This is a genomic window from Streptomyces olivochromogenes (assembly GCF_001514115.1).
In the GTDB taxonomy this organism is placed as follows: Bacteria; Actinomycetota; Actinomycetes; order Streptomycetales; family Streptomycetaceae; genus Streptomyces; species Streptomyces olivochromogenes.
Genome location: NZ_KQ948452.1, coordinates 55,654 through 111,431 on the forward strand (window position 1 = coordinate 55,654; position 55,778 = coordinate 111,431).

Sequence of the window (55,778 nt, forward strand, 5' to 3'; positions counted from 1 at the left end):
ACCACACTCGGTACCAGGGGGGTTGAAGCGCCGCGGACCGGATGAACGCTGGAACTCGAAGGAGCGCACGTGCTCGAACTCACCATGGCCTCGGTCACCGGGGCGGACGCTGGTGCGACGGCCGGAATGCTGATGGCCGACGCGCCGAGCGACCCCGGAGCCGTGCTGCGGGTGGGCCGGGACCGGGCCGTGTGCCGGCTCGCGACCCCCGACGACTGGCTGTTCGTGTCCCGGGTCCACCTGGAGTTCCTGTGCGGCCCGGACGGTACCTGGCAGGTCACCTGGCTGCACGGGTCACGCCCGGAGCCCTCCGCCGAGGTACGGCTGACGCTGGCCGGACTGCCGACGCAGGCCGTCCCGTACGGCGGGACGGCGAAGCTTCCCGCGGGCGGCTCGGGGGAGATCGTCATCCTCGACCGCACAGGACCGCACAGCGTGAACGTGGGTTTCTACCACGAGACCTGAGTCCCCCCAGGGCGCGAGCCTGAGTCCCCCCGGAGCGCGAGCCTGAGCGCCCCGGAGGGGAAAGCGGGCGTCAGGCCAGCACGCGCGCCAGCGCGAACCCGTCGTACCCCTTGCTGCCCACCGTCTGGATCGCCGTACCGCTCAACTTCGGGTGGGCGGCGATCAGTTCGAGGGCGGCCCGGGTGCCCCGCACGCTCGGTTCGGTGCTGCCCACCTCGGTGACCCGCCCGCTGCGCACGACGTTGTCGACGACGATCAGGCTGCCGGGGCGGGTGAGCTTGAGGGCCCACTCGACGTAGTGCGGGTTGTTCACCTTGTCGGCGTCGATGAACACGAAGTCGAACGGCTCCGGGTTCTCCTCGGCCAGCTTCGGCAGCGACTCCAGCGCGGGTCCGACCCGCACCTCGGAGATCTTGTCGAGGCCCGCGCGGGCGAGGTTGCGGCGGGCGACCTCGGCGTGCGTGGCGTCGTACTCGAAGGTGATCAGCCGGCCGTCGGCCGGGAGCGCGCGGCCCAGCCAGATGGTGCTGTAGCCGCCGAGGGTGCCGATCTCCAGGATGCGGCGGGCGCCCTGGATCTCGGCGAGCAGCTGGAGCAGCTTGCCCTGGTTCGGTGCGACGGCGATCTGCGGCAGCCCCGCGGCGTCGCTGTCGCGCAGGGCCGCCGTCAGTGCCTCGTCGGCGGGGGAGAGGAGGGTGGCGAAGTAGTCGTCGACTTCGTTCCAGAGCTGCGACTCGCTCATGAACCATGCCTTTCGTATGCCTAGTTAGATGTCCTAACTAGTCCCGCGGCCCAACCTACACGGCGGGCGCGGAGCCCGGCAGCGGGCGACCCGCGGACTCGGTCATGAACCACACCGCCACGCCACCGACGACGGCCGCGGCCATCATGTAGTAGGCGGGCATCATCATGTTCCCGGTCGCCCCGATGAGCGCCGTGGTCACCAGCGGGGTCGTACCGCCGAAGAGCGAGACGGAGACGTTGAAGCCGATGGACAGCGAGCCGTAGCGGACCTTCGTCGGGAAGAGCGCCGGGAGCGCGGCGGGCATCGCGGAGGTGAAGCAGACCAGCAGCAGGCCCAGCGCGCCCATGCCGAGCGCGACCGCGAGCAGACTGCCCTGGCGGATCAGCAGGAGCGCCGGTACGGACAGGGCGAGGAAGCCGACGCAGCCCGCGGCGATCACCGGGCGGCGGCCGATCCGGTCGGTCAGCGCGCCCGCGAAGGGCTGGACGATCATCATCAGCGCCATCACGCCGAGGACGACCAGCAGGCCGTGCGTCTCGTCGTACTTCAGCTCGCTCGTCAGATAGCTCGGCATGTACGACAGCAGCATGTAGTCGGTGACGTTGAAGACCAGCACCAGGCCCACGCAGAGCAGCAGCGCGCGCCACTGGCCCGCGACCATCTCGCGCAGCCGCACCTTGGGGCGGTCCGCCTCCTGCTTCGAGGCCTTGGCCAGTTCCGCCGCGAACGCCGGGGTCTCCTCCAGGCGCATCCGCAGATATAGGCCGATGATCCCCATCGGGCCCGCGATCAGGAACGGCACGCGCCAGCCCCAGGACAGCAGGTCCTCGGTGGACAGGAAGGCGGTCATGAGGGTGACCAGGCCGGCGCCGCCGATGTATCCGGCGAGGGTGCCGAATTCCAGCCAGCTCCCGAAGAAGCCGCGCTTCTTGTCGGGCGCGTACTCGGCGATGAAGGTGGAGGCGCCCGCGTACTCGCCGCCGGTGGAGAAGCCCTGGACGAGCCGGGCCGCGAGCAGCAGCAGGGGCGCGCCGACGCCGATCGTGGCGTACGAGGGGATCAGGCCGATCGCGAAGGTGCCCGCCGCCATCATGATCATGGTGAGGGCGAGGACCTTCTGGCGGCCGACGCGGTCGCCGAGCGGGCCGAAGACCATGCCGCCGAGCGGGCGGACGAGGAAGGCCGCGGCGAAGGCGCCGAAGGTGGACAGCAGCTGCGCGGTGGGGTTGCCGGAGGGGAAGAAGACCTTGCCCAGCGTCACCGCGATGTAGCTGTAGACACCGAAGTCGAACCACTCCATCGCGTTGCCGAGGGCCGCCGCCTTGACGGCCCGCTTGACCAGGGCCGGATCGGTGACGTACGCCTCGGGCGGCGCGGGGGTCCGGGGTCGGGGTGCGGCGGGGGTGACTGCTGTGGCGGACGGCAAGGGCATGCCCTTCGTAGGGGACGGGGACGTGGCTCACCCGGAAGTGGGCCGAAAAGCGACCATAGGGGCACTCGTCCGCATCACGTGCCGTAGGCGACTCGATGCATAGTGCAAGTAAATGTGCCGTACGCAGGGGTGTAGGCCTGGTCGCGCGCCGCTTTTCCGCGGTCTCTTTGTGAGCTAAGTCGCGGGCGAAGGGGGGAGCCGGAAGCATGCGCGCACTAACGTCATCCGGACAAAAGGCGGGAGGCCGTCAGGTGAAGAGGGGGTTGCCTGCGTCTCTCAATCCGGGCGTGCGAGCCTCGTAGGGTCCGGGCCGGGTCCGGACGCACGGGACACGCGGGACGAACGGGACGAACAGGGCAGACGGGGTGGGAGGGTCGGCGGGGCGTGGCGAACGTTGAGCACGGCGGGACAGCGGGCAATGCCTTCGGGGCGGGGGCGGCGGAATCGGCGAGAGCGAGACTGCGCGCGATCCGGATCGGGCTGTGGGTGATCGCCGCGGTCCTCGCGATACGGCAGGTCACCGTCGTGCTGAGCACCCCGAAAGGGGAACGGCTGACGGACCTGGAGACCTGGGTCGGACCCGACGGCGTCCTGCATGTGAAGGGATCGCTGTACGACTCGACGCAGTTCACCGGCACCCCCTTCGGAGGATTCGTCCTCAAACCCCTCACCCGCGCCGCCGAACAGGCGCTCGGCTGGGGCTGGACCTTCGGCAGTCTCTCGCTGGTCGTCGTGCTCGGCCTGGTCGTCGCACGCGCTCTGCCCCAGCCGGTGAGCCGGCGCACCGCCCTGCTCGCCGCACCCGTCGCGATCAGCCTGCTGATGCTGTCGCTGCCGGTGCGCAACGCCCTCTACCTCGGCCAGACCAGCATCATCCCGGTGCTGCTCGTCCTGCTGGGCTGCTTCGCCGTCCGGGGCGAGCGCGCCGTCGGCCTGCTGATCGGTGTAGCCGCCGCCCTGCAGCCCACCATGCTGGTCTTCGCGCCGCTGCTCTGGTTCACCGGGCGCCGCCGCGCCGTCGAGTCCACCGCGATCACCTTCACCGGCCTCGGCGCGCTCGCCTGGGCCGTGATGCCGCACGACTCCACCACCTACTGGGTGCACCACCTGGCGGGCGTCGGCCTCGGCGGGGACGCCGACGACCTCTCCAACCAGTCGCTGCACGGCGCGCTGCTGCGGCTCGGCCTCAACGGCCCGCTGGAGATCACCCTGTTCCTGCTGCTGGGCGCCGCGGTCGCCGTCATCGGCCTGCGCCGCGCCATTCGCTACGCACGGGACGGGCAGCTGCTGCTGGCCGTGGCGATCACCGGCTGTGTCGCCGTCGTCGTCTCGCCCACGTCCTGGCAGCACCAGCTGCTGTGGGTGCTGCTCGCGCTGGTCGGCAGGGTCGGCAAGAAGACCTCGGACCGCCCCATGTGGCCCGTCGCCGTCATCCTTGTCATGACGCTGCCCGCGAAGATGATGCTGCCGAACATGGCGGCGCTCTTCCCGCTGCGCGACAACGTGGTGCTGCTCGCCGCGCTCGCCGCCGCCACGGTCGTTCCGTTCCTCTCCCGCACCTCGGAGTACTACCGGGCGCCGATCCCCACCGACTACGTCCGGTCCGTCCCCACCCGCTGGAAGCGGGTGCCGCTGCTCCCCTTCCTGGGCCGCGTGTTCACCCGCCCGAACCTGCTGCTCGAACTGCTCCTGATCCGCGTCGGCTACTCCGCCTACCAGCAGGTCAGGCTCGCCGCGACGGGCGGCACCAACGCGGGCGGCCGGACCACCGCCGAACACCACGGCGACCAGATCCTCTCCATCGAGCGGTTCCTGCACATCGACATCGAGCACTGGGTCAACCACGCCGTGTTCAAGGTCGAGTGGCTGCGGGACTTCTTCGACTTCTATTACGAGTCGTTCCACTTCGTCGTCCCGCTCACCGTCCTCGCCGTGCTCTACGTCCGCCGTCCCGGCGACTACCGCTGGGCGCGCTCGGCGCTGGGCTTCGCCACCCTGATGGCGCTCCTCGGCTTCTGGCTCTTCCCGCTCGCCCCGCCGCGCCTGATGCCGGGCCTCGGCGTCATCGACACCGTGCACGGCGTGCAGGACTTCTCCAAGCCGGACTACGGCACGCTGACCGCGCTGACCAACCAGTACGCGGCGATGCCCTCGCTGCACTTCGGCTGGTCCCTGTGGTGCGGAGTCGTCATCGCGGTCCTGGCGCCCAAGTGGTGGATGAAGGCGCTCGGCCTGCTGCACCCGCTGTTCACGGTCTCCGCGATCGTGGCGACCGGCAACCACTGGGTGCTGGACGCGGTGGGCGGCGCGGCCGTCGTCGGCGCGGGCTTCGGCCTGACCCACCTCCTCCAGGGGCCGCGGCCGAGGCCGCTGATGAAGCCCGTGGAGGTCAGCATGAAGGATCCGGTCCCGGCGACGAGCCGTACCCCGAGCTGATCCGGTACTCACCCGGCTCGGTCACCGTCAGCCGCGTGAACTCGCCGTCCCGTGTCAGGCAGCCGCCCGGCGCGCGCAGCCACGGCGAGTACGCGATCCGCACGGTCACCGGGCCGGGCACCGGCACCCGTACGTCCACCTCGGCGCTCGTCGTGCGCAGCACGGAGCCGGGCGCCGACACCAGCGGCACGGCGTCGCGCACCCGCAGCACCTGCCAGTTGGCGTCGCTCCACACCGGCTCCAGCCACGCGGGCCGGCTCCTCACCAACTGCGCCTCCGCCTTGGCGAACCCGTCCGGCTTCCCCGCCGGCAGCACGACGAATCCCACCGCCCAGCGGTCCAGCCAGGCCCGATAGGTCGCCTCCGAGAACGTGCCGTCGTAGAAGAGCCGCCCCCGCTCCATGTCCAGCTGACGGTTCCAGCCGCGCGCCAGGTTCACATGCGGGGCGAGCGTGGAGGCCTCGCGGTGGTTGCGGGCCGGGACCACCTCGACACGGCCGCGGCCGGCGCCGAGCCGCTCCAGCGTCCGTACGACGCCGTGCGTGTCGGCGGCCCAGGCGGGCACGGTCGTGGACACCAACAGGTCGGCCACGGTCTTCTGCCCGATCCAGGCGACGGAGAGCACGAGCGCCACCACCAGCGCGCCGCGCCGCACCAGGTGCAGCCCCCTGGGCGCGGTGAGCAGCGCGGCAAGGAGCGCGGCGGGCGCGAACAGCTCCGCGAGCCGCTCCACGTTCGTCCCCACCGGGGAGGCGATCAGATACGTCAGCACGGTCCCGACCGCGTACACGACCCCGCACCACCGGGCCACCCGCCAGCCGCGCGGGGCCAGCGTGGCGACGGTCAGCCCGAACAGCACGGGCGGCCAGATCCGGTCCAAGGACATCAACTGCTGTCCGGTGAAGGGGAACAGCAGCGTGGTCGCCCCGACGACGACCACCGGCGGCACCAGCAGCGCCCCGGCCCGCACCCGGTCCCGTACGGCGAGATGTCCTGCGCCCACCACCACCAGGAACAGTCCGGCCACCGGGCTCGCCATGGTCGCCAGTGCCGCGTACGCCGTCGCCGGCAGCGTCCGCCGCTCGCCCGTCAGCAGCAGACAGGCGGCGAGACCGAGGGCGACGCCCAGCGCGAAGGTGGTGCGCCCCGAGGCGACGTTGCACCACAGTGCGAGCGAGGCCAGCAGCGCGGGGCCCACCGGCCGCGGTATCCCCGTGCGGGCGATCAGCACGGCGGCCAGCCAGGTGGCGGCGAGTCCGGAGACCACCGTCACCGGGCGCACACCCAGCCCGGCCATCAGATACGGCGAGATCAGGCTGTAGTTGGCGGTGTGCATCCCGCCGTACCAGAAGAGGTTGTACGCCGATCCGCCGTGCCGCGCCACGAACTCCGCCCACGCCACCTGGGCCGCGAGATCACCACCACCGGTGGCGAGGAAGCCCCACCACACCGCGTACAGCGGCAGCACGGGGAGGGTGACGAGGAGGGGGAGACGGTGGCGGAGCCAGAACGCGTGAGGCGGGCGTCTTCGGCGGACGGCCGGATGGTCGGGCCGGACGGGAGTCAGCTCGGCAGAGACCACAGTGCACCGGTTCCGTTCGAAGCGTCGGTTGTCTTCGGAGTGGGGGGATGGCTGAGCCACCGGTGAAGACGTGAAACGCAACGGAGACGTTCATCGGAGGTTCGGATATTCGTCTCGGGGGAGGCAGGGGCGGGGCGTAGGAGGGATGCCCCTGCCTCCCGCGGGACGGGCCGACGGACACCGGGAGTCCGTCGGCCCGAGCGTGCGGTGCGGTCAGCCGGCGTCGACCTGGAGTTCCTTGACGCCGTTGATCCAGGCGGAGCGCAGTCGGCGCGGGTCGCCGACCAGGGTCAGGTTCGGCATCGCGTCGGCGATCGCGTTGAAGATGAGGTCGATCTCGAGGACGGCCAGGGACTTGCCGAGGCAGTAGTGGGGGCCTCCGCCGCCGAAGCCGAGGTGGGGGTTGGGATCGCGGGTGATGTCGAAGGTGTCCGGGTTCTCGAAGACCTCGGGGTCGTGGTTGGCGGAGGCGTAGAAGATGCCGACGCGATCGCCCTTCTTGATCTGCTTGCCGCCGAGTTCGGTGTCCTGGGTGGCGGTGCGCTGGAAGGAGACGACCGGGGTCGCCCACCGCACGATCTCCTCGGCCGTGGTCGCCGGGCGGGTGCTCTTGTACAGCTCCCACTGCTCGGGGTGGGTGAGGAAGGCGTGCATGCCGTGGGTGATGGCGTTACGGGTGGTCTCGTTGCCGGCGACCGACAGCATCAGCACGAAGAAGCCGAACTCGTCGGAACGGAGGTTGCCCTCGTCCTCGGCCGCCACCAGGGTGCTGACGATGTCCTTGGCCGGGCACTGCTTGCGGTCGGCGGCCATGTTCATGGCGTACGAGATCAGCTCGGCGGCCGACTCGGCACCGACCTCCTCGGTGATGGCGTACTCCGGGTCGTCGTACGCGATCATCTTGTTGGACCACTCGAAGATCTTGATGCGGTCGTCCTGGGGGACGCCGATCAGCTCGGCTATCGCCTGGAGGGGCAGTTCGCAGGCGACCTCGGTGACGAAGTCGAAGGGTCCCGAGTGGGCGCGGGCGCCCTCGACGATCGCGAGGGCGCGGGAACGGAGCCGTTCCTCCAGCGCCCGGATGGCCCTTGGCGTGAAACCGCGTTGCACGATCTGGCGGACACGGGTGTGCTCGGGCGGGTCCATGTTGAGCAGGATCAGCCGCTGGGCGTCGATCGCGTCGCGCTGCATGTGCTCGTGGAAGCGGATGATCGCGGTGTTGAGGGAGGAGGAGTAGATCTCCGGGTGCGTGGAGACGTACTTGACGTCCGCGTGCCGGGTCACCGCCCAGTAGCCCTCGTCCTGGAAGCCAGCCAGACCGGCCGGCTGGGGGATCCAGCGGACGGGTTCGGCCCGGCGCAGTTCGGCGAACTCCGGCAGGGGCACGCGGTGGTGCAGCAGATCGGGGTCGGTGAAGTCGAACCCGTCGGGCAGCGCGGGACAGGGCATCGGCTACCACCCACCATTCTGACGGTCCATCAGGAATCCGGAATTGCCGTGAAGGTAGTAACGGGTTCTACAAGTCGCAAGAGGTACGGCGCCCCGAATTCCGTGGGGAGTTCGTGCAGATCACGACTTCGAGCGCTGCACGACCCTTGCGGCGCGGGGGCTCCGATCCGCAGACTGCACACAGAACTGGTACGCGTTCTAGTTCTGCGCGGTGGGTGGGCCGGGACGCCCCGCGCTGCGCGGGTCAGCAGGGCCTGGCCGCCGGACAGGCCTGAGGAGAGGACGAGCCCCCATGGCCGCGGAACCCGTGATCGTCGAAGCCGTACGCACCCCCATCGGCAAGCGAGGTGGCGCGCTCGCCAACCTCCACCCCGCCTATCTCCTGGGCGAGACCTACCGTGAACTCCTCGGCCGCACCGGCATCCACGCCGACTGCGTCGAGCAGATCGTCGGCGGCACGGTGACGCACGCCGGCGAGCAGTCCATGAACCCCGCGCGCACGGCCTGGCTCGCCATGGGCCTGCCGTACGAGACGGCGGCGACGACGGTCGACTGCCAGTGCGGCTCCTCGCAGCAGGCCTCCCACATGGTGGCCAACATGGTCGCGGCGGGCGTCATCGACGTCGGCATCTCGTGCGGCGTCGAGGCGATGTCGAGGGTGCCGCTGGGCTCCGGCTCCAAGCACGGCCCCGGGAAGCCGTTCCCGGACGAGTGGAACGTGGACCTGCCCAATCAGTTCGAGGCCGCCGAGCGCATCGCGCGTAATCGTGGCCTGACGCGCGAGAACGTCGACTCGCTCGGGCTCGTCTCCCAGGAGCGCGCCGCGAACGCCTGGGCGGAGGAACGCTTCAAGCGCGAGACCTTCGCCGTCCAGGTGCCGACCACCGAGGACGAGCAGCGGGCCGGACAGGGCATGTGGCGCCTCGTCGACCGCGACGAGGGACTCCGCGACACGTCCATGGAGGCGCTGGCCGGCCTCAAGCCGGTGATGCCGACCGCCGTCCACACGGCGGGCAACTCCTCGCAGATCTCGGACGGTGCGGCGGCGATCCTCTGGGCGTCCAAGCGGATGGCTCGGGCGCTGAAGCTGCGCCCGAGGGCGCGGATCGTGGCCCAGGCGCTGGTGGGCTCGGACCCGCACTTCCATCTGGACGGCCCGATCGACGCGACCCGCGCGGTGCTGGGCAAGGCCGGGATGTCCTTGAAGGACATCGACCTCGTGGAGATCAACGAGGCGTTCGCCTCAGTGGTGTTGAGCTGGGTGCAGGTCTTCGAGCAGGACCTGGAGAAGGTCAACGTGAACGGCGGTGCGATCGCGCTCGGGCACCCTGTCGGGGCGACGGGTGCCCGGCTGATCACTACCGCCCTGCACGAACTGGAGCGACGGGACAAGGAGTTCGCGCTGATCACCATGTGCGCGGGCGGCGGACTGGCCACCGGGACGATCATCCAGCGGTTGTAGTCCACGAGACGAAGGTGGCGAAGGCGGCGGGGGCGATCGTGAGGATCGGTCCCGCCGGGTTCTTTGAGTCGCGTATGGCGACGTTGGTGGCGCAGGGGGCTTCGGCGATTTCTACGCAGGAGCCGCCGGTGTCGGTGCTGTAGCTCGACTTACGCCATTGGGTGCTGGTCAGACGTGAGTTGCTCTCCATAGCGTTCCTCCATCACGTGCCGGATCAGCGTCGCCGAGTCCTTGACGGACAGGGCCGCAGCCTGCAGGTGATCGTAACGGAGCGACCGGGACTCGACTGAGTCAGGATTCGCGGTCGCATGCCCCGTCTCGTAGTCCTCGCTATAGACGATGGTGGGATCGTTCGAGAAGCGGAAGAGGTCGAACGATCCCGGGAATCCGGCGTGAGTGCCCACCGTGAACGGCAGCACCTGGATGTTCACGCGCGGGCTCCGCTCGAAGGACAACAGCCGCGACAGTTGGCCGTGCATGACCTCCGGGCCGCCAATCTCCTGGTAAAGCACCGTCTCGCTGAACACCGCCCAGAGCACCGGCGGCTTGGCCTTCTCCAGGATGCGCTGTCGCGCCAGACGTGCGGTGGTCCGGTTGTCCAGGTCGCTGTCGTCCACGGCGCCGAGCACCGCCCGTGCGTACGCCTCCGTCTGGAGCAGTCCGTGCACCAACTGGGGTTGGAACACCTGGATCTCTGCCGCCCGCGCCTCCAACTCCGCCACCTGCCTGAACCAGGCCGGGAGTTGGCTGCGCAGCACCAGATCCACGAGCCGGGACAGCAGCCCGTCCGTCCCGAGCGCCGCATCCGTGCGCTCGCTGAATTCTGGTGTCGGCAGTTTCCGCGCCGTCTCGATCTGTCCGACCAGAGAGCCGGTGTAATTGATGACGGCGCCCAGTTGCTTCTGGGTGAGCCCAGCCGCCTCCCGATACCGCCGCAACTCGAAACCGTAGTAGTCGAGCGGGGACGCGCCCGGGTCGAGGATGTTGATATGGGTCACGTACGGCCCCTCTCGCGCGCAACTCGGTCCACTCCGAGACCCGTTGTATTCGTGCCGTAGCCGAGCGTAGTCGCGCGAGGTCAGTCTCGTAGCGTGAACGAACACATTCCCCCCACCCTCCTGGGCCCCCGCCCCGCCCAGTACGCGATGCGGATCACCGTCGGTGCCCACTCGGCCCGGCACATCCGGCGGATCGTCAGGTCGCTGCTGGAGGAGTGGGACTTGGCGGAGTTGGCCGACTCCGTGGAGCTGGCCGTGAGCGAGCTGGTCGCCAACGTCGTACGTCATGTCCCCGACCGGCGCTGCGCGTTGCTGGTGCTGCGGCAGACGGCAGGTGTGAGGGTGGAGGTCGCGGACGGCTCCCCGCAACCACCCCGCGTGCCCACCGGGTTGTCGCCGGAGGCGGAGGGTGGGCGCGGGCTCGTACTGCTCGACGCAGTGGTCGACAAGTGGGGTGTGGGGCCCGGGCCCGGGGGCGGCAAGACGGTCTGGTTCGAGTGCCGACCGGCTCGGCCGCCGGGCCAAACCCGCGGGGCTGCGAATCACTCATGGTGATGATGGTTGTGCGAGGGAACCCGAACATCCGTTTTTGTCCCCTGATGATGAGCCTCACATCCAAGTCGCACGACCCCGGGGCATATGCCCCGGGGGGCCTTCGTGCGGCCCGAAGGAAGGGGATCGACCGCAGTGAGCAATGAGAAGGCGGCCCGCGAGCAGCAGTACGTCGGTTCGATCGGGCTGATGGCCCCGCTGGACCAGCCGAAGCCGCCACCGGCCGCGGCGCCGGACGAGACGTGGCACTTCGGACGGCACCTGAACGCCGACGAGGAGGGCCAGGAAGGCTACGTGCCGGTCTACGACGGCACCGCCTGGGTGTACTACGGCAAGGGCCACAGCGGTGTGCGGCGGCCGGTGCTGATGTCCGACGGCTTCAACATGGGGCCGAGCAGCCTGGACGAGCTCTACCACGGCTTCGAGCGGGGCGAGTACCCGCTGATGAGCCAGTTGCACGAGCGCGGGCGGGACGCGGTCATCTTCGGCTACGGGGAGCGCTCCGCGTCGATCCTCGACAACGCCGGGTACGTGATCGAGGCGATCACGAGGCTGATCGACGAGCGCACGGGCAACGAACCGCTGGTGGTCGGCGGGTTCAGCATGGGTGGTCTGGTCACGCGCTACGCCCTGGCGCGGATGGAGACCCAGAAGATGGATCACCAGACCGGGCTGTACTTCTCCTACGACAGTCCCCACCGGGGCGCGTGGGTGCCGATCGGTCTGCAGGCGTTCGCGCACTACATCAAGCGCGGCAACCCGGCCAACAGCGCGCTGTCGGACCAGATCAACAGCCCGGCCTCGCGCGAGCTGATGTGGCGGCACATCGAGACGGTGGACGGCACTCCCGGGCAGGACAAGGCCCGCTCCGACTTCCTCGCCGCCCTGGACCGCGTCGGCGGTTGGCCGATGATTCCGCGGAAGATCGGTGTCGCCAACGGCACCGGAAACGGCCAGGGCACGGGGATCGCGCCCGGCGCGGAGGCGTTCCGCGCCACCGGGATTCTGTTCCCCGGCACCACCATCTACACCCAGTCCGAGGGCGACGACGCCGTGGTCGCCGAACTGAAGGCGAACTTCGGTAAGGACGAGACGATCACCACCGACGGGTTCCCGGAGATCGACGGCGCTCCCGGCGGGACGCTGGCCTCCTTCGGTATCGCCGCCAACGTCATCAACAAGCTGATCCCCGGCAGCGCGGTGGCCCCGGTCCCCGAGATCTGTTTCGTGCCCTCGGTCAGCGCGGTGGCCGTCCGCGACGTGGACACCACCGCCCTGCTGCACACCAACATCAATGACCTCCCGCCCAGCGAGAGCGAACTCGACGCGTTCCTGTGCGCCTCGAAGAACGAGGACCACACCAAGATCACCGAAGAGCTGTGCACCTGGTTCCTCGACCAGCTGTAGCCCGGCCCGCTCGAAGGCCCCGGACTCCGTGACGGAGCTCGGGGCCTTTTCGCGCGTTGGGGGAGTCCGCGTCCCTCTGGCCACGGACCGCTGAGCCCGTACGGACCCCGTCACTCCCGACCGGACGTCGCGACCGCCAGTACCCCCGCCAGCACTGCCGCGAGCAGCAGAGGGATGCCCAGGCCGTGGTGGATCACCAGCCATGCGCCGAGCGTCGCGCCCACCATCATGGCGATGACGGCCGCCGTACGCCGGGGGGAGCGGTGGCCCGAGCCGTCGCCGGCCGCGGACTCGGAGGCGAGGCCGGTCAGGGTCATCGTCAGGACGGTGGTCGTGAGGTCCGGCACACCGAGTTTGCGCACGGTCGCGTTGCGCAGGCCCATGGCGAAGGCCGTGAGGGCGATCAGGGCGTAGGTGGTCGCGGTGGCGCCCGGCGCGACGAAGGCGACCACCGCGGACGCGCCCACGAACACCGCCTCCGCGGTGAGCGTGACCTGGGCCCAGGTCCTGCGTGAACCGCCGCCGTAGCGCCCCGCGATCCGGCCTCCGACCGCGGCGCCCACCAGGAAGCAGGCCAGCGAGGCCGAGGTGTGCGGGATCGAGAAGCCGGGGGCGCCGGCCGCGGCGAAGCCGAGTACCACCACGTTGCCGGTCATGTTCGCCGTGAAGACGTGCCCGAGTCCGAGATAGCTCACCGCGTCGATCAGCCCGCTCACCACGGTCAGCGACAGCAGCACCACCACCAGACGCACTCCGCGCGCCTCGGGGTCGGCGGGCCGCGGCCCGGTGTTCCCGGCGCCCTCTGCGCTCTGATCGCTCATGGGGGCTCCGGGGGGAGGTGGCGGGCACGGCGTGCTCAAGTCCACCACGGACGCGAAGGGACTCCCGGACACCGGGGCGCCCCGCGTGTCCGTCCGGTGCGCCGCGCCCCTGGGGCAGCCGTGCCCGTGAGGTCCTCCGCGGTGCCCCTGGTGTCCTTCCGTCCGAGTGTGCCCCGGAGTCACCATGGCTCCTTATACCTCTGGGGACAACGGAAGCGGGCGCTCAGGCGTACGACGGGAGCCCGGTGGATGAAGAGGTGGGTGGAGGGGCGTATGGACAGGCGGCAGCACGGCGAGGGCGGGCGCTCACGGGCGGGATCACCGGCACGTACCGCGCCTCTGCCACGCCCGGTCTCCCCGGGTCCCCACCAGGTCCGGACCGGGTCGGACGCCACGCCCACGACGCCCGCCGAGATGGCGGCGATCCAGCGCACGGCCGGCAACCGGGCGGCGTCCGTGTCCGTGCAGAGGGTGGGGGAGTCGAGCACGAGCGCGGCTCCCGCCGCCGAGGAGTCCGGCCGGGAGGACCAGGGCGCGGCCGTGATCACGCGGCTGAGCCGGTCGATCGAGGGCCATGTCGTCGTGGCGAAGATGAAGGTGAACCCCCTGGCGCCGGGCACGTGGTGGCCGGAGCACTGGATGCCGGAGGGGCCCGCGCGCCTGAAGCGCACCCTGGAGCGACGGGTGATCAGCGGCGAGCTGTTCGGCGCCCAGGACCTGGAGGACATCAGGACGCTCTCCCAGGTGAACCCCCAGTGGCTCGCGAAGGTGGGAATCGGCACCTTCAAGGAGTCCGAGGACTACATCAAGGGCGACCACAAGGACTGGCTGCGGAACCTTCCGGGCAAGCGCATCCTCGCCGCGACCCTGGCCTTCCAGCGGAACGCGCCGGGCACGCGCGCGGCGGGCGCGCCCACCCCGATCGCCCCGGACTACACCCTCGGCCGTTTCATGACCACCAAGGCTCCCGGGGTCTCGGACGTGGAGAAGCAGCCTCTGCTGGCCGAGCGGGACGAGCAGATACGGCAGACCGCCGTCGACACCCTGCACCCGGCCGGACTCCCGTCCGAACGCCTCCACCCCGACGCGGACAAGGCCGAGACGGTGAAGCACGCGGCGAAGGACGCGAAGGCCCGTGACGTCTTCACCTCCGTCCTGCTCCTGCTCCAGCACGGGCTGAAGACCTACGACCCGGGGGCGGAGGTGGCGGCGCATGTCGACTACCGCGAGGGTGACGTCGTGCGGGCGCTCGCCCACGGCGGCCGGGTCAACATCCGCATCCCCGCCCTGCGCGCGGGCGAGTCGCCCCAGTCGTTGACGGACTTCCTGGGCGTCACGGACGGGGGCCGACGCGCGGGCTTCGTCGACAAGCGTGATTTCGCCACGCACCGCACCGCCATCGAGAAGAACAAGAAGGGGGGCGAGCCGGGCAAGTTCCAGGAACAGGGCGGCATCGGTGCGTCCGTCACGAACTATCTGACGCCGGCCGTGCCCCATGTCGGGCCCGAGCGTCCGCTGCTCATGGGCATGGACATCTCCGGCGGCGGGTTCGGCTCGCAGGACTGGAACGGCGACGTGGTCCTGCCCAACGGCTCGTACGGTCACATGCTGCTGATTCTCACCCCGCCCACCGCCGCCAAGGACGGGTCCCTGCTGGTCGGCATCGAGACGATCAAGCCCCATGCCGAGAGCCCGGTCGGCTATGTGCACAACGCCCGGTCCACCGAGGCCACGGCCAACCCCGAGTCGGTCCTGCACGGTCACAAGGGGGACAAGGTCGGCACCGGCGGACTGAAGCGCAACGAGCGCCTGGTGGAGCTGCGGGAGCTGGGGAAGGCCCAGGGAAGCGGGGACTGGCGCGCGTTCCTGGACCAGATCAAGCGGGAGTGGCTCGACGAGCTGGAGAAGAACAAGGACGACGTCGCCGAGCAGCGGAAGATGTACGAGCGGCTCGTCGGCCGGCGGCAGCACTTCTACGAGCAGACCGAGCAGACCGAGCAGAGCGAGCAGGCTGAGTAGACCGAGCAGACCGTGTGGGCCGATTCGTTCGATGTTCGGTGGGCATGGCGAAGGCGGCGGCCCCGGGGATCGGGGGGCCGCCGCCTTCGCGTATACGGGTGCCGTGTGGCGCCGGGGGTCACCGGTGGGCCACTCAGTACCAGTTGTGGGCCTGCCAGAAGTTCCAGGCGGCGGCCGGGCTGCCGTAGCGGGAGTTCATGTAGTCCAGCCCCCACTTGATCTGGGTGGCCGGGTTCGTCTTCCAGTCGGAACCGGCGGCCGACATCTTCGAACCGGGCAGGGCCTGGACCAGGCCGTAGGCGCCGGAGGAGGAGTTCGTGGCGCTGGGGTTCCAGCCGCTCTCGTGCTCGACGATCTTGCTGAAGGCACTGAACTGCGCGGCGTCCGGGATCATCTTGTGCGCGATCGCCTGGGCGGAGGAGGCCTGACCGGTGGCGGCCTGAGCGGGCGCCGCGGCGAGGACCATGCCGGTTGCGGCGGCAGCCACGGCGGCGGTGGTGAGGACCTTCTTCGGGGAAGCGGCGATGTTGCGGATGAAGGAGACGGACACGCGGAGAACCTCTCTTAGGAAACAGGGCGGTCGCGGTGCGCCCTGTTCCACACGACGTGTGGTGGAGGCGTACATCGGCGCCGCGACCCGGGAGGGTTCGTGGCGCCTGGCGACTGCTTCAGAGAAACAGGCTCAGGGGGGTGTCCGCAATGACCCCTTTTACTAGTGGTGGTCGCATCCGAGGGAAACGCCCCTTGTGTGACCTGGGTCTCAAACCCCAGGTCAGAGGGGTTGACGACGCGTCCATGTCAGGCCTTTGAGGCTACTAAGCCGCCTCGTATGTGACGTGGGTCCTATGGGGTGCTTCACCCCGCGAGTGGCGGAAGGTGTGCGGGCGGCTACGGGGCGCGTCCGAGTGGTGTGACCTGGGCCGCACGTCACCGGGGTTCGAAGGTGACCGGGGTCTCAAAGGCGGCCCGCCGCGTCGCCCGGCGCAGCGCCTTGAGGACGGGCGCGCCGAGCGCGAGGGTCAGGACGACGGTGACGACGGCCCGGCCCAGGTCCCAGCCGAGGGAGGTGGCCAGGCAGTAGGCGAGGAAACGGGCCAGGTTGGCGGTCACGTCGGCATGCGGGTCGAAGGCGACGTTCGAGGCCAGCGCGCCCATGAAGGGCCAGCCGGCCAGGTTCATGACCGTGCCGTACGCGAACGCGGCGCAGAACCCGTACGCCGCGAGCAGGACGAGTTCCCCGCGCCCGCGCAACCGGTCGGGGCCCGGCAACAGTCCGGCGCCCATCGTGAACCAGCCCATCGCGAGCATCTGGAACGGCAGCCACGGACCCACCCCGCCCGTGAGCAGCGCGGAGGAGAACATGGTCACGGACCCGAGCACGAACCCGAACCCCGGTCCGAGCACCCGGCCGCTCAGCACCATGAGGAAGAACATCGGCTCGATCCCGGCCGTCCCGGCGCCGATCGGCCGCAGCGCGGCGCCGGTCGCGGCCAGCACTCCGAGCATGGCCACCGCCTTCGGGCCGAGCCCGGACTCGGAGATCGTCGCCGTGACGACCGCGACGAGCAGCACCAGCAGCCCCGCGAACAGCCAGGGCGCGTCCTGCGCGTGCGCGGCGACCTGCGAGGTGGGATCGGCGAAGAGCGGCCAGCCGAACCCGGCGACCCCGACGGCGCTCACGAGACAGAGGGCGGCGAGGGAGCGGGGGCCGAGGCGGACGGCTCTGGTCCGGGGCCGTCCTTTTGTCGGCGTCATGCGAGGGCCTCCCTGACCTGGGTGACCGTGAGCCACGGCTGCGGCGCGAGCACCTTCGTGACCTGGGGGGCGAAGGACGGGGAGGCGACGACCACCTCGGCCGTGGGGCCGTCGGCGACGATCTCGCCGTCCGCGAGGACGACGACACGGTGCGCGAGCTCGGCGGCGAGTTCCACGTCGTGGGTGGCCAGGACGATCGCGTGACCCTCGGCGGCCAGGCCGCGCAGGACCGTGACCAGACGGGCCTTCGCCGCGTAGTCCAGACCGCGGGTCGGTTCGTCGAGGAGCAGGAGCGGGGGGCGGGCCGTCAGGACGACGGCCAGCGCGAGCGCCAGCCGCTGCCCCTCCGACAGGTCGCGGGGGTGGGCGTCGTCCCCGATGTCCGGCAGCAGCTCGGACACCAGGGCCCGGCAGGTACCGGGCTCGGCCGCCGCGTCCTCGTCGGCCGCCGCGCACTCGGCGGCGACCGTGTCGGCGTACAGCAGGTCGCGCGGTTCCTGCGGTACGAGACCCACCCGGCGTACGAGGTCCCGTGGTGCCGTCCGGTGCGGGACCGCGCCCCCGACCAGGACCGAACCGGCCGCCGGTGCGACCAGCCCGACCAGCGTGCCGAGCAGGGTGGACTTCCCGGCCCCGTTGCGGCCCATCAGCGCGATGATCTCGCCGGGGGCGGTGGTGAGGTCGACGCGCCGGAGCGCCTCGACGCGGCCGTGGCGGACGGCGAGGGCTTCGATCGAGGCCGGGGCCGTCGCCTGTGGAACCGTCGCCCGCCGGGCTGTCGGCCGCGGGGTCCTCGGTAGCAGGGTCCTCGGTTGCAGGGTCCTGGGCTCCGGGGTCCTGGGCTGCGGGGTCCTGGGCTCCGGGGTCCTCGGCTTGGGGACGAGTTCCGTCAGCCGCTCCCGCAGGGCCCCCGCCCTGCGCCGTGCGTCGCGCACCGTGAGGGGGAGCGGGGACCAGTCGGCCAGTCGGCCCAGGTCCACCACCGGCGGGTACACCGGGGAGACGGCCATGATCTCGGACGGGGTGCCGAGCGTCGGCGCGGCGCCCGGGGACGGGAGCAGGGCGACCTGGTCGGCGTACTGGATGACGCGTTCGAGGCGGTGTTCGGCCATGAGGACGGTCGTGCCGAGGTCGTGGACGAGGCGTTGCAGGACGGCGAGGACCTCCTCGGCGGCGGCCGGGTCCAGGGCCGAGGTGGGCTCGTCGAGGACCAGGACCCGTGGGTGGGGGGTCAGGACCGAGCCGATGGCGACGCGCTGCTGCTGGCCGCCGGAGAGCGTGGCGATCGGGCGGTCGCGCAGATCCGCCAGGCCCAGCAGGTCCAGGGTCTCCTCGACGCGTCGGCGCATCACGGCCGGAGCGAGGCCCAACGACTCCATGCCGTAGGCGAGTTCGTCCTCGACCGTGTCCGTCACGAAGTGGGACAGCGGGTCCTGGCCCACCGTGCCGACCACGTCCGCGAGTTCGCGCGGCTTGTGGGTGCGGGTGTCCCGCCCGGCGACCGTGACCCGGCCGCGCAGGGTGCCGCCCGTGAAGTGCGGCACGAGACCGGACACCGCGCCGAGCACGGTCGACTTGCCGACGCCCGAGGGCCCCACGAGCAGGACGAGTTCACCCTCCGGGACCTCGAAGTCCACGCCCTGGACGGTGGGTTCGACAGCTCCGTCGTACGTCACGGAGACATCCTCGAAGCGGATCATGAGGGGTCCTTGGGGGTGGAGGGTTCCCGCGAGTGGGGTGTCGGGGCCACGAAGGCGGGGAGCAGGCCGAGCAGGATCGCCGCCGCGGGCCACAGGGGCAGGGCAGGGGCGGTCAGCGGGACGACGCCGGGGCTCAGGGACGCGGCGTCGTACGCGGCGGAGACGATCAGTCCGGCGGCGACCGCGACTCCGGAGCCCGTCACCAGCCAGGCCCGTACGCCCCACACGTCCGGGCGGTAGCGCGTGCGGACCGAGCGGCGCCCGCCCAGCCACAGCCCGCCGAGCGCCGCGGCCACTCCGGCGAGCAGCACGGGCAGGCCGTAGGTGCCGCCCTCGGCGGTCAGCACTCCGTACGTGCCCGCGCAGACGCCGAGCAGACCGCCCAGCGTCAGAACGGTGGTCGTACGGCGGACGGCGGGCGCCACCTCGGCGGTGCGGCCGTAGCCGCGGGCGTCCATCGCCGCCGCGAGGGCGACCGAACGCTCCAACGCGCCCTCCAGGACCGGGAGTCCGACGTGCAGCAGACCGCGCAGCCCACGGTCGGGGCGGCCGCGCAGACGGCGGGCGGCGCGCAGCCGCTGGACGTCCGCGATCAGGTTCGGCGCGAAGGTGAGCGCGACGACCACCGCGACGCCCGCCTCGTACAGGGCGCCCGGGAGTGACTTCAGCAGCCGTGCCGGGTTCGCGAGGGCGTTGGCCGCGCCGACGCAGATGAGGAGCGTGGCCAGTTTCAGGCCGTCGTACAGCGCGAAGAGCAGGCCCTCGGCGGTGACCCGGCCACCGACTCGGATGCCCTGGGCCCAGTGGGGGAGGGGGAGTTCGGGGAGGGTGACGAGGAGGTGGGTGCCGGGGATGGGGGAGCCGAGGAAGACGGCGAACGCCAGCCGGATGCCGAGGACGGCGATGCCGAGTTTGACGAACGCGGTGTAGGAGCGGGCCCAGGGGGCGTCGGTCCGGCGGGCGGCCACCACGTAACCGGCCACGGCTATGAGGAGGGCGAGCAGGAGGGGGTTGGTGGTGCGGGAGGCGGCGGTTCCCAGGCCCAGGGCCCAGATCCACCAGGCTCCTGGGGGGAGGGCGTTGGAACGGTGTGCCTTCGGCGCGCGTGTCATCGTCGGTGGCCGTACTCAGGGCCGGCGGCGGCGGGTCTGCCAGACTGCCGCCCCGCCGAGTGCGGCGACCGCGACGACTCCCGCGAGCAGGCCGAGCGACGGGCCGTGCCGGGCCGGCTCGGACGTGGACGTGGACTTGGCTTTGGCGGTGGTGGGGCTCGGGGTGTGCGGGGTCGCGACCTGCTCGCCGCAGCCCGTCCCGGGGTAGCCCGCGATGGCGCACAGGAGGGCGTTGGTGTCGTAGCGGAGGGGTTTGGCGACCGTCGCGAGGGCCTCGGCCGTGGTCGCGTCGGCGGGGACGCGGGCGCAGACCGTCCGCGGTGCGGGCGGTGTCTCGCCGCCCGGGGCGTCCGCGGCCGTGCCGGAGTCGATGACGAGGGCCACCCGCTTGTGGCCCGCCCGGGCGGGCGTCTTCGCGCAGATGGACGCGAAGTCGGCGTGGCCGCGCGGCTTGGAGGCGTCCTGCGAGTCCGCGCTCACCGCGAAACGGAAGCCCTGTACGTCGCCGTCGGACGGGCGCGCGGTCGACGGGCCCTGCGTCGCGTACGTCCACTTCCCGCCGGTCAGGTCCCAGAACGACCAGTAGCGGTAGCCGACGGCCCGGGCCTGTCCCGCGCCGCCGAGTACGAGCAGGAGCAGGGACAGGACCAGCGCGCACGTCCGACGGCGGCTCACGGCTGCTGCTTCTTGTTGCGGGCGCTGATCAGGAAACCGATGCCGATGCCGCCGACGAGACCGACGCCGATGATCCACCAGACGCTGACGCCGCTGTCGTCCTTCTTCGCGGCTTCCTCGGCGGACGCGGACGCGGAGGCCGTGGGCTCGGCCGGGACGGACGCGGGCGCGGGGCCGGTGGCGTTGAGCTGCTTGACGAGGTCCTGGCCGCCGAAGTCGCGCGGGTCGAACGTCGCCGCGTCGGCGGCGAGGACGAGCTGCGCGTACGCGGCGGGTCCGGCCTGCGCGGCCCACTGCGCGGAGTGGGTCTCCAGCCAGCGCATCGCGTCGGCCGCCTTGTCGCCGTGCCCGGCGGTCGCGAGCGCGACGACCGCGTCCGCCGTGTTGCCGTAGTCGGGCTGGTTCTTGGCGCCGGGCATCACCGACGTGAGGTGCTTGTCCTTGGCGAGCGCCTTGACGAGGTACGCGGCACCGTTCTGGGCCGCCCGCTCGGGGCTGTCGGCGGCCTCGCAGGAGAGGGGGTCGGCCGCGGGCTTCAGGGGCTCACCGGCGAGGCCCTTGCCCAGGGCTCCGACCACGGCCGCCGCCGTCGCGTCCGCGTTGGCCGCGAGCTTGCCCTTCTTGTCCGGCTGGTAGGCGAACGCGCCCGCGTCGGCCCCGCCGCACGGCATCGACAGCTTCACGAGGGCGTCGTACGGCGACTTGCCGCCCTTGGAGACGTCCGCCGGCTTGGTGCCCACCGCCGCCAGCGCCCCGATCACCACGGACGTGGAGTTCGCGTCGCTCGCGCCGCCCGCCGTGTAGCCCCAGCCGCCGTCCTTGTTCTGCGCGGACTTCAGCCAGGCGACGGCCTTGCCCGTCTCTCCGTCGTGGCCGCCGAGCGCGGCGAGGGCCTGCACGGCCGCCGAGGTGCTGTTGGTGTCGACCATCGTCTTGGCGTCGCACTTCGCCGACGCGTCGGCGCGGTACGCCGCGAACGCCCCGCTCGCGCACTGCTGCCCGGCCAGCCAGTCGACGGCCTTCGCCGCGGGCTTCACACCGACGGTGTGCTGCGCGAGCAGCGCGAGGGACTGCCGCCAGACGCCGTCGTAGGTGGGGTCGGAGGTGCCGTAGAGGCCGGAGGGTATCGCCGGGGCGGGCGAAGGCGAGGCGCCCTCGGCCACGGCGGCCGGGGCCAGGGCCGTACCGATCACTACGGTGGCGGCCAGTACCGCGGCGCTGCGGCGAACAATCATGACTCTCCCTGCGGAAGCCGGGCAGCACCGGGCGCAGGCTTGGCCCCGAGCGGCTCCGGCCCCGTATCCCTCGACGGTGCCGGCCACCGACGGGCTGCCGGTGGCACGAGCCGGTCACGTCCCGCACGAGGCGATCCGGCTCGCCACCCTGCGGCTTCGCGCGGGCGGTTCACGGTTGCGGGTCAGCGCCGGAATTGCACCGGCTTCTCCGCGTACGGGTGTGATGACGACCTGCTTACTGTACCGGCCCGTAGGAATCGCCTGAGAAGTGACTGTGAGCGCCCCTCGCGGGCCTAGGCTGCGCTGTCGATGTGCTCTGTTCGAACACGTCGAAATTCGCCGGTCCCGGGGGGCCTGGAGTCCAGGGGGACGAACATGCGCGGCACTGTGGACGAGAGGGATCAGTGGCTTTCATGGACCGCCTCCTCGTGACCGACTCGGCGGAGAGCCTGCTGCTGCGCATGACGCCGGCCAGGTGATCCGGGCCCAGGACGCGGAGCGTCGCGAGGCGTGGCGCGATCTGTGGGACCAGCTGGCCGCTCACGTGGACTCGATCCCCGCGCACGAGTACGAGCGCCAGCGCCGCGTCGGGATCCTGCGCGGACACAGCGTGGACTCGACCCACCCGCCGACCCACCTGCGCCGGGCCTGCCTGCTCGCCAGGCCCGCCGTGGCCGCCGCGGTGGTCACGGACGACGAGCGCCAGCACACCCTCGACACCGAACTGTCCCCGTCCCGAGCCCGCCTCGCCCGCCAGGTACTCGCCCGGTAGGAGATACGTCCGTCACGGCACGGGTGCCGGAACCGTCGCCTCCGTGGGCTGGCACAGGACCAGGGCGAGATCGTCGGCGAGGGCGGTGCCGGTGTGGGCGAGCAGGCGGGCGTGCAGGGTTCGCAGGGCCTCGTCGGGGAGCACCTCGCGCAGGGCGAGCGCCGCCTCGCCGAGGAGCGGGAACGGGGCGCCCTCCGCGTCACGGGCCTCGGTGAGGCCGTCGGTGTAGAGGAGCAGCCGGTCGCCGGGCTGGAGCCGTACGCGGTACTGGCGAGGATCGGGACCGAGGCCCAACGGCGGTGTGGGGACGAGGGGTTCGAGGAGCTCGATGCGCCGGCCGGAGCGCAGCGGGGGCGGATGGCCGCAGTTGACGAGCCGCACCTCGCCCGGCGCGAACTCGGCGAGCACCGCGGTGACGAAGTCCTCGGGACCCAGTTCGGGGGTGATAAGGGCGTCGAGTTCGGCGGTGAGGGTCGTCAGGTCGGGTGCGGTGTAGGCGAGTTCACGGAAGGCCGTGAGGGTGTCGGCGGTCAGCCGGAGCCCCTCGACGCCGTGGCCGCGTACGTCGCCGACGAGGACCCGCAGGCCGTACGGCGTCACCGCGACGTCGTACAGGTCGCCGCCGACGGCCGACTCGTGGGAGGCGCTGTGGTACCGGGTACAGACCCGGGTGCCGTCGAAGGTACGGGAGATGGGCCGCAGGATCGCCGCCTGGGTGACCCGGGCCACCTCGCGGGCCCGCGCCAGCCGGTCGTGGAGACGGTCGCGCTGCCGGGCCGCGTACACGGTGAGCGCGCAGCCGACGAGGAGCCCGCCCCAGCGGATGCCGAAGCCGGTGCTCGGCACCGCGTCGTCGCCGATCCCCATGGCCAGGCCCAGGACCGCCGACCAGCAGCACACCAGCACGGTATGCCGGACGCCGAGCCGGGCGCAGGCCAGCAGCGGGCCGATGAGCAGCAGGGTGATGAGCGGCGGTACCCGGTCGAAGAGCAGATCCGGCACGGCGATCAGCAGACAGGTGACGAGCGGCGCGAGCAGCGCCCGCCGCTCCCGCTGTTCTCGATGTCCTTGCTCATCTCGGTCGTCTCGGTCGTCTTGGTCTTCTCGGCGATCTCGCTGCTCCTGCTCGTTCGTGCCCATCACCCGACGATCTCCGAACAAAGACCGCCGCACCCTCACCAACAGGGAGTTGATCGCATCTCGTCGAAAGGTGCCCGGAACTGTCGTGGTGCCGGCGCTCTTCTGTCCGAGTTGTCGGACAGCCGCCGGAGCCGGTGGTGATCCGTCCAGACTGGTCGTCGTGCCCGACAAGACGACCGAGCCGACGCATCCGACCGGCCCCGGCCCCGGCAATCTGCCGCCCGAGACGCACAGCTTCGTCGGACGGCGGGAGGAACTCCGCTGGCTGGAGACGGAGTTGGACCCCACGGTGGGCATACACCGGCTCCTGAGCGTCGTCGGAGTCGGCGGAGTCGGCAAGACGCGGCTCGCCCTGCGCGCCCTGGGCCGGGTCCAGGAGGCGTACCCCGACGGCGTCTGGCTGGTGGAACTCTCCCCCCTGCACACCGCGGGCCTGGTCGGCCTCGCCGTCGTGGAGGCGCTGCGGCTCACCGACCAGTCCACCGGCCCCGTCACCGAGGTGGTGGCCGAATGGGCCGACGGCAAACGGCTGTTGCTCGTGCTCGACTCCTGCGAACACGTCCTCGCGGACTGCGCCGCGCTCGTCGAGACCCTGCTGCCCGCCCTCCCCGGCCTGCGGGTCCTCGTCACCAGCCGCGAACCGCTCGGACTGCCCGGCGAACTCGTACTGCCCCTGGACCCGCTGCCGGTCACCGACGACGCGGTCACCCTGTTCGCCGACCGCGCCGCCCTCACCGGGTTCACCCTCGACGACACCGACCGCCCCACCGTGGAGGCCGTCTGCCGCCGCCTCGACGGCATCCCGCTCGCCCTCGAACTCGCCGCCGCCCGCCTGTCCGAACTGTCCCTGGCGCAGCTCCACGGCCGGCTCGGCGAACGCCTGCCGTCCCGGCTCGACCTGCTCAGCGCCCCGCGCGACGGCGCCGGACCGCCACGCCACCAGACACTGCGCACGGCGATCGGCTGGAGCCACGAACTGTGCGCACCGCTGGAGCGGCTGCTGTGGGCCCGGCTCTCGGTGTTCGCGGGCGGCTTCTGCGTGGGCGCCGCCGAGGAGGTCTGCGCGGGCGGCCCGCTGCCCGCCGGACGGATCGCCGCACTGCTCGCCCGGCTCGTCGAGCAGTCCATCGTGCAGCGCCACCGCACCGACCCGGCCCGCTTCCGACTCCTCGACACCGTCCGGGAGTTCGGCGCCGACTGGCTACGCGCCCTCGGCGAGGAACACGCCGTACGGCTGCGCCACCGCGACCACTTCCGGCGGCTGGTCCGCCAGGGATGGACCGAGTGGAACACCGGACGGCAGGTCGCCTGGTGCGAACTCACCCTCACCGAGCACGCCAACCTCCGTGCCGCGATGGACTGCGCGCTCGCCGAACCGGACAGCCGTTTCGTCCTGGAGATGGCGACCGACGTCGGTTTCCTGTGGCGGCACTGCGGCTATCTGCGCGACGCCCAGCACTGCCTGGATCTCGCGCTCGCCGCCCACCCGGGGCCCGGCCCCGACCGGACCCGCGCGCTGTGGGTACGCGGCGCGGTGGCGCTGCTCCAGGGCGATCTGGAGGCCGCGGCCAACTGGGCGGAGCGCTGCACGGACGCGGCGGACGCGCGGGCCGATCCGGCGACCGTGGTGGCCGCCGCGTGCCTCACGGGCAGCCAGTTGGCCCTGAGCGGGCGGCTGGCCGAGGCGATCGACGTGCTGTCCGCCATGCCTCGACTGCCCATCAGGGAGGACGGGTTCGGGGGCGCCCAGCTCCACGTCCGGGTGGTGCTCTCCTTCGCGTACCTGCTGAGGGGCGAGTACGGCCGGTCGCGCGCGGTGGCGGAAGAGGCGCGCGAGGCCAGCGCGGCGTGTGGGGAGTCGTGGGCGGCCGCCTTCGCCTACGTGATCGTGGCGCAGACGGACCTGGCCCGCGGTGACGTCCACGCGGCCGTCGGCAACGCCCGCACCGCGCTGGCCGGGCACGGCCTACTGCGCAACACCGTCGGCGCGGCCATGGCGCTGGACGTCCTGGCCGCCGCGGTCGTCGCGGCCGGCGACGGCCTGCGCGCCGCCCGCCTCCTCGGCATCGGCCAACGCGTCTGGGAACTCACCGGCCGGGCCCAGATGGACTCGCCCGACCTCCTCGCCACCCGCCGCTCCCACGAACTGCGCATCCGCGCGCAGGTCGGCAGCGCCGCGTACGAGAAGGCGTACGAGGAGGGGCGGGGGATGGCGTACGAGGAGGGGCTCGACTACGCGGCGGCGGGCGAGTGACGGGGGGTGGGGCCACCGAAGGGCAGGAACAGGGTGCGGGTGGCGAGGAGCCACGTGTCGTCGACCTTGCGGAACATGTCCTCGTAGTGCCCGATCTGCACCGGAGGTCCGGCCGGGACCATGCCGCCGGTGTGGCCGTCGACGCGGTAGGTCGTGAAGTACGAGGTGGCCCGCGCTTCGGTCGGTGAGACCACGGTGACCAGGACGTTCGTCATCATGCGGCGCGAGAGCCGGTCCGCGGGGCGCGCGCCGAAGTACGCGCGCAGGGCCCCACGCCCCTCGACGAGCCGATCGCCCTCCGGCCACCGCCAGACGCCGTCCTCGGTGAACAGCTCGGCAACGGAGGCGGGTTCACCGAGGTCGAGGCGGTGGACGAAGCCGAGGACGAGACGCTCGCAGGCGCGCTCGGCGAGAAGTCGGTCGAGGGCGGGCTGTTCGAGAGGGTCCATGAGCTGTTGCTATCAGCTCCGGGCCGACCGTCTCCAACGCATTACGGCGCCCCGCGAACCCACTGCAGCGCCCCTCGAACGCGTTACAACGCCACGTACGTCACCGGATCGCTCCCCGTCACCGCCTCCGCCCGGCCCAGTTTCACCAGGCGGCGCACATGGGCCTCGGCCTCCGACACCGCGATGTTGCGGGAGGTGAAGGGGATCTGGTCCCACGGGCGGTTCCACTCCATGCGCTCGGCGAGCTGCCAGGAGGTGAGCGGGGTCGACAGGAGGGCGAGCAGGCCGGTGAGCCGGTCCTCGTGGTGTGCGAGCAACTCCCGTACGCGGCCGGGCGCGTCGGTGAAGGCGTGCTGGTGGGCCGGGAGCACCTCGGCCGGGTTCAGCCGGCCGACGCGCTCCAGGGCGTCCAGATAGTCGCCGAGCGGATCGGCGACCGTGGCGTCGTCGGGATCCTCGTACAGGCCGATGTGCGGGGTGATCCTCGGGAGCAGGTGGTCGCCGGAGAAGAGGCGGCCGTTGCCGGGGAGGGCGGCCGGGTGGGTCTCCTCCAGGTGGAGGCAGACGTGGCCGGGCGTGTGACCCGGGGTCCAGATCGCGCGCAGGCGGCGGCCCGCCAGGTCGAGGAGCTCGCCGGGGACGATCTCACGGTCGGGGAGCGCGGGGGTGAAGGCGGGCAGGCCGGTGGAGAGCCGGGCCGTGCGGGCCGCGCGCAGCAGGGCCACGTGCTCCTCGGGGGCGCCGGAGGACGCCAGCTTGTCCGCCATGTAGGAGAACCAGCGGTCGGGCCGGTTCTCCCGGGTCCGCCGCACGATCGCGGTGTCCAGCGCGTGCATCGCGATCCACGCCCCGGACGCCTCCCGCACCTTGCCCGACAGACCGTGATGGTCGGGGTGGTGGTGGGTGATGACCACACCGTGCACCTCGGCGACGGAGACGCCGCAGGCGTTGAGCCCGGCGGCGAGGGCGTCCCAGGAGGCCGGGTCGTCCCAGCCGGTGTCGATCAGCACGGGGCCCAGGTCGGTGTCGACGAGATGGACCAGCGTCGTGCCGAGCGGGTTGTCCGGGATGGGGACCCTGATCGACCGTACGCCCCCGCCGTGATCGGTCACCTGCGTCATGGGTCCCCACCAATCGCCGTGTTCTCGCCACTATAACTAGAACCGATTCCATTGGGTGCTCGAACCAACCGTTCTGTCATGGGTCCGGCCCGTGGACTCCGCCGACCGGAGCTGGTATCAGTTCTCATATCTGATGAAGCGTCAGAAACCAGGGAGGCGGTCGGTCATGACCGAGCTCGTGGAGCACGGACAGTTGTTCATAGGCGGGGAGTTGACGGACCCCCTGGGCAAGGACGTCATCGAGGTGATCTCGCCGCACACCGAGGAGGTCATCGGCCGCGTCCCGCACGCGTCGACCGAGGACGTGGACCGGGCGGTCGCCGTCGCGCGCCGGGCCTTCGACGAAGGACCCTGGCCCCGGATGAGCCTCGACGAGCGGATCGAGGTCGTCACCCGGATCAAGGACGGGATCGCGGTACGGCACGAGGAGATCGCCCGGGTCATCTCCTCCGAGAACGGCTCCCCGTACTCCTGGAGCGTCCTCGCGCAGGCCCTCGGCGCGATGATGGTGTGGGACGCGGCCCTCACGGTCGCGCGGAACTTCACGTACGAGGAAGCACGCGACGGCGTCCTCGGGCGGATCCTCGTGCGGCGCGAGCCGGTGGGCGTGGTCGCGGCCGTGGTGCCGTGGAACGTGCCGCAGTTCGTGGCGGCCGCCAAGCTCGCGCCCGCGCTGCTGACCGGCTGCACGGTCGTACTGAAGCCGTCGCCCGAATCGCCCCTGGACGCCTATCTGCTGGGCGAGATCGCGAAGGAGGCCGGGCTGCCGGAGGGTGTCCTGTCGATCCTTCCCGCCGACCGCGAGGTCAGCGAGTACCTGGTCGGACACCCCGGCATCGACAAGGTCTCCTTCACCGGGTCGGTCGCGGCCGGCCGGCGCGTGATGGAGGTCGCCTCGCGCAACCTCACCCGCGTGACGCTGGAACTGGGCGGGAAGTCGGCGGCGGTGGTCCTGCCGGACGCGGACCTCGCCACCGCCGTCCCCGGAATCGTCTCGGCGGCCTGGATGAACAACGGGCAGGCGTGCGTCGCGCAGACCCGGATCCTGCTGCCGCGCTCGCGCTACGACGAGTTCGCGGACGCCTTCGCCGCGGCGGCGGGCGCGCTCGTCGTCGGGGACCCACTGGACCCGGCCACCCAGGTCGGCCCGCTGGTCGCCAGGCGCCAGCAGCAGCGCAACCTCGACTACATCCGCATCGGCCAGGAGGAAGGCGCCAAGATCCTCACCGGCGGTGGCCGTCCGCACGGCCTCGACCGGGGCTGGTACGTCGAGCCGACCCTCTTCGGAGACGTCGACAACTCCATGCGGATCGCCCGGGAGGAGATCTTCGGGCCGGTGATCTGTCTCCTCCCGTACGGCGACGAGGACGAGGCCGTGAAGATCGCCAACGACTCCGACTACGGGCTGAGCGGCAGCGTCTGGACGGCGGACGTCGCACACGGCATCGACGTCGCGCGGCAGGTCCGTACCGGCACGTACTCCGTGAACACCTTCAGCCTCGACATGCTCGGCCCCTTCGGCGGCTACAAGAACTCGGGGCTGGGGCGGGAGTTCGGGCCCGAGGGGTACGGCGAGTTCCTTGAGCACAAGATGATCCACCTGCCGGCCGGCTGGGAGGCCTGAGGATGGGCGACCGCTGGGGGGTCGAGGTCGACCGCTCCGTCTGCATCGGCTCCGCCCAGTGCGTCCACCGCGCCCCGGAGGCCTTCCGGCTCGACACCGCCATGCAGTCGCATCCGGCCGAGCCGGAGACCGACGCGAACGAGAGGATCCTGGAGGCGGCGGAGAGCTGTCCGGTGGAGGCCATCATGATCACGCTGCTGGGCAGCGGGGAGCCGGTGTTTCCACCGGAGGACTGAGGTCGGGCGCGATGTTGAAAAAAAGTCCCTCTTTGGGTGGTTTCATTCCGCTGTAGGCGTTCTATGCTGGTAGTGGCCTACGAGGCGAGTGAGGGAGTTCAACCGGAGTAGCCGACTTTGGCGAGAGGCAGCAACTTCCGCCGGGGCCGACGTCGACGGTCGGGCTGAGAGGCCTGAAGGTAGTAGTCGGACCGGAAGGCGACCTCCATTACCTGATCCGGACCATGCCGGCGAAGGGAACCCGTCTCGTAGGTTTTCTCGCGCCTTCGTGCACCGGCACCATGCCTAAAGCTTCTCGGTCGGCTCGGTCGGCTCGGTCGGCTCCGTCAGGTCGATCAGGCGGCACACCGTCTCGATGTCGATCTTGACCTGGGCGATGGAGGCACGGCCGGAGAGCCAGGTGATCAGGGCCGAGTGCCAGGTGTGCTCGATGACCCGGACCGCGGAGAGCTGGGCGGGGCTCGGGTCGTCCAGCCCCATCGCGTCCAGGATGATCACCGTGGTCTGCCGGGACACCTGGTCGACCTCGGGGCTCACACTGCGGTCCGCGAAGGTCAGCGCGCGGACCATGGCGTCGGCGAGGTGCGGCTCGCGCTGCAGGGCGCGGAAGGCCCGCATCAGCGTCTCCGCCACCCGCTCCGCCGCCGTGTCCCCGGCCGGCGGCTTCTTGCGGAGGGTGCCGTGCATGTGCTCCAACTGGTCCTGCATGGTGGCGACCAGCAGATGCACCTTCGAGGGGAAGTAGCGGTACAGCGTGCCGAGGGCGACCTGCGAGGACTCCGCGACCTCGCGCATCTGCACCGCGTCGAAGCCGCCCCGGCTGGCCAACTGCGCGCTCGCGTGCAGGATCCGGCGGCGGCGTGCTTCCTGCCGCTCGGTGAGTGGGGGAGAGGCCGGCTGCGCGGCGGGTCGCGCGGACTTGGCTTCCACCTTGACTTCCGCAGGCATGGGTCCCGTTCCGTGGTTCAGCTGGAGGAGCGACGAGACAGCATGGCAGACACTTCCGTGGGTCAGAACACATCCGTCATGTCATCCGCTCCGACGCTTCCGTCGTGGCGCGGATCACCTGATCCACTGCTCACAGAGACGCTACCTGCCGGTAGATTCAGTGCTCCTCGAACGATCAAGTCTGAAACTTGTTCTAGATTAGCGTCCCGGCGTAATCTCGCGGGAAAGTGCAGGGAGAAGGGGGCCGTAAGTGACCGCTGAGGCCATGGAGGCGGGCCCCGGAGCGGGCGCGGCCACCAACGGTGACGGACCGTTGCGCATCGCGCTCCTCACGTACAAGGGGAACCCGTTCTGCGGCGGTCAGGGCGTGTACGTACGGCACCTCTCGCGCGAACTGGCCCGTCTCGGCCACCGGGTCGAGGTCATCGGATCCCAGCCGTACCCCGTGCTGGACGAGAACCTCCCCGAGCTCAGCCGCAACCTCACCCTGACGGAACTGCCCAGCCTCGACCTGTACCGCCAGCCGGACCCCTTTCGCACCCCGGGGCGCGAGGAGTTCCGCGACTGGATCGACGCGGTCGAGGTCGGCACGATGTGGACCGGCGGCTTTCCCGAACCCCTGACCTTCTCCCTGCGCGCCCGCCGCCATCTGCGTGCCCGGCGCGGGGACTTCGACGTCGTGCACGACAACCAGACGCTCGGGTACGGGCTGCTGGGCGACGTCGGCGCGCCGCTGGTCACCACCATCCACCACCCCATCACCGTCGACCGCCAGTTGGAGCTCGACGCCGCCGAGGGGCGCCGGCGCCGCGCGTCCGTACGCCGCTGGTACGCCTTCACGCGCATGCAGAAGCGGGTCGCGCGCCGTCTGCCGTCCGTGCTCACCGTCTCCGGCAGCTCGCAGCAGGAGATCGTCGACCACCTGGGCGTCGCCCGGGACCGGGTCCACGTCGTGCACATCGGCGCGGACACCGACCTCTTCTCGCCCGATCCGTCCGTGCCGCAGGTGCCGGGCCGGATCGTCACCACGTCCAGCGCGGACGTGCCCCTCAAGGGGCTCATCCACCTCGTCGAGGCGCTCGCCAAGGTGCGCACCGAGCACCCCGGCGCGCATCTCGTCGTCGTCGGTAAGCGTGCCGAGGACGGGCCGGTCGCCCAGGCCATTGAGCGGTACGGCCTCGAGCGCGCCGTCGAGTTCGTCAAGGGCATCTCGGACGCGGAGCTCGTCGACCTCGTACGGTCCGCCGAGGTCGCCTGCGTGCCCTCCCTGTACGAGGGGTTCTCCCTGCCCGCCGCCGAGGCGATGGCCACGGGGACGCCGCTGGTGGCCACCACCGGCGGGGCGATCCCGGAGGTCGCCGGACCCGACGGCGAGACCTGCCTCGCGGTTCCGCCCGGCGACTCGGGGGCGCTGGCCGCCGCGCTGAGCCGGGTGCTGGGCGACCCGGAACTCGGGGTACGGCTCGGCGCCGCCGGACGCGCGCGGGTGCTGGACCGCTTCACCTGGGCCCGCGCCGCCGAGGGCACGGTGGCCCACTACCGCGAGGCGATGGCCCTCTCCGACGCTCGGCTGCGCTCCCGCGCGGGGACCCCCGTCGCGCCCCGCACGCCGGTCCGCTCCGCGCCCGCCAGGACCACGGCCGACCAGACGGACGCCCAGGCCGCCGCCGTGCCGAGTGCCGTCGCGCCGGACGCCCCCGCCCCGGCAGCCGTCGCCACGGTCGGTGCGGGCGCTGTTTCCACCCCCGGCGCCGTCTCCACCCCCGGCCCCGCAGGGACTCCCGGCCCCGTAGATTTCGGCCCGGCGACGGGCGTCACCCCCACCTCCGATCGTGAAAGCAGGGCCACGTGCTGACCGTCGACTTCTCCCGGTTCCCGCTCGCCCCGGGCGACCGCGTACTGGACCTCGGATGCGGTGCCGGCCGGCACGCGTTCGAGTGCTACCGGCGCGGCGCCCAGGTCGTCGCGCTGGACCAGAACGGCGAGGAGATCCGCGAGGTCGCCAAGTGGTTCGCGGCGATGAAGGAGGCGGGCGAGGCCCCGGTCGGCGCCACCGCGACCGCGATGGAGGGCGACGCGCTCGCGCTGCCCTTCCCCGACGCGTCCTTCGACGTCGTGATCATCTCCGAGGTCATGGAGCACATCCCCGACGACAAGGGCGTCCTCGCCGAGATGGTGCGCGTGCTGAAGCCGGGCGGGCGCATAGCGATCACGGTGCCGCGCTACGGCCCGGAGAAGGTCTGCTGGACCCTGTCCGACGCCTACCACGAGGTCGAGGGCGGCCACATCCGCATCTACAAGGCGGACGAACTGCTGGGCAAGATGAAGGAGGCCGGGCTCAAGCCGTACGGCACCCATCACGCCCACGCCCTGCACAGCCCCTACTGGTGGCTGAAGTGCGCGTTCGGCGTCGACAACGACAAGGCGCTGCCCGTGCGGGCGTACCACAAGCTGCTGGTCTGGGACATCATGAAGAAGCCCCTGGCCACCCGGGTCGCCGAGAACGCGCTGAACCCGCTGATCGGCAAGAGCTTCGTGGCGTACGCGACCAAGCCCCACCTGCCCCTCGACTCCGCCGCGGTGGACGCTTCGTGACGACTCCACGCACGCCCCGGACGGAACACCTCGTCCTGCCCGGGGTTCTCACCGCGGAGGAGGCCGCCGCCACGGTGCGGGCCGTCCTCGGGGTGCAGCGACCCGACGGCGCCATACCGTGGTTCCGCGGGCACCACCTCGACCCGTGGGACCACACCGAGGCGGCCATGGCACTGGACGCGGCGGGGGAGCACGAGGCGGCCGAGCGGGCGTACGAGTGGCTGGCCCGGCACCAGAACCAGGACGGTTCCTGGTACGCGGCGTACGCCGACGGGGACGCGGACGACGTCACCGACCGCGGCCGGGAGACCAACTTCTGCGCCTACATCGCGGTCGGCGTCTGGCACCACTACCTCGCCACCGGCGACGACGCCTTCCTGGACCGGATGTGGCCCGCGGTCTACGCGGCCGTGGAGTTCGTGCTGCGCCTCCAGCAGCCCGGCGGGCAGATCGGCTGGAAGCGCGAGGAGGACGGCACGGCGGTCGAGGACGGCCTGCTGACCGGGAGTTCGTCCATCCACCACGCGCTGCGCTGCGCGCTCGCCATCGCCGAGCAGCGTGAAGAGCCGCAGCCCGACTGGGAGTTGGCGGTCGGCGCGCTGCGGCACGCGATCCGCAGGCACCCCGAGCGGTTCCTCGACAAGGACCGCTACTCGATGGACTGGTACTACCCGGTGCTCGGCGGCGCGTTGACCGGCGCCGAGGCCAAGGCCCGGATAGCGGAGAGCTGGGACCGCTTCGTGGTCCCCGGGCTCGGCGTCCGCTGTGTCGTCCCCAACCCGTGGGTGACCGGCGGTGAGTCGGCCGAACTCGCCCTGGCGCTGTGGGCCGTGGGCGAGTCCGACCGTGCCCTGGAGATCCTCCAGTCCATCCAGCACCTGCGCGACCCGAAGACGGGCCTCTACTGGACGGGCTACGTCTTCGACGCCCGGACGATCTGGCCCGAGGAGCTCACCAGCTGGACGGCCGGCTCGCTGCTCCTCGCCGTCGCCGCGCTCGGCGGCGACGAGCCGACGTGCGCGGTCTTCGGCGGCGAGCGCCTGCCGCTGGGCCTCGACGCGGAGTGCTGCTAGGTCCTGTCGGCGGCCCGGCGGGGTCGGCTCAGTGGCGGTGCATGCGGTTGGCGATGGCGTGGCCGATGAAGAGGTACACGACGGCGGCCAGGCCGTAACCCGCGACCACGCGTGCCCACGCCCTGTCGAAGGTGAACAGGTCGCGGGACCAGCCGGCCAGCCAGCTCGCCACGTTGTGGACGAACTGGACCAGGTCGTTGGCCCGGTTCGCGTCCAGGAGGTACATCAGGATCCACAGGCCGAGGATGACGGCCATCACGTCGGCGACGATCGCGATGACCGTGCCCGCTTGGTTGGAACCGTTGCGATATCGAGGGGACATGACCTCCGGGTTGCCGCGTATCCGTGGATGAAACCCGTGGGGGACGGAACCCGAACGCCTCGCTCGAGTGGCGCGGTGGCCGTGTTCGGGTGAGCCTGCTGGAAGAGCCGTGTCTCCCGGAAACCGGGAGAACCGTTCCCTTCCCCGGAGGACCCCGTGCCCGTACCGATACGGCGCCTCGTCGTGGCGCTCACCGTCTGTTGCGCCCTGCTCGCCGGCGCCACGGCCTGCGGCAGTGGCAGCAGCGCCACCAAGGACACCGCCGCCGTCGTGGCGGCCGCCACTCCGTCCAGCAGCAGCACCGTGGAGAAACAGAAGCTCTCCAAGACCCGCTTCGTGGCGAACGCGGGCCTGGCCGCCGGAGCCACCTACCAGTGGATCGTGAAGCCCTGGAAGGCCGGCAAGTTCAAGAAGGGCGCCAAGGGCCGAAGGACCGCCCTGATCAAGGCGGCCCTGGCCGGCACGTTCGCGTACAACCGGCTCAAGGCCGCGAAGAGGAACGCCGAGGGCGACCCCACTCTCTCCAAGGCTCTCGCCCCGCTCAGCGCCGGCATCGACTCCCTCAAGAACCTGCCGTCCAAGCTCCGCAAGGGCGACTCGACGGACGCGACCGCGGGTGCCTTCGGCGACATCATCAACAAGGTGAAGGACGCGGGCAAGAGCGCGGGCGCCCCGGTCACCGACAAGGTGCCCTCGGCTTCGCAGCTGTCCGGCGGCTGAGCCCCGCCCGGCCCCACCGCTCCTAGGAGTTGAGCTCGGCGAGGACCCGTAGCGAGTGAGGGTCCGGTGACAGGGCCAGCAGGTCCGTCACCGGGCCCTTGCGCCACAACTCCAGCCGCTCGGCGATGCGTTCCCGCGGTCCGACGAGGGAGATCTCGTCGGCGAACGCGTCCGGGACGGCGAGCACCGCTTCCTGGCGGTGTCCGGCGAGGAACAGCTCCTGGATGAGCCGGGCCTCCTCCTCGTACCCCATGCGTGCCATCAGATCGGCGTGGAAGTTGCGCGCCGCGTGGCCCATTCCGCCGATGTAGAAGCCAAGCATCGCCTTCACGGGCAGCAGCCCTTTGGAGACGTCGTCACAGACGCGGACATGGGCCATGGGCGCGACGAGGAAGTCGGCGGGGAGATCGCTCAGCGCGGCCTCGTAGGCGCCTGGGCGGGTCGGCGACCAGTACAGCGGCAGCCAGCCGTCCGCGATCCGGGTCGTCTGCGCGATGTTCTTCGGCCCCTCGGCGCCGAGCAGGATCGGCAGGTCGGCGCGGAGCGGATGCGTGATCGGCTTCAGCGGCTTGCCGAGCCCGGTGCCGTCCTCGCCGCGGTAGGGGTGCTTGTGGAAGCGGCCGTCGAGCTCGACGGGCCCTTCGCGCCTGAGGACCTGGCGTACGACATCGACGTACTCCCGGGTCGCGGTCAGCGGCGACTTCGGGAACGGACGGCCGTACCAGCCCTCCACGACCTGTGGCCCCGACAGCCCGAGACCGAGCATCATGCGCCCGCCCGAGAGGTGGTCGAGGGTAAGCGCGTGCATCGCGGTGGTGGTGGGGGAGCGGGCGGCCATCTGCGCGACGGCCGTGCCGAGCCGGATACGGGTCGTGTGCGCGGCGATCCAGGTCAGCGGGGTGAAGACGTCCGAGCCCCAGGACTCGGCGGTCCACACGGAGTGATAGCCGAGCCGCTCCGCCTCCTGGGCGAGCGGCAGATGGTCCGCGGAGGGGCCGCGCCCCCAGTAGCCGAGTGCGAGGCCGAGCCGCATGAACCCTCCAGGTGTGTGGTCCTGACGGTACGTCAGTCACGTGCGGGCCAGCCGACTGTACGGCAACGGCCCCCCGCCCGGAAGGACGAGGGGCCGTAGAGGGCCGTACGGGAGCGGACGCGGCAGGTCAGCCCCGCTGGATCCCGGAGGTGTCCTGCAGCACACCGCGGCGGCCGTCCTGCGTCTGCGCCACCAGGTTCGCGCCGCGCTGCTCCACGGCCAGGTACCAGGTACCCGGCGCGAGTTCGGCGATCGGCGCCTGCGAACCGTCCTCCGCGAACAGCGGACGCGGCACCGGCACGGCGAACCAGAACGGCGAGAAGTCACCGGCGGGCGGCTGCGGTTGCGGGGCCGGCGCCTGCTGCGGCTGGCTGGGCTGAGCGCCGAACGCCTGCCCCTGCTGCGGCTGACCGCCGTAGGGCTGACCCGGCTGCTGGGCACCCGGGTACCCGTAACCCCCCTGCGGCTGACCGCCGTAGGGCTGGGGGGCGGCGGGCTTCGGGGCGGGCACGAGTCCGACCTGGAGCGCGGGGACGAGAGGGGTGGCGATCGCGGCGGCCGCCATGACGAGCGTCGCGATGAGGGAAAGGATGAGGCCGGCGCCGGGGCTCACACTGCCGCTCCCGCCACCCGCCGGGTCGAAGATGTTCCCCAGCGCGCTCCACGCGGCGAAGACGGTGAGGGCGACACCGAACGGGCCGAGGTCGAGTCCGGCGACCTTCGGCACCCGCGGCAGGGCGCGCGAGGCGACGACCAGCCCGGCTCCGAAGATGCCGGCCAGGAGCACGCTGAACACGAAGGGGCCGCTCGACCAGATGCCGGGGCTGTCGTAGCTGTACTTCTGCCCGGCGACGTTGACGTCGTCGATCGAAAAAATGTCGAGGAACGACGCGATGAACAGCAATACCGCTGCTCCGATCACCACGCCGTCGCCTCGAGTGAGGGAGCGGATATTCACTTCAGGTCCTTCGTCAGTCGTCTCGTCGTCGGTGGAGGCGTCGCTGACACCATGTCGCCGTAAGGCCCTGGTGTGAAGCGCGGGGGTGGCCCCTCATCGTAGGGATGACACTATCGCCCGTCCGAACAGGGTGTCCGTCGGGTTCGATCCGCCCATCACTACCCGCGCAGGAAACTCACGATTCCCTCAGAGATCCCACGCGCCGCCTTCTGCCGCCATGCGCCGCTGGTCAGCAACGCAGCGTCCTTGCTATCGCGCATGTTGCCGCACTCGATGAACACCTTCGGAACCGTTGACAGATTGAGACCGCCGAGATCACTGCGGACGTCGAGTCCGGTGCCGCCGCCGATGTAGTTGGAGGGCGCGCTGCCGGTGTCGCGGACGAAGTTGCCCGCGATGCGCTCGCCGAGATCGCGCGAGGGGGCGACGATCGCGCGGGTGTCGGCGCCGCCGGAGTGCACGGACGCGGGGAGGATCACGTGGAAGCCGCGGTTGCCTGCCGCGGAGCCGTCCGCGTGGATGGAGACGACCGCGTCGGCGTGCGCGTCGTTGCCGACGCGGGCCCGCTCGTCGACGCACGGGCCCCAGGAACGGTCGCCGTCCTGGGTGAACTTCACCGTGGCGCCCTCCTGTTGCAGGAGCGTACGCAGCCGGCGGGCGACGTCGAGCGTGAACCGGGCTTCCGTGTAACCCGCGTTGGTCGACGTGCCGGTCGTGTCGCACTCCTTCCAGTTGGTGCCGATGTTCACCTTGCGGTTGATGTCGGCCGAGTGCTGGAAGTTGCCGGGGTTGTGGCCCGGGTCGATGACGACGACCTTGCCCTTGAGGGGGCCCGCGGCGGCGGGCAGGTCCGAGGTCGCGGGAGTGGCGGGGCCGGAGAAGGTCGAGCTCGGCGGCTTCCCGTCGTCCGTGCCGGACGCGCTCGGTGTCCGCGCCGCGGCGGGGGCGGATCCGGGTGCCGCGGAGGAGGACCCGGGTGCGCCGGCCGAGGTCGTCGAGGTGGCGGACGTACTGCCCCCGCCGCCCGAGTCACCCACGGCCTGCCACACCAGCCACCCCACCAGCGCCCCCGGCACCAGCGCGGCGACCGCCACCGTCATCGGCCCGCGCCGGGAGCGGCGGGGGCCGGGAGGATCGAAGTCAGGACCTACGTACGACACGTCAGCGACTCTAACCGCGCGCTCAGATCCCCGCTCCCGTTCGCCGCAGGACGCGCAGTGAGTCGGTCGCCGAGACCTCGGTGAACGCGCCGGACTCCAGGGCCCGGAGGTAGACGCGGTAGGGGGCCTGGCCGGTGAACTCGTCGGCCGGGTCGGGGAACACGTCGTGGATGAGAAGCAGGCCGCCCTCCGCCACGTGCGGCGCCCAGCCCTCGTAGTCGCCGGAGGCGTGCTCGTCCGTGTGGCCGCCGTCGATGAAGACCAGACCGAGGGGTGTGCGCCAGAAGGCGGCGATCTGCGGCGAACGGCCGACCATCGCGACCACCTGGTCCTCCAGACCCGCCTTGTGGAGGGTGCGGCGGAAGGTGGGAAGGGTGTCCATCCGGCCGATCTCGGGGTCGACCGTGGCCGGGTCGTGGTACTCCCACCCGGGCTGCTGCTCCTCGCTGCCCCGGTGGTGGTCGACGGTGATCGCCGTCACCCCGGCCGCGCGCGCCGCGTCCGCCAGCAGGATCGTGGAGCGCCCGCAGTACGTGCCGACCTCGAGCAGGGGCAGTCCGAGCCGGCCCGCCTCGAGGGCGGCCTCGTACAGCGCGAGCCCCTCATGGAGCGGCATGAACCCCTTCGCGGCCTCGAAGGCGGCCAGGATCTCCGGCTTGGGTGCCGCGGGCGTGGGGTCCTGCATCGGGGGTCCTCCATCGGGTGCGAACGGCGGCGTCACACATCTGCCTGTGCGGGTCCGCGTGTACGTGCTGTGCGGGTCCGCGTGTACGTGCCTGTGAGCGCCCCATGCTGCACCACACCCCCGCCGCAGCGGCGACGGGGGTGTGGTGCGGACGGGCCGGGCCCCAGGGCCCGTCGTCCGGATCAGGTCGTTCGGATCAGGCCTGGGCCGCAACGGTCTCGCTCGGCAGCGCGAGGTCCAGCTCGACGGGGCGGTCGTCGCCGGAGTGGGTCGCCGAGGAGGCGAGCGGGCCGTGGCCCGGCGCCCTGGCGGCGAGGACGTACGCGCCCTCGGCGGGCACGGCGAGCACGTAGCTGCCGTCCGCCTCGGAGAGCGTGGCGCCCGCCTGGCGGCCGCGCCGGTCGATCAGGGTGACCTTGGCACGGGCGACCGTGCCGCCGTCGGCGTCCAGCACCCGGCCGCGGAAGCCGCGGAGCACCTCTTGGGCGCGTTCCAGGGCCGCGTCCTCCTCGCTGCTCGCGCGCAGCTGCGGCTTGGTCGCCTGGCGCCGGCCCGGCAGCAGCAGGGCGAAGAGCAGACCGATGGCGACCGCGCCGGTGGCGATCAGGAAGGAGACCCGGAAGCCGTGCATGGTGGGGACCTCGAGGCCGCCGACGTTGTTCGCGGTGTTGGCGAGCACCATGCCGATCACGGCGCTGGAGACCGACGTGCCGATCGAGCGCATCAGGGTGTTGAGGCCGTTGGCCGCGCCCGTCTCCGAGGCCGGGACGGAGCCGACGATCAGCGCGGGCAGCGAGGAGTAGGCGAGGCCGATGCCCGCGCCCAGGACCACCGAGATCACGATGGTCTGCCAGGCGGCGCTCATCAGACCGAGGCCGGCGCCGTAGCCGATCGCGATGATCAGCATGCCGAGGATCAGGGTGACCTTGGGGCCGTACTTGGCGGAGATCCGGGCGTAGACCGGTGCGGTGAACATCATCGTCAGGCCGAGCGGCGCCACGCACAGACCCGCGACCACCATCGACTGGCCGAGGCCGTAGCCGGTGGCCTTCGGCAGCTGGAGCAGCTGCGGCAGGACGAGCGAGACGACGTAGAAGGAGACGCCGACCATGATCGAGGCGAGGTTGGTGAAGAGCACCGAGCGGCGGGCGGTGGTGCGCAGGTCGACCAGCGGCGCCTTCACACGCAGTTCCATCACGCCCCACAGGAGCAGCACGACGGCCGACGCGGCGAACAGGCCGAGCGTGGTGGTCGAGGTCCAGCCCCAGTCGCTGCCCTTGGTGATCGGCAGCAGGAAGAGGACGAGGCCCGCGGAGAGGCCCGCCGCGCCCAGTCCGTCGAAGGTGCCCTCGGCGCGCATCGGGGACTCCGGTACGGCGACGAGGGTCAGGACGATCGCGACGACGCCGAGACCGGCGGCGAGGAAGAAGAGTGCGTGCCAGTCGGCGTGCTGCGCGACCAGGGCCGCGACCGGCAGCGCGAGCCCGCCGCCGACGCCGATGGAGGAGCTCATGAGGGCCATCGCCTCGCCGAGCTTCTCGCGGGGCAGCATGTCGCGCATCAGGCCGATGCCGAGCGGGATCGCGCCCATGGCGAAGCCCTGCAGGGCGCGTCCGACGATCATCACCAGCAGTGCGCTGGTGAAACCGGCTATGAGCGAGCCGACGACCATCACGGACAGGCTCGCGAGCAGCATCCGCCGCTTGCCGTAGAGGTCACCGAGCCGACCCATGATCGGCGTGGCCACGGCTCCCGCGAGCAGCGTCGAGGTCATCACCCAGGTGGCGTTGCTGGGTGCGGTGCCCAGCAGCTCCGGCAGGTCCTTGATGACCGGAACGAGCAGGGTCTGCATCACCGCGACAACGATGCCCGCGAAGGCCAGTACCGGCACGATCGCGCCGCCGGGCCTCCGGGTGGGCTGGTCGGTCGTCGTGTGCGTCATTACGTGAGGCCTCCAGGCCAAAAGAGAGAGGGAGGAAGAAGGGGGGAAGGGCGGTGGGCGATCCGTGCGGGAGCGCGTGCGGGATACGTGCATGTCGAACCAGGTGCGCCCGGGCAACTATTCCGATGCTTCGGCGTACTAACAAAATCTTGACCTTCCCATGAAGAACTGACCCGGCGTCAGACCTGGCGGGTAAATGAAACGTGTTCTAGTCTGCGCGCCATGAAGGCCTACGTCGCCGGGGTCGGGATGACCAGGTTCGAGAAGCCCGAGACCCGTGATTGGCAGTACTGGGACATGGCGCGGGAGGCGGGGAGTGCCGCGCTCGCGGACGCCGGGATCACGTACGCCGAGGTGGAACAGGTTCCTGTCGGCTACTGTTTCCAGCCCTCGACCGCCGGCCAGCGCGCCGCGTACGAACTCGGCCTGACCGGCGTCCCCGTCTACAACGTCAACAACAACTGCGCCACCGGATCGAGCGCGCTGATGCTGGCCCGCCAGTTCGTCGAGGGCGGGATCGCGGACTGCGTACTCGCGCTGGGCTTCGAGAAGATGAAACGCGGGGCGCTGGGCGGCGGTGCGGACGGGGGAGACTTCTCGACGTCCCCGGTGGCCCGCCACTACGGCGTCATGGCCGCCCGGCACGGCTTCGAGATGTCCCCGCCCACCGCGCAGATCTTCGGCGACGCGGCGCGCGAGCACATGGAGAAGTACGGCACCACCGAGGCACAGCTCGCCGCCGTCGGCGCCAAGAACCACCGCCACTCGGCGAACAACCCGTACGCCCAGTTCCAGGACGTGTACGGGGTCGACGAGATCCTCGCCGCCCGGGTCGTGCACCGGCCGCTGACGAAACTCCAGTGCTCGCCCACCTCGGACGGGGCCGCCGCCGCGGTCGTGGTGTCCGAACGGTTCCTGGAGCGGCACGAGCCGGCGCACCGGGCCGTCGAGATCGTCGCGCAGGCCATGACCACCGACACCGACGAGTCCTTCGCGTCCGGCTCCTGCGTCGACGTCGTCGGACAGCCGATGTCGCGGGAGGCCGCGCGCCAGGTGTACGAACGGTCGGGACTCGGCATCGACGACGTGGACGTCGTGGAACTGCACGACTGCTTCTCCATCAACGAGCTGCTGACCTACGAGGCGCTCGGGATGTGCGAGGAGGGGGAGTCCGGCAAGCTCGTCGAGTCGGGGGCCACGACGTACGGCGGGCGGTGGGTCGTGAACCCGTCCGGCGGGCTGATCTCCAAGGGGCATCCGCTGGGGGCGACCGGGATCGCCCAAGTGGCCGAGCTGGTGTGGCAGTTGAGGGGCGAGGCGGGACCCCGGCAGGTACCGGGCGCACGGGTCGGGCTCGCCCACAACATCGGGCTTGGCGGGGCGGCGGTGGTCACCCTGCTGCGGGCGGCGGGCTGAGTCACCGCCCGACCGACGCGGCCGGGCCTAGGTCCTGTGGCCCAGGGCGAGTGCGGCGAAATCCCGATGCAAGGACCGTAGGGCGGTTGAGAGCATGACACTCATGCTTCGAGCCGCGGAAGACACCCGAATATCAGCTCGCGTCGCGCCGCCCACCTGGCTGGTGGTGGCGCTCGCCTGCGCCGGACAGTTCCTCGTGGTGCTCGACGTGTCCGTCGTGAACGTGGCGCTGCCGTCCATGCGGACCGACCTGGGGCTGAGCGCGCCGGGCCTGCAGTGGGTGGTCAACGCGTACGCGATCGCCTTCGCCGGGTTCATGCTGCTCGGCGGGCGGGCCGGTGATCTGTACGGGCGCAAGCGGATGTTCCTGGTCGGGCTCGCGCTGTTCACGGTGGCCTCGCTGGGCGGCGGGCTCGCCCAGGCGGGCTGGCAGCTGCTGGTCGCGCGGGCCGCGCAGGGGCTCGGAGCGGCGGTGCTCGCGCCCTCGACGCTGACGATCCTCACCTCGGCGGTCCCGGAGGGTGCCGCCCGCGCACGGGCCATCGCGACCTGGACGGCGGTCGGCGCCGGGGGCGGGGCGGCCGGGGGTCTGGTCGGCGGGCTGCTGGTGGACGGGCTGTCGTGGCGGTGGGTGCTGCTGATCAACGTGCCGGTGGGCGCGGTGGTGCTGGCGGGCGCCGCACGGTGGCTCGTGGAGAGCCGGGCCGGGGACGGGCGGCGGCTCGATCTGCCGGGCGCGCTGCTGGTGACGGCGGGGCTCGCGACCCTCGCGTACGGGATCGTGCAGACCGAGGCGGAGGGGTGGGCGGCGGCCGCGACCCTCGTACCGCTGTGTGCCGGGCTCGCGCTGATCGGCCTGTTCCTCCTGGTCGAGGCGCGGACGCGGGTGCCGCTGATGCCGCTGCGCCTGCTCGGTGTGCGGGCGGTGGCGTCGGCGAACGCGGCCATGTTCGTGTGCGGCTCCGCGATGTTCTGCATGTGGTTCTTCATGACGCTGTACGCGCAGAACGTGCTCGGCTACTCGCCGCTGGGCGCCGGGTTCGCGCTCGTGCCGAGCTCGCTCGCGGTGATCCTCGGCTCGAAGCTCGCACCGCGGCTCATGCCGGTGGTCGGGGCGCGCAACGTCGCCGTCATCGGGTCGCTGCTCGCCGCGGCGGGCTTCGGCTGGCAGTCGACGATGACGGCCGACGGCTCCTACCTGACGGCGATCATGTTCCCCGGGATCCTGATGATGGCGGGCGCGGGGCTGGCCGCCACCCCGCTCGCCTCGCTCGCTACCTCGGGCGCGGCGCCGGGGGACGCCGGTCTGGTGTCCGGGCTGGTCAACACCTCGCGCACGATGGGTGGTTCACTCGGACTTGCCGTCATGTCGACCATCGCGGCCTCGCGTACGGGGAGCGGCTCGTCGGCCCAGGCGCTGACGGAGGGATACGCGCTGGTCTTCCGTACGGGCGGGTACGTACTGCTCGGCGGGGCGGTGCTGATGCTGCTGTGGCTGCCCTCGAAGATCTCCGCTCGCTGAGGCCGCCGAAGATCTCCTGCCGCCGAGGCAACGGAATCCGGTGCTCGTGGACTCCTTTGTACATCTAGGAGGTGCCCATGGGGGATCGGAAGCAGGCTCGGGACGAGGAGTTCCAGCGCTTTGTCATCGGCCGCTGGCCGCGGTTGATGCGTACGGCATTTCTCCTTACGGGGGAGCAGCACGCCGCCGAGGACCTGGTCCAGACGACGCTGGAGCAGGTCTATGTGGCCTGGCGCAGGGTCGGCGCGGCCGACGACCCGGAGGCCTATGTACGGCGCGTGATGATCAACGCGCATGCCCGGAAACACCGCAGAAGGCTCAAGGAGTTCCTGGCGCCGAAGGACGACTCGGGGCTCACGCACGAGCTGCCCGACCAAGGTGACCGCATCGCCCAGGCCGACGACCGCAGCGCCCTGCTGACGGCGCTCGTCCAACTGCCGCCGCGCCAGCGCGAGGCGGTGGTCCTGCGGTACTGGGAGGACCTGAGCGAGAGCCAGGCGGCGGAGGCGATGGGCTGTTCGGTGGGCGCGGTGAAGAGCAACGCGGCGAAGGGGATCGCGAAGCTGCGCGCCATACCGGGCCTGGCGGACATGGTGACGCACGGAGGGCGGAAGTGATGAGCGCGGACCGGGAGACGAACCACGACATGACACACAGGGACATCGCCCTCCTGCTGGCCGACGCCGCGGACGAGGCGGAGATCGGCATAGCCCCCTACCAGGCGGTGGTGCGCGGTGGCCGCCGCCGCAAGGCCCGCCGCTGGGCACTGGCGGCAGCGGCGGCGCTGGTGATCGCCGGTTCGACGGGGACGCTGGCGCTGGCCGGGGTGACGGGCGGCGACGCGCAGAAGGTCGCGCCGGCGGCGACGCGGCCGCCCACCGGCGAGGAGCGCCATGTGTACGAGCCGCAGCGGACCACGCTGGGGAAGGGGTACGGCGGCGGCAATGACTGGGAGGTGACCATCGACGTGTGGGGGGCGCCGAAGGACGGTGCGGAGGCACAGCGCCAGTGGACCGCCATGGAAGATGACGGCGGGACGCCGATGGGAGCGCGAGATGCCGAGAAGCTGATCGGCAACGCCTGGTACTTCGTGCACGCGAGGGTGGGCGACCGGACGTCGATGGTGATGACCGGCCAGTTCGAGAAGGGCGACACCCTGTCGGGCGCGGAGTTCGAGTCGGGTGCGATCCGCATGCCGTCCAGTGAGTCCGTCCAGCCCGGCGCACCCAACCGGCTCGTGATCGGCGACGTCGCCCCGACCGCCCGGCATGTCACCTGCACGTGGAACGACGGCACGACGACCGAGGTCCCGCGCGCGCCCGAGGGCGCCGGCTTCGGCCCGGACTTCAAGCCGTACATCCGCCCTGTCAAGGGCTCCCAGCCGAACTGGTTCGTGTGCGTGGCCCCGGAGGGCACGAGCTACAAGTCGGTGAAGGTGACGGGCTGATGTGAGCCGGCCGGAGATGGGCCGGCCGGAGAAAGGAGGGGCTACAGCCAGCCCTGTTGGCGGGCCTCCCGCATCGCCTCCATGCGGTTGCGGGTGCTCGTCTTGCCGATCGCGGAGGAGAGGTAGTTGCGGACGGTCGACTCGGAGAGGTGGAGCTTGGAGGCGATGTCGGCGACGGTGGCGCCGTCCACCGAGGCCTTCAGGACGTCGCACTCACGGGCGGTGAGCGGATTGGGTCCGGCGCTCAACGCGGCGGCGGCGAGCGCCGGGTCGATGACCGTCTCACCGGTCAGCACCCGCCGGATCGCCTCGGCCAGGTCCTCCACGGGGCCGTCCTTGACCAGGAACCCGGCGGCGCCCGCCTCCATCGCGCGCCGCAGATACCCGGGACGGCCGAAGGTGGTGAGGATCAACACCCGGCAGTCCGGCGCCTCTTCGCGCAGTACGGCGGCGGCGTCCAGGCCGCTCATCCCGGGCAGCTCGATGTCCAACAGGGCCACGTCCGGGCGGTGCGTCAGCGCCGCGTCCACGATGGCGTCGCCCGCCGCGACCTGGGCGACGACCTCGATGTCCGGCTCCATCCCCAGCAACAGGGCGAGCGCGCCCCGCATCATTCCCTGATCCTCGGCAAGCAGGACACGCACGGACTTCGTGGGCCGGTGGTCCCGGGGCATCTCGTTCACGGGGCCAAGCGTAAGGCGGGGGAAGGCGCGTGACCCGTCGTGGTGCGCACTTCGCCGGTCATTAAAAACTCTCCATGGTTCGACTCCGCGCGTCTTGACGGCCCTTGACTCCGGGCAAACAATCACCTCGACATTCCGCGATCGCCTTTGCCGTTCCTGTGCCGAGCCGATATTCGCAAACGTTCGACATTTCGACCGGGAATGGTTCGGTATTTCGATCGAACGATGTCCGGTATTTCGACCGGATACCCGCACTGTCCTACCAGGAACGGAAGAGGTGCATTGTGTTACCAGGATCGTCGCGCCCGAGAAGCGCCGTGCTGGCCGTGCTGTCGGTGCTGGCGGCCGTCGTCGCGCTCGCCGTCGGCACCCCGGCGGCCACCGCCGCGGGATCGCTGCCCTGTGACGTCTACGCCGCCGCGGGCACGCCCTGTGTCGCCGCGCACAGCCTCGTCAGAGCGCTCTACTCGTCGTACAACGGCTCGCTCTACCAGGTGCAGCGCGCCTCCGACAGCGCCACCGCGAACATCGGTCTCCTGGCGGCCGGCGGGTACGCGAACGCGGCGGCACAGGACTCCTTCTGCTCCGGTACCACCTGCATCATCACCAAGATCTACGACCAGTCCGCGCGCCACAACGACCTCACCGTCGAGGGCGCGGGCGGGGCGGGCGCGGCCGACGTCGGGGCGCCGGCGGACGCGCTGCCGGTGACCGTCGGCGGCCACCAGGTCTACGGCCTGGAGATCTCGGCCGGCATGGGCTACCGGGACAACTCCACCTCGGGTGTGGCCACCGACGGGGCGGCCGAGGGGATGTACATGGTGACCTCCGGCACCCATGTGAACGGCAGCTGCTGCTTCGACTACGGCAACGCCGAGACCAACAACAAGGACACCGGAAACGGCCACATGGACGCGATCAACTTCGGCACCGAGTGCTGGTTCTCGCCCTGTTACGGCCAGGGCCCCTGGGTGCAGGCCGACCTGGAGAACGGCCTGTTCCAGTCGGACTCCGGCTACAGCAAGAACACGTCGAACACCGGCACCGGGTCGATGCCGTTCGTGACCGCTTTGCTGAAGAACAACGGTCAGGACCATTTCGCGCTGAAATACGGAAACGCCCAATCGGGCGGCCTCACGACCACTTATTCCGGGGGTGAACCCACCACCAGCGGTTACTCGCCCATGCATCAGGAGGGCGCGATCGTCCTGGGCACCGGCGGCGACAACAGCAACGGCTCCATCGGGTCCTTCTTCGAGGGCGTCATGACCTCGGGCATCCCGACGGACGCCGCCGACGACTCCGTCCAGGCCAACATCGTCTCCGTCGGCTACGGCGGTGCGACCGGCAGCACCGGCTCGCTGACGGCCGGGTCGGAGATCTCGCTGCGCGCGACCACCTCGTGCTGCACGACCGACTACATCCGCCACCAGAACAACGCGGCGGTCATCTCGGCCATCACGTCGAGCAGTTCGACGCTCGACAAGAGCGACGCCACCTGGATCGTCCGCAGGGGCCTCGCCGACAGCTCCTGCTATTCCTTCGAGTCACGGAACTACCCGGGCGACTTCCTGCGCCACTACAACTTCCAGCTCTACCGGCAACCCATGTTCGGCACCACGCAGTTCAGACAGGACGCCACGTTCTGCGCCGGGACCGGCAAGAGCGGGACGGGGACCTCGTTCGCGTCGTACAACTACCCGACGAGATACCTCCGGCACTACAACTACAACGTCTACATAGCGAGTGACGGCGGCTCGAACACCTTCGACAGCGCCACCTCGTGGACGGACGACGTGAGTTGGGCGGTCACGGCTCCCTGGGCGCCGTAGCCACCGAAGAGGACGCCAGGTCCGCCGCCTCCACCGGGAGTTCGGCGGTGACCGTGAAGCCGCCGCGCGGCGACGGGCCGGCCCTGAGCGACCCGCCCGCCGCCGCGAGGCGTTCCGTCAGGCCCTTCAGACCGGTGCCGCCGATGCCCTCGGCGGGACCGGTCGCGGAGGCGCCCGTGCCGACGCCGTCGTCCGTGACGGTCAGGCGGACATGGCCGCCGAGTACGCCCGCGACGGTGATCTCGCAGCGGGTCGCGCCGCTGTGCCGTACGACGTTCGTCACCGCCTCCCGGACGACCCAGCCCAGCAGGGCCTCGTTCTGCGGGGTCAGCGGGGCGCCGGACTGGCGGACCACGGGGTCGACGCTCGCCGCGGACAGGGCGGAGCGGGCCCGGTCCAGTTCCGTGGTGAGGCTGCCCTCGCGGTAGCCGGTCACCGCCTCGCGGATCTCGGTCAGCGCCTGCCGGCCCACGGACTCGATGTCCGTGATCTGCGTGAGGGCCGCGTCCAGGTCGCGCGGGGCCAGCCGGCGGGCCGCCTCCGACTTCACCACGATGACGGAGAGCGTGTGGCCGAGCAGGTCGTGCAGGTCGCGGGAGAAGCGCAGGCGTTCCTTCTCCACGGCACGGCGGGCCAGCTCCTCACGGGCGGCGCGCAGCTCCCGTACCGCCTCGGAGAGGGAGAGGATCGCGGCCGTCACCATGGTGGACAGGAAGGTGCCGTACGCGACGTTCACCGCGTCCCAGCCCGCGCGGACGAAGGAGACCACCGCCGCGAGCGCGGTCAGGCCGAGACCGATCTGACCGAGCCGCGGGCCCCGCAGCACCGCGCCGGTGGCCAGGCCGAGGAGCGGGAAGAAGTACAGCCAGCTGCCGCCGTACCCGAGGGCCAGCCCACAGGTGACCAGGCCCATCAGGACGAGCGCCACCTTGGTGGAGCGGGCCTCGCGGGCCTCCTTCACGAAGGAGCGGAACGTCACGTAGATATAGAGGGAGTTGAAGGTGAACAGACCCAGGCCGCCGATCCAGGGGTTGGCGGTCTTGCCCTGGAGGAGGTTGGAGAAGGAGCCCATCCCCATCAGCAGCCACGGCAGCAGCGCGAAGCCGGTGGGCGGCGGGCCCGGGTTCTCGGGCATCTTCCCGCCGCTCTTGCGGGCGGCCCGCTGCTCGGCCTTGAAGCGTTCCATGTCGGCCCGCCAGCGCGTCCGCGCCGCCCGCCACTCCTTCACCTGGCAGGTGACCTCTCGTATCCAGGACATGTCCCCGCTCCCCCTTCGGACGTTCCGCTTCAGATGGTCCGCGCGGCCCTGCGGTACGAGACCACAGCGTACGAACCGAAGGCCAGTAGCCAAGCCGTGAGAACCGCCACCGCACCGAGCGCCGGTGCGTCGCCTCCGGCGACGGACGCGCCGAGCTGGGCGATGCGGTTCGTGGGGGTGAAGCCGGACAAGGACCGGAGCCAGCCCGGGAAGAGCGCGAGCGGGAACCACAGACCGCCGACCACCGAGAGCCCCAGGTTGCACACCATGTTCGCGACGCCGGTCGTCTGCGCGGTGAGCCGGTAGCCGTTGCCGAGGCCGAGCAGGGTGAAGGGTATCGAGCCGAGCCACAGCAGCACCGCGACCGCGGCCCACTGCCAGACCTCCAGCCGTACGCCGTTGACCAGGCCGCCCGCCGCCAGCACCGCGGCGATCGCGGGCAGCACGGTCACCGAGCCGGTCAGCGTCCGCCCGAGCACCACCTCGCGCGGGGTCATCGGGGTCACCCGCAGCTGCCGCAGCCAGCCGATCCCCTTGTCCTCGGCGACCCCGCCGCCGGTGTTCAGGGCCGAGCCCACCGCCCCGTACGCGGCCATGCCGATCATCGAGCCGGTCTTCCAGCCGCCGTCACTGGCGCCACCGAGGTTGGTGAACAGGAGGTACATCATCACGGGCATCGCGATACCGCCGATGACGAAGCCGGCGTCGCGTAGCGTCCGGCGCACTTCGAGGCGCAGATAGTCCAGCATCACACCGTCTCCAGGTAGTCGAGCATCACACCGTCTCCAGAACATGCGAGGTGAGCGCCATGAACGCGTCGTCCAGGGACGCGGGGACGACCTCCAGGCCGCGGATCGCGCCGAGCTCGGCCAGCGCGAGCACCGTCGCGTCCGAGTCGTCCGTGCGCAGCAGGGCCCGGTCCCCGCGCACCTCCACCGACACCACCCCGGGCAGCAGGGTCAGCCCCTCGGTGCCCCGGCCCGCGAGGTCGAAGGCGACCAGGTTGCCGCCCACCGACCGCTTGAGCTGCTCGCCGGTCCCGTCGGCGACGAGCCGGCCGTGGTCGATGACGAGGATCCGGTCGGCGTGCGCGTCGGCCTCCTCCAGGTAGTGCGTGGAGAACAGGACGGTGTGGCCACGCCGCGCATAGGACCGCATCGAGTCCCAGAACGCGCGCCGCGCCTCCACGTCCAGCGCGGCGGTCGGCTCGTCGAGCACGATCAGGTCGGGGTTCCCGGCGAGCGCCATCGCGAACCGCACCCGCTGCGCCTGTCCGCCGGAGAGCCGGTCGACGCGCCGCCCGGCCAGATCCGCGATCCCCGCGAGCTCCAGCGCGTCGGCGACCGGGAGCGGCGCGGGATAGCGGCCCGCGACGAAGGAGACCAGCTCACGGACGGTCACACGGGGCACCGGCCGGGTCTCCTGAAGCATCGCGCCGACCCGCCCGGCGCGCACCGCCGCCGACGGGGGGCCGCCGAAGAGCGCGACCGTCCCCTCGTCCGGCTCGTCCAGACCGAGCAGCAGGGAGATCGTGGTCGACTTCCCCGCACCGTTGCGCCCCAGCAGCGCCACCGTCTCGCCGCGGCCGATCTCCAGATCCACCCCGTCCACGGCGCGCACCGTGCCGAACGCCTTGACCGCCCCCGTGAAGGACACGGCGCGCTCTGTCCCACCTGTCTGTGTCATGCCTGAGACGGTACGAACCCGCGGCCCTCGCCCGGCAGATGCGCTTGTACGGACTCCGGCAGGACAAATGTCACGGCCGGGCGAACGGACCATTGACCTGACAGGGCGTCAGGAGCCTTCACAACTGCCGAGTGCTGGGCTATACAAGGGTCGCCGGACTGGAACGCGTTCTAGATCGGCCAGTGTCGACCTCGGTGCGGCCGACGGTGCGGACGGCCGCACCGAGGTCTTTCGCGCTACTGATCAGGAGCCCCATGCCCATCGACGCCGCCAAGGCCCTCGCCGCGGAACCCCGCAGCGGTGAGATCACCTGGGACCGCAAGGACGTCCAGCTCTACCACCTCGGCCTCGGAGCGGGCGTCCCGGCGACGGATCCCGACGAACTGCGCTACACCCTCGAATCGAAGCTGCACGTCCTGCCGAGCTTCGCCACCGTCGCGGGCGCCGGTTCCCCCGGAGTGATCAGCGGCCTGTCCATGCCCGGCGTTGACGTCGACCTCGCCCGCGTCCTGCACGGCGGCCAGACCATCGCACTGCACCGCCCGATCCCCGTCGAGGGCAAGGCCCAGGCCACCGGGCGGATCGCCGCCGTGTACGACAAGGGCAAGGCTGCCGTCCTGGTCATGCGCACCGAGGTCGCCGACGCCGAGGGACCGTTGTGGACGAACGACGCCCAGATCTTCGTACGGGGAGAGGGCGGCTGGGGCGGCGACCGCGGCCCCTCCACCCGCCTCGAGGAGCCCGCCGGTGCGCCGGACCGGACCGTCGAGCGCCCGATCCGCGAGGAGCAGGCGCTGCTCTACCGGCTCTCCGGCGACTGGAACCCGCTGCACGCCGACCCCGAGTTCGCCAAGCTCGCCGGGTTCGACCGGCCGATCCTGCACGGGCTGTGCACGTACGGGATGACGCTCAAGGCGGTCGTCGACACGCTGCTCGGCGGGGACGTGGCGCGCGTCCGCTCGTACACCACGCGCTTCGCCGGGGTCGTGTACCCGGGGGAGACCCTGCGCATCCGTATGTGGCGGCGGGAAGGCAGCGTCCGGGTGGCCGTGAGCGCCGCCGAGCGGGAGGACGCGCCGGTCCTCGCCGACACCGTCGTCACGCACTCCTGAGCTCAGCCCGTCAGTGATCAGCCCGTTGTCGAGGGGAGCCGCACCATGCGCGCAGCCGTACAGCACGAGATAGGCCAGGACAAGCTGGAAGTCCTCGACGACATCGAGGCGGTGGGCTTCGGGCCGGGCAAGGTGCGGATCCGGGTACGGGCCACCGGCCTGTGCCACTCCGACCTGTCCGCGATGAGCGGCGTACTGCCGCAGCCCGCGCCGTTCGTACCCGGCCACGAGGGCGCCGGGGAGATCGTCGAGGTCGGCGAGGGCGTCACCCACCTCAAGCCCGGCGACCGGGTCGTCGTCTGCTGGCTGCCCGCCTGCGGCGTCTGTCCCGCCTGCAAGCGCGGCCAGAGCCAGCTGTGCCTGGCCGGATTCATGAACGCAGGCACGCCCAACTTCAGGCGCCCCGGCCAAGACGTCTTCGGCTTCGCCGGTACCGGCACCTTCACCGAGGAGGTCGTGGTCGACGCGGGCTCCGCCGTGCCGATCCCGGACGACGTGCCCTTCGACATCGCGGCCCTCATCGGCTGCGGAGTGACGACCGGCCTCGGCGCCGCCCTCAACACCGCGGACGTGACGGCCGGTTCCTCGGTCGCCGTGATCGGCTGCGGGGGCGTCGGCATCTCCGCGATCCAGGGCGCGCGCCTCAAGGGCGCCGCCGAGATCGTCGCCGTCGACCCGGTCGCCTCGCGCCGGGAGGCCGCGCTGCGGTTCGGCGCGACGAAGGCGGTCTCGCCCGACGAACTCCCCGGCGCGAAGCAGTCGGTGACCGGCGGCGAGGGCTTCGACTACGTCTTCGAGGTCGTCGGCCGCTCCGCCACCGCCCGCACCGCCTACGAGAACACCCGCCGCGGCGGCACCCTCGTCATCGTCGGCGCGGGCGCCATGGACGACTTCCTGCAGCTCAACATGTTCGAGCTGTTCTTCGACGAGAAGCGGATCCTGCCGTCCATGTACGGCGGCGGAGACGTCCTGCGGTCCTACGAGCGGACGATCGCCCTGTGGCGCGCGGGCCGCATCGACCTGGAGAGCCTGATCACCCACCGGGTGCCGCTGTCCGGGATCAACGAGGCCCTGGACCAGATGCGGACGGGAACCGCGCTGCGTACGTGCATCGAGATCTGACCCCCACGGCCGCTGCCACCTGACCCCCACGATCGCCCCCACGACCGCCGCCACGATTGCTGAGGACTTCGATGCCACTGCCACTTGAAGGGCTCGCCGCGATCGTCACCGGCGCGGGGCGCGGGCTCGGCCGGACCGAAGCGCTGGAACTGGCCCGCCTGGGTGCCGCCGTCGTCGTCAACGACTACGGGCAGCCCGGGCGGGACGGCTCCGGCGCGGCCTCGGCCACCCCCGCCGAGGAGGTCGCCGCCGAGATCCGCGCCGCGGGCGGCCACGCCCTCGCCCACACCGGGGACGTCTCCGACCGCGAACGGGCCCGCGAGCTGGTCGACCTGGCGACCGGCGAGTTCGGAAAGCTGGACATCCTCGTCAACAACGCGGGCATCCTGCGCGACCGGATGGTCTTCTCGATGTCCGAGGACGAGTGGGACTCCGTCATCCGCGTGCATCTGAAGGGGCACTTCAACACCACCCACTTCGCCTCCGTGCACTGGCGGGCGCGGTCCAAGGCGGCGGACGGGCCGGTGTACGGGCGGATCGTGAACACCTCCTCGGAGGCGTTCCTCGCGGGCTCGGCGGGGCAGCCCAACTACGCCGCGGCCAAGGGCGGCATCGTCGGGCTGACGACCTCGACCGCGCTGGCGCTCGCGAAGTACGGCGTGACGGCGAACGTCATCTGCCCGCGCGCCCGGACCCGGATGACCGAGGACGTGTTCCACGGGTTCGAGGTGCCCGAGCAGGGCCTCGACCCCCTCGCCCCCGAACATGTCGCGCCCCTCGTCGGCTACCTGGCCTCACCCGCCGCCGCGCACGTCAACGGACAGCTGCTCGTCGTGCACGGCGGCATGGTCGCGGTCGTCGAACGGCCGCGGGTGGCAGCCAAGTTCGACACCAAACAGGACGCCTTCACCTACGACGAACTCGACGCACTGCTCGGCCCGTACTACGCGGAGCGGCCGGCGGGGGAGACGTTCGCGGCGGCGGAGGTACTGGGACTCAAGCACGCCTAGCCCGCCCGACAGGGGCGGGTGTGCGGGCCGGGACAGGGAGCCCCACACGGAACGGCCCCGCTCGCGCCGAGCGCGAGCGGGGCCGTATCGCTGGTTCTGCTTACCGTCAGGCCGATGGGTTCTGCTGGTCGGACGGCTTGCGGTGGCGGCCGTGGGGGGTCGCCTCGTCGTCCCGGCCGGAGACCGGGCCGCGGTGCTTGCCGTGGCCTTCGTCCTGGACCGTCGCCTCGTGGGCGTCGGTGGCCGGCGGTTCCATGGTGCTGGTTTCGCTCATGTGGAAGTGTTCACCCCGTCAACAAGATCCTTCTTTGCAGCCGGGGGATTCTAACCGGTCGCTCAGGCGGGAACGGGAGCGGGTGACCTGTTCTCGCCCCCAGGCTCCCCTTCCGCCCGGAAGGCCTCGTCCTCCGGCGTCGGACGGGCGGAAAGGGGCCGCCTCTTCACGGGGGACTGTCCGCCCAGCGGTGCCTGTTGGAGGGGGACCGGGCGCGCCGCGGGCCGTTCCGGCGGAGCGGGTGCCTCCGCCGTCACCACCGCGGCGGGCGCCGTCACCTTCGTCACCCCGCACGGCACCGACCCCGTCGTGTACGGCAGTTGGAGGACCCCTTCCCTGGTCCACAGGCCCGCGCCCGCCAACCAGCCCTCCGGGGCCGCGAGATGGTGGACCTGGCGCTCGACCGGCCGCCACACGCCCACCCAGCTGCCGGCCGGGCCGTCGATGCACAGGGCCACCGCGCAGCGCTCCGGCGTCAGTACCTGCCCCGGCTGGATAGCGAACGGCGTCACCGTGCAGTCGGTGGCGCGCAGACAGTCGGGGAAGCGGATCGGCAGGGTGCTGCCGAGGACGCCCCAGCCGAGGCGGTCGTGGCCCGGGGACGGCGCGTCGGAGCGGACCAGCAGCAGTCCGCTGTCGGCGTCCGCGAGCAGCAGCCGGTCGTCGCTGTCCTCGGCGATCTGCAGCAGTGGCGTTACTTCACCGCCGCGCCCCAGGTCGACGACCACCGTCTTGGTGCGGCCGTCCAGGCGGCGGTCCAGGGCCAGCAGGCGCCCCGTGCCGTCCAGCCAGACCCCGCCCGAACAGCGGCCCGGCACCTCGGCCAGGTGCTCGGGCCCGAACGCCCCGCCCGCCACCAGCCACACCGCCGTGGAGTCACGGCCCGCGGTGAGGGCGTACGCGTGCTCCCCGTCCGGCGCGGGCGGCAGCAGCCACAGCCGGGTGTCCTCGTCGTGGCACTCCACCGCGCCGAGGAGCAGCTCCCCGGTGCCGGGCCCGGTCGGGTACAGCAGCGAGAACGTGTGCCGCCCGTCCGCGACGCGGTGGATCAGCACCCGCCCGTCGGACATCGGCATCACCTCGGTGCCGGGCTCCTCCGGCTGGTGGGACGGCAGCGGTACGGCGTAGGGCTCGGGGCCGTCCAGCGTCCAGCGCTCCGGGAACCAGCACTCGCCGTCGAGGGCGAGGCGGGCCGCGTAGGTTCCGTCCGCGGCGATCACACAGGTGGGGCGGGCGATCACATCCATGGGGCGGGCGGTCGCGTCCGCGGGGTGGGCGGTCGCATCCGTGGGGCGAGTGGCCCGCTCGTCCCCGGGTTCCGCCGCAGGCTCGGTGGCACAGGCCGTCATCGTTCGGTCACCTCCGGCGACGAAGCTAGTTTTCGCACGCACAGACGTGGGACCGGCGGGCGGGCGCTTCACACATAAGGGTGGCCGTCCCGCGATTCGCCTGAGGGAACGGGGACGCGTGTGCTGAACGGTGCGGGGAGAAGGGGATGAGGCCCGGATCGCCGAGGGCCGCCCGCCGCCGGGATCCCTG

The 55,778-nt window shown here is 71.4% G+C and carries 51 protein-coding genes; 22 read left to right on the plus strand and 29 right to left on the minus strand.

All coding sequences use genetic code 11. The annotated features are described in order from the left end of the window. The first annotated feature begins 69 nt into the window (after nucleotides 1-69). Entirely contained in the window at nucleotides 70-465 is a 396-nt protein-coding gene (locus AQJ27_RS06250) for an FHA domain-containing protein (protein ID WP_054230963.1), read from the plus strand. Between the two features lie 70 nt (nucleotides 466-535). Here AQJ27_RS06250 and AQJ27_RS06255 read toward each other — a convergent pair whose 3' ends face one another. Both AQJ27_RS06255 and proP read right to left on the minus strand, forming a co-directional pair. Beyond that, nucleotides 536-1,207 (minus strand): O-methyltransferase, encoded by a 672-nt coding sequence (locus AQJ27_RS06255; RefSeq protein ID WP_067363040.1) that lies wholly within the window; start codon nucleotides 1,205-1,207, stop codon nucleotides 536-538. A gap of 55 nt (nucleotides 1,208-1,262) precedes the next feature. Beyond that, on the minus strand, nucleotides 1,263-2,642 hold the full coding sequence (proP, locus tag AQJ27_RS06260) for a glycine betaine/L-proline transporter ProP (RefSeq protein WP_067363043.1): 1,380 nt from the start codon (nucleotides 2,640-2,642) through the stop codon (nucleotides 1,263-1,265). Nucleotides 2,643-3,026: 384 nt separating this feature from the next. Here proP and AQJ27_RS06265 point away from each other — a divergent pair, with 384 nt between their 5' ends. After that, a complete protein-coding gene (locus tag AQJ27_RS06265) occupies nucleotides 3,027-5,078 on the plus strand; it encodes a bifunctional glycosyltransferase 87/phosphatase PAP2 family protein (protein WP_067363046.1) in 2,052 nt (683 codons plus the stop codon). Here AQJ27_RS06265 and AQJ27_RS06270 read toward each other — a convergent pair. Next, nucleotides 5,032-6,660 (minus strand): hypothetical protein, encoded by a 1,629-nt coding sequence (locus AQJ27_RS06270; RefSeq protein WP_096239734.1) that lies wholly within the window; start codon nucleotides 6,658-6,660, stop codon nucleotides 5,032-5,034. The genes AQJ27_RS06265 and AQJ27_RS06270 overlap by 47 nt on opposite strands. Nucleotides 6,661-6,873: 213 nt before the next feature. After that, nucleotides 6,874-8,109, minus strand: a complete 1,236-nt coding sequence (locus AQJ27_RS06275; RefSeq protein ID WP_067363049.1) for a cytochrome P450 — start codon at nucleotides 8,107-8,109, stop codon at nucleotides 6,874-6,876. A gap of 292 nt (nucleotides 8,110-8,401) precedes the next feature. Here AQJ27_RS06275 and AQJ27_RS06280 point away from each other — a divergent pair, with 292 nt between their 5' ends. Next, nucleotides 8,402-9,571 carry a steroid 3-ketoacyl-CoA thiolase gene (locus AQJ27_RS06280; protein ID WP_067363052.1) on the plus strand — a complete coding sequence of 390 codons (1,170 nt, stop codon included), beginning with the start codon at nucleotides 8,402-8,404 and terminating at the stop codon, nucleotides 9,569-9,571. Here AQJ27_RS06280 and AQJ27_RS51830 read toward each other — a convergent pair. Continuing rightward, nucleotides 9,555-9,761, minus strand: coding sequence for a DUF397 domain-containing protein (locus AQJ27_RS51830; protein WP_079064835.1), 207 nt, complete (start codon nucleotides 9,759-9,761; stop codon nucleotides 9,555-9,557). The genes AQJ27_RS06280 and AQJ27_RS51830 overlap by 17 nt on opposite strands. Next, the gene (locus tag AQJ27_RS06285; protein ID WP_067363055.1) at nucleotides 9,721-10,569 is read right to left on the minus strand and encodes a helix-turn-helix domain-containing protein; all 849 of its coding nucleotides are present in this window, start codon (nucleotides 10,567-10,569) and stop codon (nucleotides 9,721-9,723) included. The genes AQJ27_RS51830 and AQJ27_RS06285 overlap by 41 nt, the downstream gene beginning before the upstream one ends. A gap of 93 nt (nucleotides 10,570-10,662) precedes the next feature. Here AQJ27_RS06285 and AQJ27_RS06290 point away from each other — a divergent pair, with 93 nt between their 5' ends. Both AQJ27_RS06290 and AQJ27_RS06295 read left to right on the plus strand, forming a co-directional pair. Next, nucleotides 10,663-11,124: an ATP-binding protein gene (locus AQJ27_RS06290; RefSeq protein WP_067363058.1), complete on the plus strand. Its 462-nt coding sequence runs from the start codon at nucleotides 10,663-10,665 to the stop codon at nucleotides 11,122-11,124. Nucleotides 11,125-11,256: 132 nt separating this feature from the next. Further along, nucleotides 11,257-12,528: an esterase/lipase family protein gene (locus AQJ27_RS06295; protein WP_067363060.1), complete on the plus strand. Its 1,272-nt coding sequence runs from the start codon at nucleotides 11,257-11,259 to the stop codon at nucleotides 12,526-12,528. 110 nt (nucleotides 12,529-12,638) lie between these two features. On the opposite strand, the gene AQJ27_RS06300 is transcribed toward AQJ27_RS06295, so the two are convergent. Then, nucleotides 12,639-13,349, minus strand: coding sequence for a YoaK family protein (locus tag AQJ27_RS06300; protein WP_067363061.1), 711 nt, complete (start codon nucleotides 13,347-13,349; stop codon nucleotides 12,639-12,641). Nucleotides 13,350-13,622: 273 nt separating this feature from the next. On the opposite strand from AQJ27_RS06300, the gene AQJ27_RS51835 reads away from it, so the two are divergent. Next, nucleotides 13,623-15,368, plus strand: a complete 1,746-nt coding sequence (locus AQJ27_RS51835; RefSeq protein ID WP_235613461.1) for a PE-PGRS family protein — start codon at nucleotides 13,623-13,625, stop codon at nucleotides 15,366-15,368. Nucleotides 15,369-15,501: 133 nt separating this feature from the next. Here the strand turns inward: AQJ27_RS51835 and AQJ27_RS06310 are convergent, their stop codons facing one another. The 6 genes from AQJ27_RS06310 to AQJ27_RS06335 all read right to left on the minus strand — a co-directional run bounded on the left by AQJ27_RS06310 (nucleotide 15,502) and on the right by AQJ27_RS06335 (nucleotide 21,845). Beyond that, nucleotides 15,502-15,918, minus strand: a complete 417-nt coding sequence (locus AQJ27_RS06310; protein ID WP_067363062.1) for an aggregation-promoting factor C-terminal-like domain-containing protein — start codon at nucleotides 15,916-15,918, stop codon at nucleotides 15,502-15,504. Between the two features lie 377 nt (nucleotides 15,919-16,295). After that, entirely contained in the window at nucleotides 16,296-17,123 is an 828-nt protein-coding gene (locus AQJ27_RS06315; protein ID WP_067363065.1) for an ECF transporter S component, read from the minus strand. Further along, on the minus strand, nucleotides 17,120-18,823 hold the full coding sequence (locus AQJ27_RS06320; protein WP_067363068.1) for an ABC transporter ATP-binding protein: 1,704 nt from the start codon (nucleotides 18,821-18,823) through the stop codon (nucleotides 17,120-17,122). The genes AQJ27_RS06315 and AQJ27_RS06320 overlap by 4 nt, the downstream gene beginning before the upstream one ends. Continuing rightward, on the minus strand, nucleotides 18,820-19,935 hold the full coding sequence (locus tag AQJ27_RS06325; protein ID WP_067363071.1) for a CbiQ family ECF transporter T component: 1,116 nt from the start codon (nucleotides 19,933-19,935) through the stop codon (nucleotides 18,820-18,822). Before AQJ27_RS06325 ends, AQJ27_RS06320 begins: the two co-directional genes overlap by 4 nt. Before the next feature lie 15 nt (nucleotides 19,936-19,950). After that, nucleotides 19,951-20,610 (minus strand): SCO2322 family protein, encoded by a 660-nt coding sequence (locus AQJ27_RS06330; protein ID WP_067363074.1) that lies wholly within the window; start codon nucleotides 20,608-20,610, stop codon nucleotides 19,951-19,953. After that, on the minus strand, nucleotides 20,607-21,845 hold the full coding sequence (locus AQJ27_RS06335; RefSeq protein WP_067363078.1) for an SCO2321 family membrane protein: 1,239 nt from the start codon (nucleotides 21,843-21,845) through the stop codon (nucleotides 20,607-20,609). Before AQJ27_RS06335 ends, AQJ27_RS06330 begins: the two co-directional genes overlap by 4 nt. A gap of 475 nt (nucleotides 21,846-22,320) precedes the next feature. Between AQJ27_RS06335 and AQJ27_RS06340 the strand changes: the two genes are divergently transcribed. Continuing rightward, complete coding sequence (locus AQJ27_RS06340) at nucleotides 22,321-22,617, plus strand: hypothetical protein (RefSeq protein ID WP_067363081.1); 297 nt, start codon at nucleotides 22,321-22,323, stop codon at nucleotides 22,615-22,617. A gap of 12 nt (nucleotides 22,618-22,629) precedes the next feature. On the opposite strand, the gene AQJ27_RS06345 is transcribed toward AQJ27_RS06340, so the two are convergent. Further along, nucleotides 22,630-23,757, minus strand: a complete 1,128-nt coding sequence (locus AQJ27_RS06345) for a PP2C family protein-serine/threonine phosphatase (RefSeq protein ID WP_079064836.1) — start codon at nucleotides 23,755-23,757, stop codon at nucleotides 22,630-22,632. 160 nt (nucleotides 23,758-23,917) lie between these two features. On the opposite strand from AQJ27_RS06345, the gene AQJ27_RS06350 reads away from it, so the two are divergent. Next, nucleotides 23,918-26,011 carry an ATP-binding protein gene (locus tag AQJ27_RS06350; RefSeq protein WP_067363084.1) on the plus strand — a complete coding sequence of 698 codons (2,094 nt, stop codon included), beginning with the start codon at nucleotides 23,918-23,920 and terminating at the stop codon, nucleotides 26,009-26,011. Here the strand turns inward: AQJ27_RS06350 and AQJ27_RS06355 are convergent. Both AQJ27_RS06355 and AQJ27_RS06360 read right to left on the minus strand, forming a co-directional pair. Next, the gene (locus AQJ27_RS06355; protein WP_067363087.1) at nucleotides 25,990-26,460 is read right to left on the minus strand and encodes a nuclear transport factor 2 family protein; all 471 of its coding nucleotides are present in this window, start codon (nucleotides 26,458-26,460) and stop codon (nucleotides 25,990-25,992) included. The genes AQJ27_RS06350 and AQJ27_RS06355 overlap by 22 nt on opposite strands. 83 nt (nucleotides 26,461-26,543) lie before the next feature. Continuing rightward, nucleotides 26,544-27,581 carry a Strvi_7410 family MBL fold metallo-hydrolase gene (locus AQJ27_RS06360; protein ID WP_067363091.1) on the minus strand — a complete coding sequence of 346 codons (1,038 nt, stop codon included), beginning with the start codon at nucleotides 27,579-27,581 and terminating at the stop codon, nucleotides 26,544-26,546. A 166-nt stretch (nucleotides 27,582-27,747) separates the two neighbouring features. Here AQJ27_RS06360 and AQJ27_RS06365 point away from each other — a divergent pair, with 166 nt between their 5' ends. Further along, on the plus strand, nucleotides 27,748-29,205 hold the full coding sequence (locus AQJ27_RS06365) for an aldehyde dehydrogenase (RefSeq protein WP_067363094.1): 1,458 nt from the start codon (nucleotides 27,748-27,750) through the stop codon (nucleotides 29,203-29,205). Between the two features lie 2 nt (nucleotides 29,206-29,207). After that, nucleotides 29,208-29,441, plus strand: a complete 234-nt coding sequence (locus tag AQJ27_RS06370) for a ferredoxin (RefSeq protein WP_067363097.1) — start codon at nucleotides 29,208-29,210, stop codon at nucleotides 29,439-29,441. 285 nt (nucleotides 29,442-29,726) lie between these two features. On the opposite strand, the gene AQJ27_RS06375 is transcribed toward AQJ27_RS06370, so the two are convergent. Beyond that, entirely contained in the window at nucleotides 29,727-30,389 is a 663-nt protein-coding gene (locus tag AQJ27_RS06375) for a TetR family transcriptional regulator (protein WP_067363100.1), read from the minus strand. A 250-nt stretch (nucleotides 30,390-30,639) separates the two neighbouring features. On the opposite strand from AQJ27_RS06375, the gene AQJ27_RS06380 reads away from it, so the two are divergent. The 3 genes from AQJ27_RS06380 to AQJ27_RS06390 are packed head-to-tail and all read left to right on the plus strand — an operon-like array spanning nucleotide 30,640 to nucleotide 34,057. After that, on the plus strand, nucleotides 30,640-32,244 hold the full coding sequence (locus AQJ27_RS06380) for a glycosyltransferase family 4 protein (RefSeq protein ID WP_067363103.1): 1,605 nt from the start codon (nucleotides 30,640-30,642) through the stop codon (nucleotides 32,242-32,244). After that, entirely contained in the window at nucleotides 32,238-32,984 is a 747-nt protein-coding gene (locus AQJ27_RS06385; protein WP_054230938.1) for a class I SAM-dependent methyltransferase, read from the plus strand. The genes AQJ27_RS06380 and AQJ27_RS06385 overlap by 7 nt, the downstream gene beginning before the upstream one ends. Further along, nucleotides 32,981-34,057 carry a prenyltransferase/squalene oxidase repeat-containing protein gene (locus AQJ27_RS06390; protein ID WP_067363105.1) on the plus strand — a complete coding sequence of 359 codons (1,077 nt, stop codon included), beginning with the start codon at nucleotides 32,981-32,983 and terminating at the stop codon, nucleotides 34,055-34,057. The genes AQJ27_RS06385 and AQJ27_RS06390 overlap by 4 nt, the downstream gene beginning before the upstream one ends. Nucleotides 34,058-34,085: 28 nt before the next feature. On the opposite strand, the gene AQJ27_RS06395 is transcribed toward AQJ27_RS06390, so the two are convergent. Further along, nucleotides 34,086-34,379 (minus strand): hypothetical protein, encoded by a 294-nt coding sequence (locus AQJ27_RS06395; protein WP_067363108.1) that lies wholly within the window; start codon nucleotides 34,377-34,379, stop codon nucleotides 34,086-34,088. 156 nt (nucleotides 34,380-34,535) lie between these two features. Here AQJ27_RS06395 and AQJ27_RS06400 point away from each other — a divergent pair, with 156 nt between their 5' ends. Next, on the plus strand, nucleotides 34,536-35,099 hold the full coding sequence (locus AQJ27_RS06400) for a hypothetical protein (RefSeq protein ID WP_067363110.1): 564 nt from the start codon (nucleotides 34,536-34,538) through the stop codon (nucleotides 35,097-35,099). A 22-nt stretch (nucleotides 35,100-35,121) separates the two neighbouring features. On the opposite strand, the gene AQJ27_RS06405 is transcribed toward AQJ27_RS06400, so the two are convergent. From AQJ27_RS06405 to AQJ27_RS06425, 5 genes are all read right to left on the minus strand, one after another. Further along, a complete protein-coding gene (locus tag AQJ27_RS06405; RefSeq protein ID WP_067363113.1) occupies nucleotides 35,122-36,132 on the minus strand; it encodes an LLM class F420-dependent oxidoreductase in 1,011 nt (336 codons plus the stop codon). 127 nt (nucleotides 36,133-36,259) lie between these two features. Next, nucleotides 36,260-37,090 (minus strand): DUF5336 domain-containing protein, encoded by an 831-nt coding sequence (locus AQJ27_RS06410; protein ID WP_067363116.1) that lies wholly within the window; start codon nucleotides 37,088-37,090, stop codon nucleotides 36,260-36,262. Nucleotides 37,091-37,248: 158 nt separating this feature from the next. Continuing rightward, on the minus strand, nucleotides 37,249-38,250 hold the full coding sequence (locus AQJ27_RS06415) for an N-acetylmuramoyl-L-alanine amidase (RefSeq protein ID WP_067363120.1): 1,002 nt from the start codon (nucleotides 38,248-38,250) through the stop codon (nucleotides 37,249-37,251). Nucleotides 38,251-38,272: 22 nt separating this feature from the next. After that, nucleotides 38,273-38,935 carry a class I SAM-dependent methyltransferase gene (locus tag AQJ27_RS06420; RefSeq protein WP_067363124.1) on the minus strand — a complete coding sequence of 221 codons (663 nt, stop codon included), beginning with the start codon at nucleotides 38,933-38,935 and terminating at the stop codon, nucleotides 38,273-38,275. A gap of 196 nt (nucleotides 38,936-39,131) precedes the next feature. After that, on the minus strand, nucleotides 39,132-40,877 hold the full coding sequence (locus AQJ27_RS06425; RefSeq protein WP_067363127.1) for an MFS transporter: 1,746 nt from the start codon (nucleotides 40,875-40,877) through the stop codon (nucleotides 39,132-39,134). Between the two features lie 222 nt (nucleotides 40,878-41,099). On the opposite strand from AQJ27_RS06425, the gene AQJ27_RS06430 reads away from it, so the two are divergent. The 4 genes from AQJ27_RS06430 to AQJ27_RS06445 all read left to right on the plus strand — a co-directional run bounded on the left by AQJ27_RS06430 (nucleotide 41,100) and on the right by AQJ27_RS06445 (nucleotide 45,262). Further along, nucleotides 41,100-42,293, plus strand: coding sequence for a lipid-transfer protein (locus tag AQJ27_RS06430; RefSeq protein ID WP_067363130.1), 1,194 nt, complete (start codon nucleotides 41,100-41,102; stop codon nucleotides 42,291-42,293). Nucleotides 42,294-42,387: 94 nt separating this feature from the next. After that, a complete protein-coding gene (locus tag AQJ27_RS06435; RefSeq protein ID WP_096239732.1) occupies nucleotides 42,388-43,815 on the plus strand; it encodes an MFS transporter in 1,428 nt (475 codons plus the stop codon). Nucleotides 43,816-43,892: 77 nt separating this feature from the next. Then, the gene (locus tag AQJ27_RS06440; RefSeq protein ID WP_054230928.1) at nucleotides 43,893-44,432 is read left to right on the plus strand and encodes a SigE family RNA polymerase sigma factor; all 540 of its coding nucleotides are present in this window, start codon (nucleotides 43,893-43,895) and stop codon (nucleotides 44,430-44,432) included. Beyond that, nucleotides 44,432-45,262 (plus strand): hypothetical protein, encoded by an 831-nt coding sequence (locus tag AQJ27_RS06445; protein WP_201264263.1) that lies wholly within the window; start codon nucleotides 44,432-44,434, stop codon nucleotides 45,260-45,262. The genes AQJ27_RS06440 and AQJ27_RS06445 overlap by 1 nt, the downstream gene beginning before the upstream one ends. A gap of 41 nt (nucleotides 45,263-45,303) precedes the next feature. Here AQJ27_RS06445 and AQJ27_RS06450 read toward each other — a convergent pair whose 3' ends face one another. Further along, complete coding sequence (locus AQJ27_RS06450) at nucleotides 45,304-45,936, minus strand: response regulator transcription factor (protein ID WP_067363136.1); 633 nt, start codon at nucleotides 45,934-45,936, stop codon at nucleotides 45,304-45,306. 326 nt (nucleotides 45,937-46,262) lie between these two features. On the opposite strand from AQJ27_RS06450, the gene AQJ27_RS06455 reads away from it, so the two are divergent. Further along, entirely contained in the window at nucleotides 46,263-47,777 is a 1,515-nt protein-coding gene (locus tag AQJ27_RS06455; protein WP_235613460.1) for an alpha-L-arabinofuranosidase B, read from the plus strand. On the opposite strand, the gene AQJ27_RS06460 is transcribed toward AQJ27_RS06455, so the two are convergent. Genes AQJ27_RS06460 through AQJ27_RS06470 form a run of 3 tightly spaced genes read right to left on the minus strand, consistent with a single transcriptional unit; the run spans nucleotide 47,755 to nucleotide 50,721 of the window. Next, the gene (locus AQJ27_RS06460) at nucleotides 47,755-49,035 is read right to left on the minus strand and encodes a sensor histidine kinase (RefSeq protein ID WP_067363138.1); all 1,281 of its coding nucleotides are present in this window, start codon (nucleotides 49,033-49,035) and stop codon (nucleotides 47,755-47,757) included. The two genes, AQJ27_RS06455 and AQJ27_RS06460, sit on opposite strands and share 23 nt — an antisense overlap. A 29-nt stretch (nucleotides 49,036-49,064) precedes the next feature. After that, nucleotides 49,065-49,784, minus strand: coding sequence for an ABC transporter permease (locus AQJ27_RS06465; RefSeq protein WP_067363141.1), 720 nt, complete (start codon nucleotides 49,782-49,784; stop codon nucleotides 49,065-49,067). Nucleotides 49,785-49,809: 25 nt separating this feature from the next. Beyond that, a complete protein-coding gene (locus tag AQJ27_RS06470) occupies nucleotides 49,810-50,721 on the minus strand; it encodes an ABC transporter ATP-binding protein (protein WP_067363144.1) in 912 nt (303 codons plus the stop codon). Nucleotides 50,722-50,975: 254 nt separating this feature from the next. Between AQJ27_RS06470 and AQJ27_RS06475 the strand changes: the two genes are divergently transcribed. The 3 genes from AQJ27_RS06475 to AQJ27_RS06485 all read left to right on the plus strand — a co-directional run bounded on the left by AQJ27_RS06475 (nucleotide 50,976) and on the right by AQJ27_RS06485 (nucleotide 53,965). Continuing rightward, complete coding sequence (locus AQJ27_RS06475) at nucleotides 50,976-51,833, plus strand: MaoC/PaaZ C-terminal domain-containing protein (protein ID WP_067363147.1); 858 nt, start codon at nucleotides 50,976-50,978, stop codon at nucleotides 51,831-51,833. 45 nt (nucleotides 51,834-51,878) lie between these two features. Then, nucleotides 51,879-52,955 (plus strand): Zn-dependent alcohol dehydrogenase, encoded by a 1,077-nt coding sequence (locus AQJ27_RS06480; RefSeq protein ID WP_067363150.1) that lies wholly within the window; start codon nucleotides 51,879-51,881, stop codon nucleotides 52,953-52,955. 71 nt (nucleotides 52,956-53,026) lie between these two features. Next, complete coding sequence (locus AQJ27_RS06485; RefSeq protein WP_067363153.1) at nucleotides 53,027-53,965, plus strand: 3-oxoacyl-ACP reductase; 939 nt, start codon at nucleotides 53,027-53,029, stop codon at nucleotides 53,963-53,965. A gap of 106 nt (nucleotides 53,966-54,071) precedes the next feature. On the opposite strand, the gene AQJ27_RS57260 is transcribed toward AQJ27_RS06485, so the two are convergent. Both AQJ27_RS57260 and AQJ27_RS06490 read right to left on the minus strand, forming a co-directional pair. Then, nucleotides 54,072-54,239 (minus strand): hypothetical protein, encoded by a 168-nt coding sequence (locus tag AQJ27_RS57260; RefSeq protein WP_167552110.1) that lies wholly within the window; start codon nucleotides 54,237-54,239, stop codon nucleotides 54,072-54,074. A 62-nt stretch (nucleotides 54,240-54,301) separates the two neighbouring features. Beyond that, nucleotides 54,302-55,588 (minus strand): hypothetical protein, encoded by a 1,287-nt coding sequence (locus tag AQJ27_RS06490; RefSeq protein WP_235613459.1) that lies wholly within the window; start codon nucleotides 55,586-55,588, stop codon nucleotides 54,302-54,304. Between the last annotated feature and the right edge of the window lie 190 nt (nucleotides 55,589-55,778).

What these genes read in the sequence shown, in the direction of transcription:
- AQJ27_RS06255 (WP_067363040.1), bottom strand. Translation starts at nt 1,207, where the DNA reads ATGAGCGAGTCGCAGCTCTGGAACGAAGTCGACGACTACTTCGCCACC.
- proP (WP_067363043.1), bottom strand. Translation starts at nt 2,642, where the DNA reads ATGCCCTTGCCGTCCGCCACAGCAGTCACCCCCGCCGCACCCCGACCC.
- AQJ27_RS06275 (WP_067363049.1), bottom strand. Translation starts at nt 8,109, where the DNA reads ATGCCCTGTCCCGCGCTGCCCGACGGGTTCGACTTCACCGACCCCGAT.
- AQJ27_RS06280 (WP_067363052.1), top strand. Translation starts at nt 8,402, where the DNA reads ATGGCCGCGGAACCCGTGATCGTCGAAGCCGTACGCACCCCCATCGGC.
- AQJ27_RS51830 (WP_079064835.1), bottom strand. Translation starts at nt 9,761, where the DNA reads ATGGAGAGCAACTCACGTCTGACCAGCACCCAATGGCGTAAGTCGAGC.
- AQJ27_RS06300 (WP_067363061.1), bottom strand. Translation starts at nt 13,349, where the DNA reads ATGAGCGATCAGAGCGCAGAGGGCGCCGGGAACACCGGGCCGCGGCCC.
- AQJ27_RS51835 (WP_235613461.1), top strand. Translation starts at nt 13,623, where the DNA reads ATGGACAGGCGGCAGCACGGCGAGGGCGGGCGCTCACGGGCGGGATCA.
- AQJ27_RS06315 (WP_067363065.1), bottom strand. Translation starts at nt 17,123, where the DNA reads ATGACGCCGACAAAAGGACGGCCCCGGACCAGAGCCGTCCGCCTCGGC.
- AQJ27_RS06320 (WP_067363068.1), bottom strand. Translation starts at nt 18,823, where the DNA reads ATGATCCGCTTCGAGGATGTCTCCGTGACGTACGACGGAGCTGTCGAA.
- AQJ27_RS06325 (WP_067363071.1), bottom strand. Translation starts at nt 19,935, where the DNA reads ATGACACGCGCGCCGAAGGCACACCGTTCCAACGCCCTCCCCCCAGGA.
- AQJ27_RS06335 (WP_067363078.1), bottom strand. Translation starts at nt 21,845, where the DNA reads ATGATTGTTCGCCGCAGCGCCGCGGTACTGGCCGCCACCGTAGTGATC.
- AQJ27_RS06345 (WP_079064836.1), bottom strand. Translation starts at nt 23,757, where the DNA reads ATGGGCACGAACGAGCAGGAGCAGCGAGATCGCCGAGAAGACCAAGAC.
- AQJ27_RS06355 (WP_067363087.1), bottom strand. Translation starts at nt 26,460, where the DNA reads ATGGACCCTCTCGAACAGCCCGCCCTCGACCGACTTCTCGCCGAGCGC.
- AQJ27_RS06360 (WP_067363091.1), bottom strand. Translation starts at nt 27,581, where the DNA reads ATGACGCAGGTGACCGATCACGGCGGGGGCGTACGGTCGATCAGGGTC.
- AQJ27_RS06365 (WP_067363094.1), top strand. Translation starts at nt 27,748, where the DNA reads ATGACCGAGCTCGTGGAGCACGGACAGTTGTTCATAGGCGGGGAGTTG.
- AQJ27_RS06370 (WP_067363097.1), top strand. Translation starts at nt 29,208, where the DNA reads ATGGGCGACCGCTGGGGGGTCGAGGTCGACCGCTCCGTCTGCATCGGC.
- AQJ27_RS06375 (WP_067363100.1), bottom strand. Translation starts at nt 30,389, where the DNA reads ATGCCTGCGGAAGTCAAGGTGGAAGCCAAGTCCGCGCGACCCGCCGCG.
- AQJ27_RS06395 (WP_067363108.1), bottom strand. Translation starts at nt 34,379, where the DNA reads ATGTCCCCTCGATATCGCAACGGTTCCAACCAAGCGGGCACGGTCATC.
- AQJ27_RS06405 (WP_067363113.1), bottom strand. Translation starts at nt 36,132, where the DNA reads ATGCGGCTCGGCCTCGCACTCGGCTACTGGGGGCGCGGCCCCTCCGCG.
- AQJ27_RS06420 (WP_067363124.1), bottom strand. Translation starts at nt 38,935, where the DNA reads ATGCAGGACCCCACGCCCGCGGCACCCAAGCCGGAGATCCTGGCCGCC.
- AQJ27_RS06425 (WP_067363127.1), bottom strand. Translation starts at nt 40,877, where the DNA reads ATGACGCACACGACGACCGACCAGCCCACCCGGAGGCCCGGCGGCGCG.
- AQJ27_RS06430 (WP_067363130.1), top strand. Translation starts at nt 41,100, where the DNA reads ATGAAGGCCTACGTCGCCGGGGTCGGGATGACCAGGTTCGAGAAGCCC.
- AQJ27_RS06435 (WP_096239732.1), top strand. Translation starts at nt 42,388, where the DNA reads ATGACACTCATGCTTCGAGCCGCGGAAGACACCCGAATATCAGCTCGC.
- AQJ27_RS06440 (WP_054230928.1), top strand. Translation starts at nt 43,893, where the DNA reads ATGGGGGATCGGAAGCAGGCTCGGGACGAGGAGTTCCAGCGCTTTGTC.
- AQJ27_RS06445 (WP_201264263.1), top strand. Translation starts at nt 44,432, where the DNA reads ATGAGCGCGGACCGGGAGACGAACCACGACATGACACACAGGGACATC.
- AQJ27_RS06450 (WP_067363136.1), bottom strand. Translation starts at nt 45,936, where the DNA reads ATGCCCCGGGACCACCGGCCCACGAAGTCCGTGCGTGTCCTGCTTGCC.
- AQJ27_RS06460 (WP_067363138.1), bottom strand. Translation starts at nt 49,035, where the DNA reads ATGTCCTGGATACGAGAGGTCACCTGCCAGGTGAAGGAGTGGCGGGCG.
- AQJ27_RS06465 (WP_067363141.1), bottom strand. Translation starts at nt 49,784, where the DNA reads ATGCTGGACTATCTGCGCCTCGAAGTGCGCCGGACGCTACGCGACGCC.
- AQJ27_RS06470 (WP_067363144.1), bottom strand. Translation starts at nt 50,721, where the DNA reads ATGACACAGACAGGTGGGACAGAGCGCGCCGTGTCCTTCACGGGGGCG.
- AQJ27_RS06475 (WP_067363147.1), top strand. Translation starts at nt 50,976, where the DNA reads ATGCCCATCGACGCCGCCAAGGCCCTCGCCGCGGAACCCCGCAGCGGT.
- AQJ27_RS06480 (WP_067363150.1), top strand. Translation starts at nt 51,879, where the DNA reads ATGCGCGCAGCCGTACAGCACGAGATAGGCCAGGACAAGCTGGAAGTC.
- AQJ27_RS06485 (WP_067363153.1), top strand. Translation starts at nt 53,027, where the DNA reads ATGCCACTGCCACTTGAAGGGCTCGCCGCGATCGTCACCGGCGCGGGG.
- AQJ27_RS57260 (WP_167552110.1), bottom strand. Translation starts at nt 54,239, where the DNA reads ATGAGCGAAACCAGCACCATGGAACCGCCGGCCACCGACGCCCACGAG.
- AQJ27_RS06490 (WP_235613459.1), bottom strand. Translation starts at nt 55,588, where the DNA reads ATGACGGCCTGTGCCACCGAGCCTGCGGCGGAACCCGGGGACGAGCGG.